This window comes from Chryseobacterium soldanellicola, from assembly GCF_900100115.1.
Lineage (GTDB): Bacteria > Bacteroidota > Bacteroidia > Flavobacteriales > Weeksellaceae > Chryseobacterium > Chryseobacterium soldanellicola.
Window position 1 is genome coordinate 1 of the sequence record NZ_FNKL01000002.1, and the last position, 57671, is coordinate 57671.

The 57671-nt window shown below is 34.2% G+C and carries 54 protein-coding genes and 1 tRNA gene (1 of these 55 running past the window's edge); 25 read left to right on the plus strand and 30 right to left on the minus strand.

The window, feature by feature from the left end:
* Nucleotides 1–852 precede the first annotated feature (852 nt).
* The 7 genes from BLT04_RS04730 to BLT04_RS04760 form a co-directional block, all read right to left on the minus strand.
* Complete coding sequence (locus tag BLT04_RS04730) at nt 853–1212, minus strand: VanZ family protein (protein ID WP_228421908.1); 360 nt, start codon at nt 1210–1212, stop codon at nt 853–855.
* A complete protein-coding gene (gene gcvH, locus BLT04_RS04735; protein WP_089754266.1) occupies nt 1205–1582 on the minus strand; it encodes a glycine cleavage system protein GcvH in 378 nt (125 codons plus the stop codon). Before gcvH ends, BLT04_RS04730 begins: the two co-directional genes overlap by 8 nt.
* A gap of 111 nt (nt 1583–1693) precedes the next feature.
* Nucleotides 1694–8752, minus strand: coding sequence for a T9SS outer membrane translocon Sov/SprA (sov, locus tag BLT04_RS04740; protein ID WP_089754269.1), 7059 nt, complete (start codon nt 8750–8752; stop codon nt 1694–1696).
* 57 nt (nt 8753–8809) lie between these two features.
* Nucleotides 8810–9394 (minus strand): Holliday junction branch migration protein RuvA, encoded by a 585-nt coding sequence (ruvA, locus tag BLT04_RS04745; protein WP_089754271.1) that lies wholly within the window; start codon nt 9392–9394, stop codon nt 8810–8812.
* A gap of 173 nt (nt 9395–9567) precedes the next feature.
* A complete protein-coding gene (locus BLT04_RS04750) occupies nt 9568–11865 on the minus strand; it encodes an NADP-dependent malic enzyme (protein ID WP_089754273.1) in 2298 nt (765 codons plus the stop codon).
* A gap of 13 nt (nt 11866–11878) precedes the next feature.
* Entirely contained in the window at nt 11879–12730 is an 852-nt protein-coding gene (locus BLT04_RS04755) for a BadF/BadG/BcrA/BcrD ATPase family protein (protein ID WP_089754276.1), read from the minus strand.
* 84 nt (nt 12731–12814) lie between these two features.
* Nucleotides 12815–13078: a hypothetical protein gene (locus BLT04_RS04760; protein WP_089754278.1), complete on the minus strand. Its 264-nt coding sequence runs from the start codon at nt 13076–13078 to the stop codon at nt 12815–12817.
* 242 nt (nt 13079–13320) lie between these two features.
* Here BLT04_RS04760 and BLT04_RS04765 point away from each other — a divergent pair, with 242 nt between their 5' ends.
* From BLT04_RS04765 to BLT04_RS04785, 4 genes are read left to right on the plus strand one after another with little or no spacing between them, the layout of a single operon-like run.
* Nucleotides 13321–13779, plus strand: coding sequence for a GtrA family protein (locus BLT04_RS04765; protein WP_089754280.1), 459 nt, complete (start codon nt 13321–13323; stop codon nt 13777–13779).
* Nucleotides 13780–13782: 3 nt separating this feature from the next.
* Nucleotides 13783–14508, plus strand: coding sequence for a lysophospholipid acyltransferase family protein (locus BLT04_RS04770; RefSeq protein WP_089754281.1), 726 nt, complete (start codon nt 13783–13785; stop codon nt 14506–14508).
* Between the two features lie 45 nt (nt 14509–14553).
* The gene (locus BLT04_RS19010; protein WP_228421909.1) at nt 14554–16314 is read left to right on the plus strand and encodes an MFS transporter; all 1761 of its coding nucleotides are present in this window, start codon (nt 14554–14556) and stop codon (nt 16312–16314) included.
* Nucleotides 16280–17371, plus strand: coding sequence for a DUF3810 domain-containing protein (locus tag BLT04_RS04785; protein ID WP_317040685.1), 1092 nt, complete (start codon nt 16280–16282; stop codon nt 17369–17371). The genes BLT04_RS19010 and BLT04_RS04785 overlap by 35 nt, the downstream gene beginning before the upstream one ends.
* Before the next feature lie 471 nt (nt 17372–17842).
* On the opposite strand, the gene BLT04_RS04790 is transcribed toward BLT04_RS04785, so the two are convergent.
* From BLT04_RS04790 to BLT04_RS18865, 6 genes are all read right to left on the minus strand, one after another.
* Nucleotides 17843–19561, minus strand: coding sequence for a CocE/NonD family hydrolase (locus BLT04_RS04790; protein WP_089754283.1), 1719 nt, complete (start codon nt 19559–19561; stop codon nt 17843–17845).
* A gap of 108 nt (nt 19562–19669) precedes the next feature.
* Nucleotides 19670–20512 carry a thiopeptide-type bacteriocin biosynthesis protein gene (locus tag BLT04_RS04795; RefSeq protein ID WP_089754285.1) on the minus strand — a complete coding sequence of 281 codons (843 nt, stop codon included), beginning with the start codon at nt 20510–20512 and terminating at the stop codon, nt 19670–19672.
* Nucleotides 20513–22717 carry a lantibiotic dehydratase family protein gene (locus BLT04_RS04800; RefSeq protein ID WP_089754287.1) on the minus strand — a complete coding sequence of 735 codons (2205 nt, stop codon included), beginning with the start codon at nt 22715–22717 and terminating at the stop codon, nt 20513–20515.
* Nucleotide 22718: 1 nt separating this feature from the next.
* Nucleotides 22719–24881, minus strand: a complete 2163-nt coding sequence (locus BLT04_RS04805) for a prolyl oligopeptidase family serine peptidase (RefSeq protein ID WP_089754289.1) — start codon at nt 24879–24881, stop codon at nt 22719–22721.
* A 69-nt stretch (nt 24882–24950) separates the two neighbouring features.
* Entirely contained in the window at nt 24951–27128 is a 2178-nt protein-coding gene (locus tag BLT04_RS04810) for a prolyl oligopeptidase family serine peptidase (protein WP_089754291.1), read from the minus strand.
* A gap of 12 nt (nt 27129–27140) precedes the next feature.
* Nucleotides 27141–27311 (minus strand): hypothetical protein, encoded by a 171-nt coding sequence (locus tag BLT04_RS18865; protein ID WP_170828430.1) that lies wholly within the window; start codon nt 27309–27311, stop codon nt 27141–27143.
* Between the two features lie 198 nt (nt 27312–27509).
* Here BLT04_RS18865 and BLT04_RS04815 point away from each other — a divergent pair, with 198 nt between their 5' ends.
* From BLT04_RS04815 to BLT04_RS04870, 13 genes are all read left to right on the plus strand, one after another.
* Nucleotides 27510–29228: a helix-turn-helix domain-containing protein gene (locus BLT04_RS04815; RefSeq protein WP_089754293.1), complete on the plus strand. Its 1719-nt coding sequence runs from the start codon at nt 27510–27512 to the stop codon at nt 29226–29228.
* A 259-nt stretch (nt 29229–29487) separates the two neighbouring features.
* Nucleotides 29488–29679 (plus strand): hypothetical protein, encoded by a 192-nt coding sequence (locus tag BLT04_RS04820; protein WP_089754295.1) that lies wholly within the window; start codon nt 29488–29490, stop codon nt 29677–29679.
* 10 nt (nt 29680–29689) lie between these two features.
* Complete coding sequence (locus BLT04_RS04825) at nt 29690–30232, plus strand: hypothetical protein (protein WP_089754297.1); 543 nt, start codon at nt 29690–29692, stop codon at nt 30230–30232.
* A complete protein-coding gene (gene gwsG / locus BLT04_RS04830) occupies nt 30232–31227 on the plus strand; it encodes a grasp-with-spasm system ATP-grasp peptide maturase (protein ID WP_089754299.1) in 996 nt (331 codons plus the stop codon). Before BLT04_RS04825 ends, gwsG begins: the two co-directional genes overlap by 1 nt.
* Before the next feature lie 187 nt (nt 31228–31414).
* On the plus strand, nt 31415–32476 hold the full coding sequence (gene gwsS, locus BLT04_RS04840) for a grasp-with-spasm system SPASM domain peptide maturase (RefSeq protein WP_170828431.1): 1062 nt from the start codon (nt 31415–31417) through the stop codon (nt 32474–32476).
* Complete coding sequence (locus BLT04_RS04845; RefSeq protein WP_089754305.1) at nt 32454–33278, plus strand: GLPGLI family protein; 825 nt, start codon at nt 32454–32456, stop codon at nt 33276–33278. Before gwsS ends, BLT04_RS04845 begins: the two co-directional genes overlap by 23 nt.
* Nucleotides 33279–33354: 76 nt before the next feature.
* A complete protein-coding gene (locus BLT04_RS04850; protein WP_089754307.1) occupies nt 33355–34863 on the plus strand; it encodes a vitamin K epoxide reductase family protein in 1509 nt (502 codons plus the stop codon).
* 101 nt (nt 34864–34964) lie between these two features.
* On the plus strand, nt 34965–35138 hold the full coding sequence (locus tag BLT04_RS18870; protein ID WP_170828432.1) for a bacteriocin-like protein: 174 nt from the start codon (nt 34965–34967) through the stop codon (nt 35136–35138).
* Between the two features lie 18 nt (nt 35139–35156).
* Nucleotides 35157–35300, plus strand: coding sequence for a bacteriocin-like protein (locus tag BLT04_RS18875; RefSeq protein ID WP_170828433.1), 144 nt, complete (start codon nt 35157–35159; stop codon nt 35298–35300).
* Nucleotides 35301–35360: 60 nt separating this feature from the next.
* Nucleotides 35361–35540: a bacteriocin-like protein gene (locus BLT04_RS04855; protein WP_089754308.1), complete on the plus strand. Its 180-nt coding sequence runs from the start codon at nt 35361–35363 to the stop codon at nt 35538–35540.
* Nucleotides 35541–35594: 54 nt separating this feature from the next.
* A complete protein-coding gene (locus BLT04_RS04860; protein WP_089754310.1) occupies nt 35595–35774 on the plus strand; it encodes a bacteriocin-like protein in 180 nt (59 codons plus the stop codon).
* Between the two features lie 77 nt (nt 35775–35851).
* A complete protein-coding gene (locus BLT04_RS04865; RefSeq protein WP_089754312.1) occupies nt 35852–38044 on the plus strand; it encodes a peptidase domain-containing ABC transporter in 2193 nt (730 codons plus the stop codon).
* Between the two features lie 12 nt (nt 38045–38056).
* Nucleotides 38057–39355 carry an HlyD family secretion protein gene (locus tag BLT04_RS04870; RefSeq protein WP_170828434.1) on the plus strand — a complete coding sequence of 433 codons (1299 nt, stop codon included), beginning with the start codon at nt 38057–38059 and terminating at the stop codon, nt 39353–39355.
* A gap of 60 nt (nt 39356–39415) precedes the next feature.
* Here BLT04_RS04870 and BLT04_RS04875 read toward each other — a convergent pair.
* The 7 genes from BLT04_RS04875 to greA form a co-directional block, all read right to left on the minus strand.
* Nucleotides 39416–39489, minus strand: a tRNA-Met gene (locus BLT04_RS04875).
* Between the two features lie 50 nt (nt 39490–39539).
* Complete coding sequence (locus tag BLT04_RS04880; protein WP_089754316.1) at nt 39540–40823, minus strand: TlpA family protein disulfide reductase; 1284 nt, start codon at nt 40821–40823, stop codon at nt 39540–39542.
* 61 nt (nt 40824–40884) lie between these two features.
* Entirely contained in the window at nt 40885–41037 is a 153-nt protein-coding gene (locus tag BLT04_RS04885) for a hypothetical protein (RefSeq protein ID WP_228421910.1), read from the minus strand.
* 59 nt (nt 41038–41096) lie between these two features.
* Nucleotides 41097–43061 (minus strand): T9SS type A sorting domain-containing protein, encoded by a 1965-nt coding sequence (locus BLT04_RS04890; protein WP_089754320.1) that lies wholly within the window; start codon nt 43059–43061, stop codon nt 41097–41099.
* Nucleotides 43062–43137: 76 nt separating this feature from the next.
* Nucleotides 43138–44325 carry an ATP-dependent Clp protease ATP-binding subunit ClpX gene (clpX, locus tag BLT04_RS04895; RefSeq protein ID WP_089754322.1) on the minus strand — a complete coding sequence of 396 codons (1188 nt, stop codon included), beginning with the start codon at nt 44323–44325 and terminating at the stop codon, nt 43138–43140.
* Nucleotides 44326–44387: 62 nt separating this feature from the next.
* Nucleotides 44388–44777, minus strand: a complete 390-nt coding sequence (locus BLT04_RS04900; RefSeq protein WP_089754324.1) for an HIT family protein — start codon at nt 44775–44777, stop codon at nt 44388–44390.
* Nucleotides 44778–44878: 101 nt separating this feature from the next.
* On the minus strand, nt 44879–45349 hold the full coding sequence (gene greA, locus BLT04_RS04905; protein WP_089754327.1) for a transcription elongation factor GreA: 471 nt from the start codon (nt 45347–45349) through the stop codon (nt 44879–44881).
* A 108-nt stretch (nt 45350–45457) separates the two neighbouring features.
* On the opposite strand from greA, the gene BLT04_RS04910 reads away from it, so the two are divergent.
* The 3 genes from BLT04_RS04910 to BLT04_RS04920 are packed head-to-tail and all read left to right on the plus strand — an operon-like array spanning nt 45458 to nt 47074.
* Nucleotides 45458–45910, plus strand: coding sequence for a hypothetical protein (locus tag BLT04_RS04910; RefSeq protein ID WP_089754330.1), 453 nt, complete (start codon nt 45458–45460; stop codon nt 45908–45910).
* A 3-nt stretch (nt 45911–45913) separates the two neighbouring features.
* Nucleotides 45914–46363: a D-aminoacyl-tRNA deacylase gene (gene dtd, locus BLT04_RS04915; protein WP_089754331.1), complete on the plus strand. Its 450-nt coding sequence runs from the start codon at nt 45914–45916 to the stop codon at nt 46361–46363.
* Between the two features lie 30 nt (nt 46364–46393).
* Nucleotides 46394–47074, plus strand: coding sequence for an FKBP-type peptidyl-prolyl cis-trans isomerase (locus tag BLT04_RS04920; RefSeq protein ID WP_089754333.1), 681 nt, complete (start codon nt 46394–46396; stop codon nt 47072–47074).
* Between the two features lie 131 nt (nt 47075–47205).
* On the opposite strand, the gene BLT04_RS04925 is transcribed toward BLT04_RS04920, so the two are convergent.
* The 9 genes from BLT04_RS04925 to BLT04_RS04965 all read right to left on the minus strand — a co-directional run bounded on the left by BLT04_RS04925 (nt 47206) and on the right by BLT04_RS04965 (nt 53381).
* The gene (locus tag BLT04_RS04925) at nt 47206–47718 is read right to left on the minus strand and encodes a hypothetical protein (RefSeq protein WP_089754335.1); all 513 of its coding nucleotides are present in this window, start codon (nt 47716–47718) and stop codon (nt 47206–47208) included.
* Nucleotides 47719–47763: 45 nt separating this feature from the next.
* Complete coding sequence (locus BLT04_RS04930; RefSeq protein WP_089754337.1) at nt 47764–48300, minus strand: hypothetical protein; 537 nt, start codon at nt 48298–48300, stop codon at nt 47764–47766.
* Nucleotides 48301–48387: 87 nt separating this feature from the next.
* The gene (locus tag BLT04_RS04935) at nt 48388–49074 is read right to left on the minus strand and encodes a DUF1361 domain-containing protein (protein WP_228421911.1); all 687 of its coding nucleotides are present in this window, start codon (nt 49072–49074) and stop codon (nt 48388–48390) included.
* 6 nt (nt 49075–49080) lie between these two features.
* Nucleotides 49081–50451: a DUF4153 domain-containing protein gene (locus BLT04_RS04940; protein ID WP_089754339.1), complete on the minus strand. Its 1371-nt coding sequence runs from the start codon at nt 50449–50451 to the stop codon at nt 49081–49083.
* A gap of 18 nt (nt 50452–50469) precedes the next feature.
* On the minus strand, nt 50470–50955 hold the full coding sequence (locus BLT04_RS04945) for a Coq4 family protein (RefSeq protein ID WP_089754340.1): 486 nt from the start codon (nt 50953–50955) through the stop codon (nt 50470–50472).
* A 17-nt stretch (nt 50956–50972) separates the two neighbouring features.
* Nucleotides 50973–51269 (minus strand): hypothetical protein, encoded by a 297-nt coding sequence (locus BLT04_RS04950; protein ID WP_089754344.1) that lies wholly within the window; start codon nt 51267–51269, stop codon nt 50973–50975.
* A gap of 63 nt (nt 51270–51332) precedes the next feature.
* Nucleotides 51333–51623, minus strand: coding sequence for a winged helix-turn-helix domain-containing protein (locus BLT04_RS04955; RefSeq protein WP_089754347.1), 291 nt, complete (start codon nt 51621–51623; stop codon nt 51333–51335).
* A gap of 124 nt (nt 51624–51747) precedes the next feature.
* Nucleotides 51748–52365, minus strand: a complete 618-nt coding sequence (locus BLT04_RS04960) for a hypothetical protein (RefSeq protein WP_089754349.1) — start codon at nt 52363–52365, stop codon at nt 51748–51750.
* A gap of 251 nt (nt 52366–52616) precedes the next feature.
* Nucleotides 52617–53381 carry an enoyl-CoA hydratase/isomerase family protein gene (locus tag BLT04_RS04965; protein WP_089754351.1) on the minus strand — a complete coding sequence of 255 codons (765 nt, stop codon included), beginning with the start codon at nt 53379–53381 and terminating at the stop codon, nt 52617–52619.
* A 486-nt stretch (nt 53382–53867) separates the two neighbouring features.
* Here BLT04_RS04965 and BLT04_RS04970 point away from each other — a divergent pair, with 486 nt between their 5' ends.
* The 5 genes from BLT04_RS04970 (at nt 53868) to BLT04_RS04990 (ending at nt 57597) form a co-directional block, all read left to right on the plus strand.
* Nucleotides 53868–54212: a hypothetical protein gene (locus BLT04_RS04970; RefSeq protein ID WP_089755531.1), complete on the plus strand. Its 345-nt coding sequence runs from the start codon at nt 53868–53870 to the stop codon at nt 54210–54212.
* A 285-nt stretch (nt 54213–54497) separates the two neighbouring features.
* Nucleotides 54498–55040, plus strand: a complete 543-nt coding sequence (locus BLT04_RS04975; RefSeq protein ID WP_089754353.1) for a phage tail protein — start codon at nt 54498–54500, stop codon at nt 55038–55040.
* Nucleotides 55041–55089: 49 nt separating this feature from the next.
* Nucleotides 55090–55629 (plus strand): phage tail protein, encoded by a 540-nt coding sequence (locus tag BLT04_RS04980; protein ID WP_089754354.1) that lies wholly within the window; start codon nt 55090–55092, stop codon nt 55627–55629.
* Nucleotides 55630–55666: 37 nt separating this feature from the next.
* Nucleotides 55667–56497, plus strand: coding sequence for a T9SS type A sorting domain-containing protein (locus BLT04_RS04985; protein WP_089754356.1), 831 nt, complete (start codon nt 55667–55669; stop codon nt 56495–56497).
* 164 nt (nt 56498–56661) lie between these two features.
* Complete coding sequence (locus BLT04_RS04990) at nt 56662–57597, plus strand: phosphatidylinositol-specific phospholipase C (protein ID WP_089754358.1); 936 nt, start codon at nt 56662–56664, stop codon at nt 57595–57597.
* A 48-nt stretch (nt 57598–57645) separates the two neighbouring features.
* On the opposite strand, the gene BLT04_RS04995 is transcribed toward BLT04_RS04990, so the two are convergent.
* On the minus strand, nt 57646–57671 hold the final stretch of the coding sequence (locus BLT04_RS04995) for a DEAD/DEAH box helicase family protein (protein WP_089754360.1). The gene runs 2671 nt beyond the window's last position; the window shows 26 of its 2697 coding nt (coding positions 2672–2697); the start codon falls outside the window, past its right edge; its stop codon occupies nt 57646–57648.

Below are 57671 nucleotides of genomic sequence, written 5' to 3' on the forward strand. Positions count from 1 at the left end.
CTCTTTATAGTAGTTTCTAATAATAACGCTTATCTAAAAGCTCTCCTGCGCTACCGAACTCTTTACGTTTTCAGTGCGGCAAAAGTACACCCTTTATCCCTTATCTTCCAAATACATTTAACTTAAAATAATCAATTGTGGGAAACTTTTATTTTAAACTACTGATATATTTACTGTTAAATAATGATTAACACTTATCCACAATGAGCAGATGTATATTATACCCGTGTTTTAAATGATTTTAAATGGAGTTGTATTGTTTAAATGTCCTTTTGCCTTGAAGCAAAAGCTTACTATCAATTAAAGAACGGCAAAAGAAAATGTGGACATGGTATGGAGAAGGTTCTTGTATATAAAGTGTAAAGTGTAAACCACCGTCAAAAATTCCTTGAATTTTTGAAACTCTACTTTGGAGGGGAATTATTGCAGCAGACGTTTTGTTGTTTCTTATTGGAACCTGCGGAGTTTTATTTCTAATACTTTATAATTTATTTTTGTTGTTGAGATCCTTTCAGGATGACAAAGTGAATGGCAATTGGATTGATTGAGAGCCTCGTCAAGGTTTGAAACCTCCCAAGGCTTTGCAAATAATGCGTTGAATTAGCTGTGACAGATTGAAAAAAGACAAATACCCTAGCCCCGATCGAAACGGCATCCTTTTTTGTGCGGCCGGAGCGTAGCGGAGGCCGTACAAAAAAGATATAGTGGAGAGTGGGAAAAAGCTCCTAAGAAAAGAGAGTAGATTAGGAATGGAAATTTAAATGGTTATGGGTATTTTTCCTGTTCTAATTTTGAATAAGGAATATTTCCCCCACAAAAAATATAGATTCTTGTATCGACTGAAATGCCGTCTTAGAAAAAGCGTTTGATAAGTGCCTTATATATAGAGTAGCCGATGAGACAACCGATGGTATCTGCGACAATGTCTAAAGTTTCCATGGATCTGCCCAGACCCATTTCTTCCTGAAGGATCTCAGTGAGGAATGCATATATAAGGATAATATGAATGAAATAATAAAATCTGATCCTCGGAAAGGAGGCCATAAATGTGAACCCAAGCATTGCGAAGATGCTCAGATGTAAAATTTTGTCGATGCCGTTGAACATAAACCAATATTCGTTGTTCTCCTCACCCGGCTTGAGCAGCATATAAGTAAGAAATGCCCAATAGATGGGCAAAATCTTACTGAATATTTTTGAAATCTTATCCAATGATCGCCTGGTATTCTTCTGCAGAAAGCAATTCTGCGTGATCAGCACCATCAGCGATTTCTAATTTAATGATCCATCCGTTTCCATAAGGGTCTGTATTTAACAGCTCCGGCTGATCTTCTAATCCTGAATTAAATTCAATAACTTTTCCTGAAATAGGCAAGAACAAGTCTGAAACCGTTTTTACAGCTTCTACACTTCCGAAAACCGCTCCTCCTTCCAAATCATCATCTACAGTATCTACGTCTACATAAACGATATCTCCAAGCTCGCCCTGCGCAAAGTCTGTAATACCTATTGTAGCCACATTACCGTCGATCTTAATCCATTCGTGATCTTTCGTGTACTTTAATTCTGATGGTGTGTTCATTTCTTAATTTTTATTTTTACAAATGTATTCAAAATTCTATAAGGTTCAAATAACAGATATAAAAAATGTCCCTCAAAATTGAGAGACATTTGATTTTATTATATTTTATCTTTAGAATCCGCCTGAATCCCCGAACGTAAACGTTGCTGAAAGCCCCGCTCTGATCGTTGATAACGGAAATGCCGTTGAGATCTTGTATTTGGATGTCATCTGCTCGTAGAATACTCTTAAATTAAGGTTTTCCGAAACATTATAGTCTGCAGAAATTTTAATATTTAATAATTTCTGACCTCCTGTTACCTGAGAATCATCCAGCAAGATATTTGTAATGCTTGTTTTACTGTCTCTCAATGAAAAATCTCCTCTGATATTCAGGTCGCTTCCTTTTCCTTTACCTCTTCCTCTTACATTGGTCATTCCCATTCTGAAATTTCGGATGATATATCCTAATCTTACAACATATTCCGTATTTGCATCTTCGGTAAGAGTCTGGTTTACCAATCCTAATAACAACATTCTGTTTCTGTTGTACTGTAAACCGAACTGCATATTATTTCTCATCGTAACATCGATACCGATCAATGGTGAGAAAGATTCGATATAACCGACCTGGGAGAAAGTATAAGGATTAATTTTATCACCATCCTGAACACTACCTGATAAATCTGTTAACTGATAAAACCCTCCCGGATTATTAAAATAATCAGCATTGCTCTGAATTCCCGTAGCGGTATAAGTTGCAGTATATCCATGTAAGATATCAAATTTCGAAAACTGCCCGTTAATGATCGGAATATTTTTCAGACCTGAATAGGTAATCTTCCAGTTTGGCAGTGGCAATCCTGCTTTTTTAACATCACCCATCTGTTTCATTGTCTTCCCTTCTACTGCCGCTCTGAACGCAGGAATCAGGATATATGGATTAGACTTACTATAGCCTTTTGCAAAACCTTCCCCATCAAGCTGAGTTGTACCTCCGATTTGCTGTGAAAGAATTCTTGCATTTTCCCTGATCGCCTGATAAAGTGCCTGTCCGTCACTGAAAGCCGTTTTCAGAAGAACTACCGAATTTGAATAGGTAATCAAATCATTGGCAAATGTATAATTCGGATCAGCTAATCCCGTATTTGGATCGCGGTAATTAAATCCAGTCTGCGAGAAGTTTCTGTTATAATTATGTAAAGCATTAATATCAATCCTGAAATCATTGATCGGTACAATTTGTAAGTTTGCCCTCAATTCTTTCGTCGACATCCGGACATACGGATCAGTCATATAACCGGAATCACTTACCCAACCGTTTTCCATAACCGTTCGTCTGATATCGGCCTGTGAGCCTAACAAGAATCCAATGCTAGGACCTCCCAAAGTCTGGCCGTACCCGTACCAGTTTGGCGCAGATAATAAACCAGGAAGTACGGTTCCGTTGTTTTCGGAATAATTAATATCCAATTGCTTAAATGAAGTCAAAAAGAAGGCTGCGCTTTGAAGCGGCGTTAATTTATTCTTGAACTTATATCCCTTGTATTTAAATCTTTTCTTTTCCCATTGCTGCGTGTAAACGTTGTTTAAAGAGTCGATTTCCTGTCTTCGTTTCTGAAGTTTTGATGAAATATTTTTGAAATATTTAAACTGACCAAAGAACTTCGTAAAATCTGCCGTAGCCGTAGCCTGAATCACATTCGTATTCTGACCGATCGATCCTAAACTTGCCGGCTTATTTGTATCAGGATCCACAAACCCCAGCATTGAAGTAGATCTTGCATTCCAGTTATAAGTAAAGCCGTAGCCTAATTCAGCATCAATAAAATCCAAATACGGAAGATACTGGAACGGTAACTTATAATTTAACTGTACTCTGTGGTTATACAAAACAGGTCTTCCTGATCTGAACACGTTTCCGAAGATCGAATTGGTATCCATCGTATTCACATCCATATTATCATTCAGCGTTCTTGTTGCTGAGTTGATTTCTAATTTTAATGATTTGGTGAAATTAAATCCTAAACCATACTGCCATCCGAAATAGAAGTTCCTGTTTCTGATTGCACCAAAATCTTCTCCCACATTTCCGTTCAAAATGGCATCGATGTTTCTAAATTCAAGCTCATTATAATTTCTGTCGATCTCAGTTCTGAAAGAAAATCTTGTCGGGATCGGGTTGATATTAAATTCTTTAACCCATCTCAAATACTTGGTAGATTTTGCCGTATCACTGATCATTTTGTTGAAAGGCTTAATGACCCAAGGCTTGAAGGTGTAATTGTAATCAATATACCCTCTCAGATATTGTCTGTAATTTCTTTTCGTATAAATATCTCTGTAGAAATCATCGTTATAAACAGCAGTTACGGAAACGTTTTCAATGTCATAGAATTTAGGTTTTCTATTCTGATTCATTCTTTCCTTATGCATATTAACAACTCCTAAACTCCTTTGTTGTGTATATGTTCTTGCTACTTTTTTAAGCTCTTCCTTATTCGCGGCTTTGCTAAATTCTACATCGGTATCCAAAGGATTATATTTCGGATCTTCGATTGTCTGTGAATAAGAATAGTTCAACGGAATCTTTACTCCGCTTTTTTCAGGAAGTAATTTATCAACGTTGATCGCTGTATTGATACTGAATGCTGATTGTGTTGACTGGTTTCTTTCTGCCGGTTTAGAATCAATATTTCCGAAACCTACTGAGGTATAAGAAGCACTTGTATTAACCGTTGCAAAATCTCCCAAATTAAAGTTTAAACTTGCATTACCTGCGTAACCTCCGTCATTTTCGATCTCGGAAAGACGAATTTCGTTTACCCAAAGAATTCTGTCTTCTATAGTTGTTCCGCTACCACGATCATTACCATTTCTAATTCCTATCATAATGGTTGTGACATTTCCTAAGCTTGGACGACCCTTAATATAGATCTTTTTCAACGTAGTTCCTGCATCAAAAATAGGATCCACTATTCTTTTTGCAATTTCAGTCGGATTATTTTTATCTCTCCTGATTTTTGCATCAACAAAATCCTGAATATTAAGTTCCACATCATTATCTGTTGGCCAGATTTCTAATGGTGTAGTTGCCGTTTTTGGTGTCAATGTCAGAGAAGCCTCATATTCATAATAGTTATCTGTAGCATCATTACCAAAACGAATAAAGAATTTTGTTTTCGGATCAAAACCTCGGTCTCTGTCTTTAGGATCTTCTGCGTGCACAAAAAGCTTAAGCTTTTTGTATCTTCTCATATCCAGCGTTGTATTTTTGAAAACCCCTCTTGCTTCTGAGGTTGCAAGTTGTTTAGCTCTTAAATATAAAGAAGCTTCATTTTGTCTTTGCGCTCCTGCATTTCCACTTAGAACCTGTCTGTCAATTCCCGGAGGCAATACATAAGGAGGTTGATTTAATGCATTTTCTTCAATATTTACACTTCCAACTTCAAAGTTACTATTGTCAGCATTTAAAGTTCCTTCATCTGTCGCAGGATCTGTTCCAGTTATTGCAATATTTTTAGGATATGTTCTCCAGTCTGATCTTACAAGATCAAATGTTCCAAATCTCAAAGTTGAAGTCTGGTCGAATCCTTTTAATAATAATCTTGCAAATCTTACATTGTTAAGAACTGCCGGATTACTATCCCCTGCACCTGCTACATATTTAGAAACCGGAATTCTGAACAGATACCATTTTACCTGCGATGTTGCTCCGTTCTGGAAAGTAACCTGAACTGTTTTAGCATCAGCAATATTATTTTGTCCTAAAGTTAAACTTCCCGGCGTTAAATCTACTTCATACTGGTTATAACTTTCACTCTGGTCTAAGTTGTAATCTCTGTTGATATCTTCCGCGTCCGGTGTTTGAGAAGCCACTTCCAAAGAGTTACTTTGAGAGTTGCCTTCAGGGTTTCTGAAATATTTATATCTCTGAATAATCGAAGCAGCCTGGCTTCCCGTAAATTTAGTTGATAAATAGAATACAAAATCATCCACTGCAGGGTCAGCTAAATTCGTCACAGGATTTACAAAAGTATTCCCGAACTTCATTGCTTCCTGATCTGAGCTTAAGCCATCGTATCCTACATCCTGAAGTCTTCTGTCATCTCCTTCACTTGAGAAGGCATATAAAATCGGTGGCTGTTTTGGCTGAGTCCCCCAGTTTGAGCTTGAAGTTGTAGATTGTGCTCCAGGAGTCGGCAATCCGTTTTCGTATTGCATTAATCCGTCTTTCAAAATATCTTCTGAAACGTTTCCTAACTGCAGTAAAAGCTTTGGATTTGTCCCTAATGTATTTCCGTCAGCGTAAGGATCCATTAACCAGAATTCTACATATTCAATATTAGAATTCACAAAGTTGGAAACACTGATCGGTCTCATGATACCCGCCCATCTTTGCGCTGTTGTTTCGGCAGCCGGATTTACGTTATAAGGTCCTTTTTCCTGAGGATAGTATGAAATATCGAATGTATTGGTGAAAGTCTGCTCGCCCGCTACAAAATCTCTGTTGTTAAAAATCTCTGAGAACTGCACCCTTCTTGAAGCGTGATTAGAAACCGACTGCGGAGTAATACCTGCCGGAGCCCGTCCTCCAACGCCCCAGAATCTCGGGTCAATATTATACCAGGATAATAGCCCTCTTCCGTATCCGTTGGTAAGGTCGTCATTTGTTCCGGCTCCGTTGAAAAGAGGATCTGATTGATTCTTTTCCGGTTTTGAAGCTAAACTCCATGCGGTGGGTTCTTTCAGGGATATTTTTGAAGTTGTCTGTTCAAAATCGTCAATGTATGACTGATCGTTTGTTCCTTTATTTAGTCCAGGAAGTAAATAAGCCGCTTCCATTTTGAAATTCAAATTAGAAGGCGCTTCTGTATTTACCAAAGGAATCTTATCTGTCAATCTCGTCAGGAACGGCAACTGATTATTGTACATCAGGTTGATTCCGGCCATGGTGTTGTTTACAGCTTCCTGACCATAATTTACCTTCTGAGTAAGCGGTGATTCGGAATAATTAACAACAGTTCCGCCCAAGATGAAGTTTTCGCTAAACCTTCTTTCGACATTTAATCCTAAAAATCTTTTTCTCTGTGTATTGAACGTTAACTGGTTTTCCAGTGAAATATTTATCGCCTGACCCGATTGTTTTACACTTTCATTGATGATCGTTACAGTTCCCAGCATGTAATCAACGGTATAGTCGATACCTTCTGTCAGCTGAACTCCATTGGCGGTAACTTTTACCGAACCCTGAGGAACGTTTACCGCGCCCAAAGAAATTCCCTGTCCCTGGGTTCCTTTGTAGCGGCCTTCCATCGTGTATCGCTGCGCAAGGTTATTTGAGCTTGCGACCTGCTTTTGCTGGGTATACAGCTCATTGAACACATATTGCGGATTACTGCTTCCCAATACACTCTGCATATAGCTACCGAAGGGCTGCGCTTTGGTAAAAATAATGCGCCCTGTTTCCGGCCTTATGGTAATTCCGTTCACAAAGTCAAAAATACCGTCACCTGTGGATGTGCCATTGTTTTGTAAATCGCCGTTCATATTGAGGCGGTCCCAATTGAATAATTTCAATAAATTGATATTCTCAACAGAGGTGTTCGGAAGATAATTTACTTTCCCTCCGGTTTGTGCGTCTCTGTAGAAAACATTAAGAATAAATCCATCAGGATTTACCTGCCCTGCATCCAAAGCATAAATATTTTTCATCATCAAATCCCACATTGGCGAACTTACATTCACTTTATTATTGGGTTTCAATAATTTTGTAACCAATACCGGGCTTTCTTCTGAAAATTCCCCAACTTTATACACCTGATTTGTCCCGTTTACGGTATATGAAAACGAAACGGCTAAAAGCTGATTATCATTCAGCTTCTGATTTAATGAGATGTATCCTAACTGAGGCTGTAAGATATACTCGTTTGTATTTAACCTTCTTGCTTTTGTGTTATAAATAAATTGCTCTCCGTTATCATACGGCTGTGCACTTCCCGGAAAAGTTTGTCCCTGAAAATTCGGAAGATAGTTTTTTCCCTGCTCTCTAGGTGTTCCTATTGCAGTGGTTACAGCCTGATAAAGACCATTTTGCGTATTATCAGGAAGCCCTGAAGGCCCTTCTCCTAAATCTCGGATACCAATAATCCCTTTCTGATAAGCCAAATTGCTGTTTCCCTGATCCAAAACCCAAACTTCCATTCTTGTAATGTTGATTTTGGAGTTGATCTGAGGATAATTTAATAATGAATTATCATAATTATTCAGGAAATAATGTCCTAAAAAGTAATGCTGATTATCTTCATAATCGATGGCATTTAATTTGAAAGTACTTACGGCACCACCACCCTGTACAACAATATTCCTAGCTTCACCCTGTTGTTGAGAAAGCACCACTGTTCCGTATGTTTTTCCCAGCTGAAACTCGGTTTTTACCCCGAATAATGATTGCGAACCGCGTATCAAGCTTGTTGAAAGCGGCATATTTACGTTACCGAATTCAATTCTTTTGATAATTTTATCTTCACCTCCGGCGTTGGGTTTATCTACGTCATTCAGGCCTTTCTGCTGAAGATCTTTCCAGCTTCCTTTTGCCTGCCAGACCAGATTCATCCTGTTTTCAAAGGCAAAACCACTTTGGGTATCATAATTGGCTTTTAACTGTAAATTTTCACCAACTTTTCCAATTAATCCCAACTGTATTCTCTGGTCAATATCAAATGTAAAACTCGTTCTGTTTTGAGGTAAAATTAATGGATTATCAATTTTCTGATATAGACCCGCAAAGTCGAAAGAGGCAAATCCTGAAGGAATAATTTCGATCTTATTACTTCCGAAAATGGTCTCAAAAAGCCTGTTTCTGATCGTCAGCGAAGGAATAAGGCCTTTTTTTGCAGCATCGGTTTTATCTTTCCGGAACATCAAACTGTATTTGTTTGATTTTTCTCTGTAATAATCCCTGGACTGCGTTGCCAGCATGAATTCTTTATAATCTTCCGGAGACATCGCTGTAGGAGGTCCCGTGATTGTATTTCCAATTTTCGGATATACAAAATACATCCCTGTTTTTATATCGTAATACGCTTCGTAATGAGTGGGGTCTGCCACTTCATACTCTTTTTTAATGATCGCTGTGTCACGCACCGGTGCCTGCCTAGGTCTTTGTTGTGCAAAAGCACTTACTGACATACACAGGAACGACAGGAACAAAAATATATTGAGAAACTTATTATTTGCCACCAAATGTTAAATGTTTTTTAAAATTTGTTTTACCAGTTCTTCTACCGAAATACTTGGATCTTGTTTTATTATTCTATCTGCAATCTTCTCGCTCATTCGTTTAGGAATCCCTAAAACTTCTAATGCAGATAACGATTCTTCCTTGATTTTATTATTCGCAAATGTAGAAATATTTTCCTCTGAATTGCCGAATTTCTGGACTTTATCTTTTAAATCCACAATGATTCTCTCTGCAGTTTTTACACCGAGACCTTTCGCTTTCTGAATCAGTGCGCTGTTCTTGGAAAGTATTGCCGAAGCGATCTCATCGAGGCTTAAAGTTGATAACAAAATAAGCGCTGAAACCGCCCCTACTCCGTTAACGCTTATTAACAGATTAAACATTTCTTTTTCCGAACGAGTGTTAAACCCAAACAAAAGATGGGCATCTTCGCGAATGATCTGCTGGATAAAAAGAAAAGTTTCCTTATGTAAAGTAAGTGTCTGTGAGGTCATTAAACTGATCCCCACATAGTAGCCAACACCTTGTACGTTGATCACCGCGTAGGTAGGCGTAAGTTCCTGAACAATGCCTTGTAGTGAAAATATCATTCTTAAGTTTTAAAACTCCCAAATATAGTAATTTAAACTAAGTAATGTTTTCATTTAACACACGAATGATTTTTAACTTAATTTTTGAGGCCGGATTCAACGATTTACCGCAAAAGCAAAAGACTCCAAAATTTGGAGTCCTTTTTTTATTTTAATACAATTAAATTGTAAGCTTACTTACTTTTATCCTTTTTCTCTCTTCTCTGAGCGTCAAGAACCGCTACTGTAGCCAGATTTACGATTTCATCGACGCTTGACCTCATCTGCAGAACGTGTACAGGCTGTTTTAACCCCATCAGGATCGGCCCGATCACCTGGGCTACTTTCATTCCTCTGATGATTTTGTATGATAAATTAGCACTTTCAAGGTTCGGGAAAATGAAGGTATTGGCAGGCGTTGTTCCTAGTTTTGAGAAGGGATAATCGCTCAAATGATCAGCATTCATAGCAAAATCAGGCTGAATTTCTCCGTCAACGACCATTTTAGGATATTTTTCGTGAAGAATGCTTACTGCTTTTGCCACTTTTTTCGAAGTATCGGAAATTGCTGCGAAGTTTTCAAAACCTAACATAGCAATTCTTGGCTCAACAGCAAAAGTTTTCACGGTAATTTCTGCCATTTTAGCGATATTTACCAAATCTTCGGCTGTCGGATTTTGATTAATTGAAGTATCGGCGAAGAAAATCGGTTTCTTTTCAGATAAAATCATCATCATGGCCGCCACTTTATCTACGCCTTTATCTTTTTCAATAACCTCTAAAACAGGACGCAAAACAGAAGTGTAATTTTTAGAAAAACCTACGATAAGCCCGTCTGTATCCCCATGTCTCAACATCAAAGGACCGAAATAATCTCTCTGACGAACGAATCTTTTCGCCTTGTATTCGTTCATTCCCTTTCTTTGGCGAAGCTTCCACAGTGTTTCTCTGTATTTCTGTCTGTTTTCCTTTTGGTCATCATCACTTGGATCGATAATCGGAATATCAAGCTCAATTCCGAAACGTTCCATTTGCTCTTTGATGTATTTTTTGTTTCCTAAAAGACTAGGAAAAGCAATTCCTTCTTCGTAAAGAATCTGTGCCGCTTTTAATACGTTGTATTCTTCGGCATTTCCTAACGTAATTCTCTTCGGATCGGCTTTAGCACGGGTTTGCATCATTCTTACCAGCTTCTCGTCTCTTCCCATTCTGTCAAGAAGGCTGTTTTCGTATTCGTCGAAATCGGTAATCGTTTTTCTTGCAACTCCACTTTCAATAGCCGCTCTTGCAACCGCGCTTGAAACTTTGGTAATCAACCTGTTATCAAAAGGTTTCGGAATAAAATATTCTCTTCCGAATTGTAAATTCTGAACATTATAAGCCAAAATTACAGCTTCAGGAACCGGTTCTTTTGCCAGATCAGCGATCGCACGAACGGCAGCCAGTTTCATTTCTTCATTAATTCCTTTCGCCTGAACATCCAATGCACCACGGAAAATGTACGGGAATCCCAATACATTATTAACCTGATTAGGATAATCACTTCTACCCGTCGCCATAATCACGTCTTTACGGGTTTCAAAAGCCAAATCATAAGCGATTTCAGGATCCGGATTTGCCAATGCAAAAACAATTGGATTTTCGCTCATGCTTAATAACATTTCAGGAGTCATTACATCTCCTTTTGACAGTCCGATAAAAACATCTGAACCTTTTACGGCATCTTCCAGGGTGTCGATATCTGTATTGGCGATGAAATCTATTTTTTCAGGGGTAAGATTTTCTCTTTTATGATTGATCACCCCTTTGCTGTCACACATAAGGACGTTTTCTCTTTTTAATCCTAAAGAAATATAAAGATTTGTACAGGCAATAGCCGCAGCTCCTGCTCCGTTTACCACCATTTTTACTTCTTCAATCTTCTTGTTTGCAATCTGCAGAGCGTTGATCAAAGCAGCCGCAGAAATAATCGCTGTTCCGTGCTGGTCGTCGTGCATCAACGGAATATCTAATTCTTCCTTTAATTTCTGCTCGATGTAGAAAGCTTCAGGAGCTTTAATATCTTCAAGGTTGATCCCCCCAAACGTAGGCGCAATCCCTTTTACAATCTGAATAAATTTATCCGGATCTTTCTCATTAATTTCAATATCAAAAACATTGATATCTGCAAAGATCTTAAATAAAAGACCTTTCCCTTCCATTACCGGCTTTGAAGCTTCGGCTCCGATATCACCCAAACCAAGAACAGCAGTACCATTAGAAATTACTGCCACCAAGTTTCCTTTTCCTGTGTAATCATAAACTGTTTCAGGCTTTTCGTAGATCTCCATACAAGGTACAGCTACTCCCGGAGAATATGCCAAAGACAAATCTCTCTGAGAAGAGTGTGGTTTTGAAGGGATAACTTCGATTTTTCCTTTAGGTTCAGCCTTATGATAGTCTAACGCGGCCTGATTAAAGTTCTTTTCGTCGCGGTGAGTTTTATTTGACATAAAATTTTAATTTTTAAAGTATGTATTTAATATGGTAGTTGACCAGGCTTTCGATAGGCTTTTGAACAACGTGTCCCACATTTAAATTAAGCTCTGCGGCTGCAGAACGTAAAATATCTTCGTAATAATAAGCAATAGAGCCTATAAAATTGATTTCTGCTTCCTTAGATTCTTCGTACGGAAGAACCTGGTAGTCGAAAAAAGTCTTCATTTCCTCTAAAACCATGTTTCGGAGATAAGGATGATTTTTTCTTTCTACTACAAATTTATTGAAATCTGCTAAATAAGCATTGGGTCTTGTCGTATGATACATGTTTTTTAATGCATCATCGATGGTTAAATGGTATATTTCCTGAAACTCCTGATGAAGATCTTCCGGAAGTCTCTGCATAAAATACCTGCGCACCAGTTGTTTGCCAATAGCGCTTCCGCTTCCTTCGTCTCCCATTAAGAAGCCTAAAGAAGGAAGTTTTATTTTTAAATTTTCTCCGTCGAAATAACAGGAATTGGAGCCCGTTCCCATGATACAGACGATCGCAGGCTTCCCTTGATAAGCAGCATAAGCAGCGGCCATAAGATCTTCTCTCACGGTAATTTCAGCATCAGCAAAAACTTTGCTCAGCTCTTCAACAATCGTATCGCAATTTTCCTGAACGCCACATCCGGAGCCATAGAAATAGATTCTCCTGATGGAGTTTTTTACCGAAGCTAAACTTGTATTTTTTTCAATTTCGGGAACAATAAGCTCTTTGTTGATAAAATTCGGGTTAAAACCAATAGTTTCCGTCTTTAGAAAAACTTTTTTGAAGTCATCTAATATCACCCAGTCTGATTTCGTAGAACCACTATCAACAATAGCAACCATATTTTACATTTTAGTTTAAGGATGCTAAATTATGAATTTATCTTTAAATAGCCTTTAAAATCAAGCCGGAAGGTGCCGAAAAGACTAATGTTTTATATCATCTTTCTTTTCATTGAATTGAATTAACCAATCTTCGATTTCATCTTCCAAATATGAAGTCTGAAGAAGCATTGCATTAATAAAATCATCAGGAACAGGCTCACCTTTAGAATTTTCCATATCCCAAAGCTCGTTTGACATATTTTCATACTCTGAATACACCCTTTTAAAACGTGAATTCTCTTTTTCCAGGACTTCAATATTTTTCTGTTGGAGCTGGAATTTTCTGTACTTGTTTTGACGTTCCATACAAATATTTAGTAATTAAATGGCAATAAAGTGGTAATAAATTAGGCAGGATGGCGCTTGGCCATGCCTTACAAGATAGAAAAAACCATCAACAGAATTAGTTGAAAATGAATTTATTATCAGGTAAATTTACATCATTCTGAAAATTAAATTTAGAAATAATTTTGAATCTAAAAAAATATTTAACATCTTTTTTTAACTGTTTAACATATAGTTATAAATTTGCATATTATCAAAAATACATGAGAGAATTAATACTACGCCAAAGACAGGTCTTGTTTTTTATTATTGCAGGAGGGCTGAGTGCAATTGTAGAAATCGGCAGCTTTAAGATTTTCAGTACTTACCTTCCTCATATTATCCACAACGAGCAAAACTTCCACGGGATTCATTATCCTTTAAGTAATATTCTTTCGACAAGCTGCGGGATTATCAGCAATTATTTCCTGAGCATCTGGTTTGTTTTTGAAAGAGGAAAACATTCCAAGAGAAAGGAATTTGCTTATTTTATGGCGGTTTCTTTTGTTTCTACCTTATTAAGCCTTGGTTTCTTCCAAATATTCTACAGCTTTGTATTTAAAGATAATATTGATTTAATTTTTTATACCTTGAGCCCTGAAATAACCAGTAAAATTGCTGCAATTCTATTGGTTTCCATTCTTAATTATTCTATAAAGAAGAAAGTAATTTTTAACGGTTAGCCTGTGGTAAAGATCTTAAATTATCTCTGGAGATTCTGGCTGTTGTTATTGGCATTTGTCTTAACAATAACGCTCGGAATACCTGTTTACATTTTATCATTCAATAAAAAGCACTATAAATACGCTTACAGATTTATCCGTATCTGGTGCTACGGAATGTTCTACGGAATGGGGCTGCGCTATGAGCTCACAAGGCTTTCTGACCAGAAAATGGACAAAAACCAGCAGTATGTTTTCATTTCAAATCATACTTCAATTATGGATATTATGCTGTCCTGTATTTTGTTGCCGCACCATCCCATTTGCTTTGTCGGAAAAAAAGAGCTGGTAAAAATCCCGATTTTCGGTACCATATATAAAAGAATATGTGTAATGGTCGACCGCAACAGTGCCAGAAGCCGTGCCGACGTCTACAGAAGATGCGCCGAAAAAATGGAAGAAGGAAACAGCATTGCCATTTTCCCGGAAGGCGGTGTTCCGGATGACACTTCGATTATTTTAGATGAATTTAAAGATGGCGCTTTCACTTTATCTTCAAAACATAATTCTCCGATTGCAGTATACACTTTCATCGGTTTAAAGGAAATTTTCCCGTTCGACAGCGGAAAAGGTTATCCCGGTAAAGTAAAAGTTTATTTTAACGGAATTTTACAACCCTCTGATTCTCCAAAAGAATTAAAAAAGTCCGCTTTTGAGACAATAAAAAAAACATTGGTAGAACGCGGTTAATCAAAGAAATGATTTATATTTGTTTTCTTAATTTATCATAAATATATGGAAGCAAAACAGCAACAGACCAAATGGTCACAATTTCTGTCTTTAATTGTAGTCTTCTTTTTCTGGGGATTTGTCGCAGCAAGTAATGACATTTTAATTCCGGTTTTCAAGAAATGGTTTGTCCTTTCCCAAGTGCAGAGCCAGCTTGTAGCCTGGGCATTTTACGTAGCTTATTTCGTAGGATCAGTCATATTTTTCCTGATCTCTCTGAAAAGCGATATCCTCCAAAAATTCGGCTATAAGAAGACGCTGGCTGTAGGGCTTGGGCTATCCGCTCTTGGGGCCTTCCTTTTTGTGCCGGCTGCTGCTGCTGCCAACTTCTGGTTTTTCTTAACGGCGCTTTTCATCGTTGGATTAGGATTTTCCGTTCAGCAGATTGTTGCCAATCCGTTAGCTATTAAAATGGGAAGTCCGCAAACCGGAGCTCACCGTTTGACGCTGGCAGGAGGGGTTAACTCTCTGGGGACAACCATCGGACCCATCTTAGTGGGAATTGCTCTTTTCGGAATGGGAAAAAAAGAAGATTCTGCTCCAAAAGATGCCCGTCTTTCTAAAATCGAAATCGTAAAACACGAATATCAGACTCACAAAGACGAGCTTTCTAAAAATATTATTGAATTAAAAAAAGATACTCAGGATGATCCTGCCACAGTCAATAAAGTAATTTCTACGGTAGAAAAAAACATCGCTGATCTTGATACTCAACTATCATCTATCAATCAGACTCCTTCTGCTACAGATTCGCAGGTTGAATTATATACTACAAAACTTGCCGAAATCAAGCAAAGATCAACCAATATCTCTTATCCTCTGGAATTTGTAAAAGAGAACTTAAAAATGGTGAAAGTTCCCTTTATCGTTCTGGGTGTAGCATTTATTTTGGTGGCCATCTTTATGCTATTCTCAAAAATTGAAGATCCGGCGAAGGAAGAAGAAGCTCAGATTGATAATTCAAGTAAATTCAGCATCTTTAAATATCCACAGCTTTATTTGGGAATGCTTGCTATTTTTATTTACGTGGGAGTTGAAGTTTCTATTATCAGTAACCTGCCGGCTTTATTACATACAAAAGAATTCGGCGGCGTTCTGGAACATAATATCGCTCCGTTTGTTTCCTTATATTGGGGAAGCTTAATGATCGGAAGATGGAACGGGAGTATCAACGTATTTAATATTTCTAAATCTACCAACGTTATTTTAAAATTTGTAGTTCCTTTTATTGCATTCGGAATTATCATTTTTGCCAATGAATTAAGCGGTAAAGATGTTTCTGCATTCTACATTTATGCATTATGGATTATCGCATTTGTCATCATGAGCTTCATCGGTGGTAAAAACGCAGGAAAAACATTAATGATATTCGGAATTGCGGGCATAATAATGATGTTTTTGGGGCTTATTTATCCTGATAAAGAAATTGCAAAATATTTCTTCATTTCCGGAGGTCTTTTCTGTTCCATCATGTGGCCTTCAATTTTTGACCTTGCCATTGCAGGACTTGGAAAAAACACAGGAAAAGCTTCATCTTTCCTAGTCATGATGATTTTAGGAGGAGGAATTATCCCTTTAATTCAAGGGTGGATCTGTGATTTTGACAAAGCCAGCCCTGGAGGAATTTTGGGAATTACCTGGACTCATTTTTCATATGTAATTCCTATTCTATGTTTTATCTATCTTGCTTTTTATGGTTTCATCACTCCGAGAATCCTTAAAAAACAGGGAATTGAGATGGGAGAATCAACATCCGGCGGTCATTAATATGATTACATTATATAATAAAAAAAGATTTTGGGCGGGTATATTACTTGCCCAATTTCTTTTGTTTTTTGTTTTCTCAAAACTTAAAATAACAGTCTCTTTTTTTGACAGCTTTTTTGAAATCCAGAAACAATTTCATCAATTACTATTTGCCTGGATTCCTTTCTCTTTTGGCGATATTTTGTATGTTTTGACCGGTATCCTTGCTTTATACTTTATTTTTAAATTATTCAGAAAGAAGACCAGAAAAGGCGCAACTTTAAAGCTGTTAATTCTTATTAACATATTTTATTTCGTTTATCAGATATTTTGGGGAATGCTGTATTTCCAGACTCCGATTCTCGAAAAGCTTCCAAAAAGCGAGATCACTTTACATCAGAGAAAAAAACTTGCCCTGAAATATCTTGAAATATGTAAAACTACCAGAAATATTGTCACACAAGACAAAAACGGGATTTTTGTGGTTAAAGATGTGAAAATCGTACAGAACGAGATTCTTGCACGGCAAAATGAGCTTCCAAGTTTCATTTCAGACAAAAAAAATACCGGAATAAACTCTTTTAAACCCAGCTTATTTAAAAATGTAATGAGTTTTACGGGAATTCTGGGATATTATAATCCTTTTACCGCAGAAGCCCAATATAATGACGAGCTTCCCTCTTCTTTTTTGCCTTTTACCCTGGCTCATGAAAGCTCGCATCAATTAGGTTTTGCAAGAGAACAGGAAGCCAATTTTGTGGGATATCTGATCGGTATACAATCTAAAAATACAGAGCTAAGATACAGCACGGAATATTTTACGTTAAAAAGCCTTTTAAACTCAATTGTTGGGGAAGATCCTGAATTTGTAAAAAGCATCATCAGAAGCTATTCTCCCCAAATGAGACGAGACAGATTGTATGAAAAAGTTTTTGCGATGAAGCACCAGGGCTGGCTGGATGATTTTTTTGGTTTTACGAATAATCTTTTCTTAAAAAGCAACCAACAGGAAGGCTCTATAACGTATTCCTACTTCATAGATTTATTGGTACATTACGAAAATATGAATACAAAATAAAAAAGAATCGTATCAGGCGATACGATTCTAAAAACACAAATGATGAAAAAAAATTTATTACCTTGACTTGTTCCCTCATTCAAGGCGTTGTAAAAGTACAACATATTTTATAAGTACAAAAACATTTTTCCTCTTTTTTTAAACTTTATGAAAACTTTAAGATTTTTTAAGTTCCTTTGAGTTCACCTGCCATTAAATTACTCATTAAGAAATAATTAATTTATTATAAAAAAAGTATTTTATAGTAAATTTTACACATAAAAAAATATAAAATTAGGCAATTACATAAAGATTGAATTTTTCATGAATTTAAAATTAAATTTAAGTATCTAATTATGAATTTTTTCAGACCTGAAATAAATTGACATATAATTAATTCAATCATCTAAAAATTTAAAGCTTTTATTTAAAATAAATTTAATTAAAAAAATACAATGGCTGTAAAAATTTAACCTGATACGCATAATATTATTACAGATTTTCAACAACTGGAATTTCCATGTAGCTGTTATTATAAAATTTAATTTCTAAAGGTTCTTTTGCGTCTGAAATATTTTCATCACTTACCTTTTTTCCCGTACCATAATTGATTTCCCAAAACGGACTTTTAACGACACCAATCATTACCACAATTTTACTGCCTTTATTGATTTTTTTACTTACAAAAGTATTATTATCACTAACGCGAATACTTTCTTTTTTGTTGGGAGTCAGCAAATTTCTACTTTCAGTATTTTTAGCATAACTGATCCGTTTTACATAGCTTGAAAGAAAAAACCTTCTCCCGTCCGGCATTAGCTCATACAAACTGATGTAAAGATCGACATCTTTCTTATTAAGCGACATCGTAAGATTTCCTGAAAAACTTCCTGAAAGCTCAAAATCATTTTTAAAAGCATCGCTGTAAAACAGCAGATTATTTTTAGTATAAAATGTGCTGTCGATAATATTTCCTTTTTGATTCAACAGTTCATCGGCATCGGATCTGTCTGAAAGATCAACTTTTAAGCTTGAAAAATTTTCATCATTCCCTTTTATTTTTGATGCTATTAATGCTGAATTTTCATTTTTAAGATAAAATTTAACTTTATTTTTTTCAAAAGCATCAATAGAATTTACATTCCTCCACTGGTTGGTTCCCATGACCTGATAATTGATCTTATCTTTTAAAAAATCCGGCTTTTGCTTATGTTTAAAAATATAATCAAACCACCCGATCCATATTTTATATAAATCTATCTTTGAAACAGGATCAATCGTATAATTTCTTAATGAATTTTTTATGTCCCCCTGCGCACCAGAATGATCATATGGACCGATAATTAAATAATGATCGGCGTTGGCATTGTATTTATAGTGTTGCCGGAAATAGTATAAAGCACCGGAAATATTTGCATCAAAATACCCTGTAGTCGTCAAAACAGGAATATTTATCTTCGAAAATTCATTTTGATAAGGTATCATTTTTTTCCAGTATTCATCGTAGTTGGGATGATCGATCCACCGTTGAAAAACAGCATTGGGCTTTCCACTTATAGAATCCAGCTTTCTGAAAGATTTTCCGCTTTCATACCATTTTTTATAGACAGAATTCCATTTTTTCGTATCGTTAAAATCTCTGTAATCGGTCATTTTACCATTGGTCACCTGATGTAGCCATCTTAAAGAATAAGCCATAAAAATATGATTGTTCATCGGGAAATCTATGATCCCGGCACCGACTGAAGCTTGAGGAACAATCGTTTTTAAAGCCGGATGCAGTTTTTTCGTTGCTGCCCATTGAGAAAAACCGAGATAACTTCCACCAATCATTCCTACATTTCCGTTGCTCCAGGGCTGCTTTATGATCCAATCGATGGCTTCGTAAATATCATTTGCTTCATGCTCAAAAGGTTCAATTTCATTTGTGCTTAAAAATTTTCCTCTTGTATTTAAAATAACGGTTGCGTACCCGTTTTTTGTAAAATATTTTGCGCCCTCAATATTTTTCACATCTGAATATATGGTATTGATCAGAATTGTATTTTCCGGCTTTTGATTTTTATTGATAACAACACTTAAGCTTAATGTAGCATTGTCTTTTGTAGTAATTTTTATACTGTCGTAGATTATAAACTGATCTTTTACATCTTTTTGGGCAAAGACATGAGAAAAAACAAATAGAAAATTCAACAATATAATTTTTTTCATCTTATAATATTAGACAAAAAAATGATAATCTTTACATGATTTTTAATATCAAAAAGATACTCATGTGTTTTAGTTAAAAACTTTTGTTCCTTTTATCATTAAAAATAACTAATCCATTTTATTCTGAAAAACCATTTTCTTGTAATGCCGATGAAGATAATCATAAATTATCATTTCAAATAAACGTTGATGAGACACAAACATTCTGTTGATATTCAAATGAAATATGCTTTGAAAAAAAGCGGGCAGCAAACTATCGGAACTTTTAGAAACAATATTACCTAAAACGTTTTCGCTTTCTTCAATCGTAGAAATAATGAGATTTCTAAACTCCAAATAATCATTCGACTCAAAAAATTCAAAATATTTCGGAATAAAATTTCTGTATTTTTTATCTAACTGACTGTTCAGTTTTTTATCTGCATTAAATTCTTTCTTAAAACCAAGGTTGAAATCTTTTATCCATTCCAGTTTTTCATTGATGGAGAGATTTAATTGATCTAATAATTGTTCAATATAAAAAACTGTTGCAATAATTTTCTCTTCATCATCAAGCTGCAGACATTCTAGAGTAAATTTACTGTTTATATGGAATAGCTTTTCGGCAAAAACCATTGTTTTGGTTCCATACCTTTCAATTTCCCGGTTGTAGGTATCAACTACATAATTTGAAATTTCGCCGGATGCAACAAACTCTTTCAGCGATTCATGAATTTGTATAAGAATTGAATCATTATCTTCTGAATTGATTAGCTCAAAACGAAGTCTTATGTGAGGTTTTGGATCATTATAACGAATAAAAAACCATTTTGAAATACAATTTTCCTGCTGGAGATTTTCTGTCAACGGTTTTATTACTTCTTCTAAAATAATATCTGCGGTTTTTATTCCTGTATACACCTTTATATATAACCACTCACTTCCGGGAGGAAACTTTCTTGTTGTTTCCATCTAACTTGATTGATGCATTGAAAAAATGAATTGACGCATGAAATCATCATTTTCGTTGTAGAGAAATTCTTCGATCATAATTGATTTTTCTTTCTGGATAATTTGAATAAAAAGTTTGGCAAAATCATAATTTTCTAAATTCATCGTCAAAGTATTATCAGATTGTGCCCATTGGATCCAAACCGGAATTTTTCTTTTGCTTCTCCAGGAAGTCAAATCCGAAAGAAATTCTTCTTTATTTATTGATAATTTTAAAGGCTCAATATCTTTTTCTGTAATTTTCCATGCGGCTTTAGACAAAATTATATTTTTATATTCCAGCCTTGGAAAAAATTTATAAATATGCTGCAGATCTCCCCAATTGAAGTATATTCCTGTTCGCTTATTATCCGAATGTAAGTCAGCCAGAAAATGATACATGGGCAAAGAATTGCTGTAATAATTATGTGCGTTGGTTAAATAAGGTTTAATTTCTTTATCCAGTTTTTTAGAACGTAGAATAATTTTATCGTTTTTTAAAGAAATATATAAATCATCAACTGAAATTTGATTTTCCTCCGGCAAAACAGATGTTGCGAGATAAGGAATTTCATAATTTCTTAAATTTGGCCTTCTGATCACATTTCCAATTCTTGCTTCCGGCAGATGAATAATTTCCGCCAGGATCTTATCTGGATTCAATTCTGCTTCTTTTTTTACAATCAATTTTGTAAAGTTTTGCACTTCTGATTTTTCGAAGCAAAATCTTCCCAGCAAATTGGCGGCACTGCTTCCTCCTCCACTGTCTAAAACCATTTTTTCATGTTGCTTTTCTGAAATAATAGTGGCCAAAAAAGAAATGGTATCCGGTAAATCGTTCCAGTTTTCCTCAAATTCTTTAAAATCTTCATCTGTTAATTCAATGATTGAATGATTTTCCAGCAAAGCTTCCTGCAATTTTTCATTAAGGATTTTGTGCACCGCACTTAACTGAATTGAAAGATCTTTTTTACTTTGAGAAACAGAAATCACCACATCTTCTAAATAAGGATGAACTCCTTTTGAAATTACATCTTGCCTATAACCAATCCCAACTTCGGCATCAAGAACAAAAGATAAAGGCATTTCCTGATCTTCAAACCTTTCATAAAGTGCTTTTTTAAATCTTTCAAGGTGAGAATCTTTATTCAGTAAAGTGATTTTATTTAAAAAGCTTATTCCTTTTTTTAATTCTTGTTTCCAGAAAGTCGGAAGTACTTTTGTATGTTCAAAATACAAATCTGTCTGAAAAAGATATTTTTTCTCATAATCAGTTTCAAAGGATTTGATAATTTCTTCAATTTCTGTATAATGTGAAACAGGATTCACAAAATTTGAATCTAAATTATTAAGTTTATCTTTTATCAGTTTTAATTTTTCCCCTTCTTTATTAAATCCGATTTTATTTAAAACGGAAATCAGTTTGTCTAAAAAATCATTTCCTGAAACATCAGGTTCGAGTTCACTAACCAATAGCTGATTATCGATCAATTCATCAATAAAGTCTTTTGCATCTTCCTCTTCTATTTCATTATTAATGAGAATATCTGCAATTTCCTGAATTGTTTTTCCCTGAATTGAAAATTGCAAAATATTTTCCAATTCATTTGAAAGTGGAGCTGTTGAAATAATATAATCTCTTTTCCCGTTGATATTTTCATATTCAACATACCGGATTTTGTCTCCGACTTTATAGATACTGTTATTCGGAAAAAATTGGATTTTGGTTCTTACTAAAGGATCTGCATCAAAATGCTTTGCCAAAGAAACCAGAAAATGCATATCTAATTTTGTATCCCTTGTCACACTGAGCGGAATCGAAGTGTCTGAACTATTAGTAGCCAGAATAGAAATCTTATCCCTAAATTTTCCCAACCCTACTCCGGAAAACAACCCGAAAGGAGTACATCGTGTACTCATTCGGCTATAGTATTTTAACAGAGTGTTTTTTAGTTTTCCGTTTGAAAGTAAAGAATTTCTTTCTGACCTAAGCCATTGAGCAAGTTCCTCATAAAGATAAGGCGATGCCAGATAAATGGCTTCCTGAAAAACGGAATTGCTAAAGATTTCTTTTAATTCTTGATCCGATAATGTGTTTCCATTAATTTTCTCCAGAAAATCTCTGCACGAAAGCAACGGAGTACGAACTACATACTCGTCAAAAAACTGATAGGGAAAGCGGGACATTTTATTTTTTCGTGTTTTCTATAGGTTGATAGTCTGGATGTCCTACTTGCCATAGTGCAAATGCATAAATATCTGCATATTCTTTAAAAACAACATCCTTATCACTGGTGAAATGCCCATTTTCATAATTTACATATAATAGAACAGGTTTTCCAGATGCCGAATTTTTCTGTAAGGTAGCTGCAAATTTTCCGGGTTCCCAAGGCACAACTCTAGAATCATTCATTCCAGTACGTATGATAACTGCAGGATATTTTACTCCTTTGCTTACTTTGCTTTGAGCGTCCATTTCAAGCAAATGTTTTGTATCTTCTTCATTCTGCAATGTTCCTACTTCAGGAATTTGATTAGGCCCGTTTGCCGTTGTTTCCGAACGCAATGCATTCGTCATGCCTACTTCAGCAATGGCAACAGCAAATAAGTCGGGTCTTTCCGTAATCGCTCTTCCGATAAGAACCCCTCCCATACTCACTCCGTTTCCTATTAATTTTGAAGAAGAAGTATATTTCTGATTAACCAGATATTCTGAACATGCAATAAAATCTTTCCAGGTATTTGGTTTGGTGGCTTTCATACCTGCTTTGTGCCAGCCTTCTCCCTTTTCACCACCACCTCTCACATGAGCTACAGCAATGACAACACCCTGCTCCATCAAAACAGAAAGCCGGGTTGAAAAACGAGGTTCATAAGAAATTCCATATCCTCCATATCCTGTAATGTAAGCCGGAGTGCTGCCATCCATTTTTATACTCTTAGGATACATAATTGAAAGCGGGACCATTACGCCATCATGGCTTTTCACTTCAATTTCTTTTACCGTGTAAAGTTTATTATAATCAGGGAAAGTTGTTTCAGAATTAAGATACTTGCTTTTTATGGCTGTGCCTTTTTCCGGATTGTAATCATAAGTTGTCAACGGAGTCAGCCAATTAACATTATTACAATAGATATTATCATTCTCGCGTGAATTTAGAGGCATCGAAGTGTTTACCCCTGTCGGAAGATCAATTTTTTTTGTAGCTAAATTATTAAGATTTACCTGATATTTATCTCTTGTTATTCCGTTTCCTAATGAATAATACATGTAATTTTTCGAGGTGTGAATTGAAATAATTACGGCATCTTTACTTTCAGGAACAACCACTTTTGCGTTATTTAAATCAGGTTTTGAAAGACTTGTAAGGGTGATTTTATAATTGGGAGCATCTTTATGGGTGAGGAAAAAAAGCTTATCTCCGGAAATAAATAGGTCGGTAATATCATCTGAAGGTTTAATAATCTGCTTCCAGTTGATTTTCTTATTTTTTAATTCTGAATAAGGTGCAATAAAAATCGGATTTTCTGATTTTACAGAGCCTAATCTAAGAACAATATATTTATAATCATCCGTAAAATAAATCATTGGGAATTGCTCTGTTAAAGCATTCAGTTCAGTATATTCTTCTCTGGAAGCTAATATTTTATCTGTTTTTGTATCGGTTCCAATTACATGGAGCATTGCTTTCATGTCTTTTAAAAGCATATTACTATCCGGATCTGCGGTACTCATTTTAGTATAAATGATGCCTTTGTCATCCTGCGTAAATTCAAAACCAAACTCACTCCAGATAGGACCTATTTCATTCTTCATCAATGTTTTCTCTGTGAGGTCTAAAATTCTAAGATTGCAAATTTCGCCACCGGATTTTGATAACAATATGGCAATTTTTTTTCCTTTTGAATCAACGGTAAAGTTGGTTATTTGTGTGTTTTCACCAATAGTTTCGGGATCAAATAGTAAGGTTTCCTTTCCTGTAGAAAGATCTCTTGAATAGAGTTTGGAAAGGTTTTCTTCTTTTTTTGTTTTCGTGTAAAAGTATGTATTTTGTCTTTGTTGGATAGCTTCAAAAGAATCTCCGTTCATTTTCTGCACCTCTTTCATACGGTTGAAAAGGTCTTCACGATGAGGAATCTTATTTATAATATTATGGCTGTAATCTGATTGAGCCTTAAACCAAGATTGTACTTTAGTACTTTTCAAATCTTCCATCCAACGGTAGTTGTCTGTAATTTTTGTTCCGAAATAATCATCAACAACGGCTTTCTCCGGAGTTACCGGATAGTTGTACTGAGCAGAAATTATTTGACTTAAAAATAAACCTGCGACAAGAAAAATATTTTTCATCAATGTATTTGTTTTTTTAGGTGATAAATTTAATTAATAGAAATTTATTCTTGAATAATTTAGGAATTATTATTTTTTAATCTCTTTTTTTGGTTGGTAGTCCGGATGTCCTAATTGCCATAAAGCAAAAGCAAATATATCTCCTAAACCAGCATATCGTTGGGCTACGGGAACATTAGCTCCGTGCCCTCCTTCAAAATCTATTTTTAGTAATATAGGATTAGCAGAACCATCATCAGCCATTAATTTAGCTGCAAATTTTACAGGTTCCCACGCAACCACCCTTTGGTCATTTATTCCTCCAGTGATAAACGTAGCAGGATATTTAACTCCTTTTTTAATGTGATGATAAGCATCCATTTCTAATAAGGCTTTAAACTCTTTCGGATCTTTTACACTTCCAAATTCTTTTGGCTGACTATTCATTGTTGCTTCATCCCTAAGCATATTTAATGATCCTACCTCTGCAATAACCGCTTTAAAAAGATCTGGTCTCTCGGTCATGGCCCTTCCTACTGTAATACCTCCTGCACTTGCTCCCCAAATAGCAACTTTATCTTTTGAAGTATATTTTTCTTTTATCAAAAATTCTGTACAATCTATTAGATCTCTCCAAGTATTAGGTTTAGTTTCTTTATATCCTCCCAAACGCCATTTTTCTCCTTTTTCTCCTCCTCCTCTTACATGAGCGATTGCCATTACTCCTCCTTCGCTTACCCATAATAAATAAGCTTTGGCAAAAGCAGGACTATCAACTACTCCATAAGAACCGTAGCTTTCTATTAGTAATGGGGATTTACCATTTCTAATTAAGTTTTTATCATAAATTAAAGATAATGGGATTTCCTCTCCATCTCTAGCTTTTACGGTTATCTCTTTTGCTATTATATCTTTGAATTCAGGATATTCTACAATTGGCATAAGATTTTCGGGCTTAAAAGTATTAGTTTTAACATCATATCTAAAACGTTGCTCATCATTTGCCCAACCAGAACATGTTATCCAAATATCAGAGAAATTTTCTCCCTTTGATTCCAAGTCAATATTTCCTGATGGATAAGGAAGTTGAATATGATTATCTTTTCCATCTTTATATAAATAGAATTTAGCTTCTACTCCATTTTTCGTGGTAGTGTAATAAATACCATCTTTAGTTATCCTGTAACTTTTTATAATTTCATCTTTTTTTTCTGGAACTAGAGTTTCCGCATTTTTAAAATTTGGAGAAGCAATACTAGTTCTACATAGTTTATTAAGAGGTGAATTATAGGATGATTCAAAAATAACTTTATCATTCCAAAAATCTAAATTTTTAGCTTTATCACTTGATTCAGCAAATGGTGTCCAATTTTTTTTACCTGCTAATAAATCTTTTTTACTAATTATAAATGTTTTTCTATAGGATTGAAAATCTACCAGCATTCCTTTATAATACTTATCCTTAATGTCATAATTTAAAATCATAGGAAACTGGTCTTCGGTAATTTTTAAATCAGGATTATTTTGCGCAGAAAAAACAGCAATTATTTTTTTTGGATCTGCTCCTAGCTTATATAAAACAGTCTGAGTATTCTTATAAAAATCTGTAGACTTTGAATCAATCGTAGAAAAAGCGACATAAAAAAAACCACTATTATCATCTAGCCATTTCACCCCGTCTAAAGTAGCAGGCGCTGTATTTGCAATAAATTCCGGATAGACTTGCTTTTTTTTCACATCGATGATAATCAAATCCGAGAGTTCCACTCCTTTTTCAGCCATTGAAACAGCAATTTTACTACCGTCCCAGCTTGGGCTAATGTAATTAATGACAAAATCGTGATTTTGTTCATTGCTTTTATAATTAATAGGATCATAGAGTAGCTGCTCTTTTCCTGAAAGACCTTCTCTATAATATAATTTTGCTATTTTTTCATCAGCATTTCTCTTTAGATAAAAATATTTATCATTATTAGTTATTTTCAAATCGGAAATAGAATAGCCTCGTCTTTTATCAAACTCTAATCTTTTTTCTACATAATAGTTCTTTTTTGGAATTAGATCAAGAATAGAATTGGTATAAGCTGTCTGTGACTTCATCCAATTAATTGTACTAGGATTTTCTAAATCTTCTAAATTTCTGTAATCATCAACGATTTTAATTCCAAAATATTCATCCGTAACTGGTTTTGATGGAGCTGATTTTGTTTTTTGGGCATTAATAAAAGCTGATAGTAAACAGATAATAATAAATATTTTTATTTTCATTATTACTAGAAATTATTTATTACTCGCTGTTTGAAAAGGAGTAGGAAGCGGATCATCATTTCCACCAACATTAAAACCAGCTTGGATACCGCCACCTCCAGTAATTGTTTTCATGTTATTAAGTTTCATTAATGGTGTTTTTTTTAAAGACAATTTCTTTTTGTCTTGATTTTGTTTTTTCATTATTGAATGTTTTTAAATTTCTTTGCAAAGAAAGTAAATATTCTAAAACTACACACAAAATAGATATATAGATTTATAAATCCACATCACCCGAATCAACATAAAGCATTGATATTATTAAATTTAAATAATAATTATTTTATTTTATATTGTATAGATATTAAATGTGAAAATTATATTTTTGTAACATATTTACAAATGATGAGATTTATATTTCCTATTATTTTATTGTTTACAAATTGTTTTTTTGCTCAAGGTAACAAAATTGACACTTTAAATAAATTCGGCTACTCAGAACTTAAAAACAAATTTTATAACTATAATGATAATATTAAAACCGATAAAGCTAAAATTATAGCTCAATACTATCTGCAAAAAGCCAAAAATGAAAAAAATACTCTTCAAATAGCTGACGGCTATGTTCTTACTCACTTTAATGAAAATTTCTCCAATGCACTAAAATACTTGGATAGTGCAGCCACAATTACGAAAAATTTAAAAGGAACAATATATCCTTCTCAGACATATTTAATGAAAGGAAACCTTTATTATAAATATGACAATTTAAAAGTTGCTTTGGATAATTATATTTTAGGATTACAATATGCCAAAGAGCAGAAAGATCAGAAGCTGACTTCATATGCTAATATGAATATTGCATATCTGAACAGCTATATTGGTAAAAATGCAGAAGCTGCCAAAACATTCAGGTACTATTTATATAATGGAAAGAATATTACAGATGAATCTCAGCATAATCAAATGCGTGTAAGTCTTATATATTGCTATATTGAAATTAATAAATTGGATTCTGCCAAATTATTAATTAAAGAGGGTCTAAGATCACAATTCACAAACAAAAACAAATATATAGTTAGCCAATATTCTTATTATTCTGGGTATTTAGATCTTAAACAGAAAAAATATAAGGCTGCCATAGCTGAATTATCAAAAGCTTATACATATTACTCCAGTATCAATGATAATAATGCAAATTATGCGCTTTTTAATTTAGGTAAAGCTTTTGATGGATTGGCAAATAAAGAAAAAGCAGCAGAAAATTACACTAAACTTGATTCTATTACTGTAAAAAGTAATTACACTTTTCCAGAACTTCGGGAAGTCTATACTTATCTCATAGATTATTATAAGGAAAAAAATAACAAAGAAAAACAGCTTTATTATATTGACCGCTTTTTAAAAGTTGATAAAAAGCTCGATGAACAATTTAGGTATTTGTCAGTAGAGCTACCGAAAAAATATGATACACCAAATCTTATACAACAAAAAGAAAACATAATCAACGATTTAAAAAATAAAAAAATAGTTCTATATGCTTCTATTGTTACCCTATTATTAATTCTTTTATTACTAACATATCTTTATTATAAAGCTAAAAAAACCGAAAAAAAACACCAAAAAGTTGCGCAAGAGTTAATCAATTCTATTGAGATTAGAAATTTTGAAATCCCTGAAGGAAAATTAGATACAACTTATATCCAAGAAACAGAACCTGTTAATATAGAAGATAAAGCAATTAAAGCGACTCCGGAAGATGTAATCCAATTCATTTTAAAAGAATTGGAAATTTTTGAAACAAAAGAACTTTTTTTAAAAAAGGGTATTACATCTGCTAGTTTAGCAAAAAGCATAAAAACAAATACTTCCTATTTATCAGAGGTTATTAATACTCAAAAAGAAAAGAACTTTGCCGCTTATCTTAATGATCTTCGAATAAACTATGCATTAAACAGATTAGTAAGGGATAGAAAGTTTCGCTCATATAAATTATCTGTAATTGCAGATGAATTAGGGTACAATAATGAGCAGGCATTTTCTTTAGCTTTCAAAAAGAAAACAGGAACTACTCTCTCGATTTACATTAAAGAAATCGAAAAATCAATTAATCCAGAATAGATATCCAAATCAATATAACAATTTGACTAACATCATTTTAAATATTCTACATTTATAAATTAATACCCCTAAATTTATAAATGTAGAATTCAATTGCTTTTTTTTGTGGCCTGCTCTTTTGCATCTTTGCTCCAGGTAAAAACACAAATGTTTATTTTTTGTATGTGTACAGTACGAAAATATAAATATTAAATGCTGATCAGCGAAACCGAGTCACGGCATATATGACAAAAATAAATTATTAAAAAATTATCAAAAAATGAAAAAGCAGAAATTAGAGTCCCTTAAAGGGAAAAAATTTGACAAACAAGCAATGCATACGATCAAAGGAGGTAAAATAGGCTTCCAGGATTCTATTGGGGATTGCACAACTTTAAATATGACTAAAGTTATGTCAACAGGAGAAGTTAAAAGAGACCAAGATACTGATGATTCTGATTGGGCTTGTTAATTTAAAAAAAATGAAAGGAGGAGCATTCCTCCTTTCTATTCTTTTTTGTTTTTGTTGTGCTCCAAACAAAAATGTTATTATAACTGATCTAAATAATGTTGAAAATACATATTCGAAAACACTATCTAATCAAAAATATGGAATCACATTTTATAGCTTAGGAGGAAAGAAATACAAAAAAGTAAATAAATATCGTTTCTACAATCAAAAAAAGAATGAGGAAATTTTTGTCATCCGAAATGATATTGGAGGGAACTTAATATATGAAGGATTATTTAAGATAGAGAATCCAGAAAGCTATTTAACCAGACTTAAAGAAATTAAAAATTGTAAAATCGTAAAAAAGAATACTATTATATATGATGAAAAAAGTATTGACGGCACCGAGTATAGTTATATTATAGGCAATAAAAAAATAAAAGAATTTATTTTTAATAAAAATGAGTCCCTTTTTACTTATGTCGTACAAATTAACAAACAATCACCAACAATCAAATATAATATTAACAGATACCTTGAACAAGCGTTGGAGGGAATAAATTTAAATAATTAATGATTTTAATTCTTTCGAATTCAAGATTTGAATCGTCAACAGATTCTGTTTGTGATTGGTTAATACATCTAAATGCTGATTTTTTCAGATTAAATATTGATGAGCTATTTAGTGATAAATATAAAATATATTTTGATATTGATAATGACTTCATAACAATTACAAACACACAGCTTAATAAAGAAATCAATCTAAATGATATAAAAATTGTATGGTGTAGAAGGAAATCTGAAAAAAGCTTTAATACTATTATTGATAATATTAGCGATGATAATATTACATATAATAGGATTGTGTTTGCTCGATTCATGTCAATGGAAAGAAATACTTTTTTGAAAACAATATTGAAAAGGATTGAAAAAGGGAAATGGTTTGATTATTATGAGACAATTAATGAACTTAATAAAATTGAAGCCTTACAACTTGCAAAAAAAGTTGGCTTGAACATTCCAAAGTCGTTTATCACAAATTACTCAGAATCATTCTCACAATATAATCATATTAATGAAGAATCAATTACAAAACCACTTTTCGAAGCAACAGGATTTATCGGTGAAAAAGGCTCTTACATAACTCATACAAAGCAACTTGATAAGAGAAATAAAATTCCGTCTTATTTTACTCCTTCTTTAATTCAGGCTAAAATTAATAAAAAATATGAGTTACGTATTTTCTATCTTGATAATCAATTTTTTGCAATGGCTATTTTTTCTTCTTCAAATTCTAAAACAAAACTTGATTTTAGAGCCTATGATTTTAAAAAACCAAACAGAACTGTCCCATATAATTTGCCAGATAACATTAAAAACTCTCTAAATGAGTTAATGAATAAACTTAATTTATATAATGGTTCAATTGATATGATTGTTGACACAGATGGAAATTATATTTTTTTGGAAGTTAATCCTATAGGTCAGTTTGGCATGGTTTCATTACCATGTAGATATTATATAGAAAAAGAAATTGCAATGTTTCTTATAAATAGATCAAAATGAAATCAAATAAAGAACTCAACAAACTAATCAAAGAATATAACGCGCCTTTGATTTTACAAAATATTAATCGATTGTATATTCCGGAAGATGATCTTTCAGAAAACACAAATAGACAAGTTTCTGGGAGCAGTATTTTACAGTGTTCAAAAAAATTTAAATATTCCTTTTTTAAAAATATATCAAAACTTTGAAAACCTACAAATTATTTTCCAATTGTATATTGGTCAAAGGCTTTACAAGATCATCAATTATTGATACTCAAAGAAAAGAAATCTTTTTAATTCCTAATGATTTATATAAGATATTAAATGATGAGAAATTAATTAATTTTGAAAAGTTAGAAAAGGAATTTTATGACAGTAAACAAATTATTAAAGGATATAGAAAGTTTCTGCTAGAAAAAGAGTTAATATTTGAATGTAATCAAAATGAAGTTGATTTTTTTATTCCGATACAAAAGGGTTATTCCACTCCTTCCAGTATTACCAATATGATCATTGATATATCTGATTCTTTAGATCCTTTTCTAAACAAAATAAAAAAAGAAATAGAACATTTGGGTGTAGTTGCGTTACAATTAAGAGCTTTTGATTTTCAGGAAAAAATCATATGTGATTTTCTAGATTTATTAGAAGAAGACAGCAGAATATATGACCTTCAGATTATTTTAAAATATGAAAATAATATCGATTCTAAATTGAAAAAGTTACTAAGATATACTCGGATCAACAAAATATTAGTATTTGGAGGTGAAATTAATTACAAAGATGAGAGAGTTATATTTATTCAAAGATCAATAAGTAATGCTAAAAGTTGTGGTTTAATTGACGAAAATATCACATATATAAATTCTGATATTGCACACGAATCAATGAATTTTAATTCTTGCCTTCACAAAAAAATAAGTATTGATAAACAAGGAAATATAAAGAATTGTCCTTCAATGTGTCAAGGTTTTGGGAATATCAAAACCAATACTTTAGAAGAAGCATTAGAACACAAAGATTTCAAAAAATACTGGAATCTCACCAAAGACAATATAGAAGGGTGTAAAGATTGTGAATTTAGACATATTTGTACAGATTGCAGAGCTTACACGGAACGTACTCATATCAATGGTCTGGAATTTGACACCTCAAAACCATTAAAATGTGGTTATGATCCTTACACCGGAGAATGGGAAGAATGGAGCAAAAACCCATTAAAACAAAAAGCAATAAAACATTATGAATTGGAAAATTTTATTTAGAACAGGCGTACTTATGATATTATTTTTTAATATATCACAAGGACAAAATCATAGAGTTTATTATCAGATGACCTACAAAGCAGATTCATCGAATGTAGAAACCACTAAAAAAAATATGGTTTTATTAATAAAAGATAATAAATCAAAATTCTATTCTCAAGAACAGCTCGCAAATGATTCTCTAATTATTGAAAAAGAAAAAACTGGTGGTAAAGCTCAAAAAAAATTTGATTATAGTTTTATGACAATAAAGGATAACCAAGAAAAAAAGCTTTATAAATTCACGTCTTTACTAAGGGATTTTTACAAAACTTCCGAAAACGCACCTTCATTTAATTGGAAAATTAGTAATGAAACTAAAAAAATAGAAAATTACACCTGTCAAAAAGCTACCCTTAATTATGCTGGTCGTTTATGGGAAGCTTGGTTTACTACAGATATCGCTTTGCAGGATGGTCCATTTATTTTTAACGGATTGCCTGGTTTAATAGTTTATATGAAGGATTCTAAAAATAATTATGAATTCAGTTTTACAGGAATAAAAAAAGATGAAACTACAGATATTAATTATTTATCCTCAAAGCCTTTGGAAATATCAAAAAAGCAACTCGACAAAGTTCTTTTAGACCATTATAATGATCCATATCGAGAAATGAAAGCGGGCAGTATAAAAGTACGTTGGCAAGATGAAAATGGAAAAGAGTTTACACCTGATTACAAAGAACTCACAAAAACCGAACAAAAAGCAATCAAAAAGAATAACAATCCCATAGAATTATCTGAAGCCATAAAATATCCTTAATTAATATAAATCACTATTTAAAGAAAAACTATTTGTTTTTTTAAAACATCTACGTATTTTAGTTAAAAATATTAATATGCTTTTGGACAAACTAATCACCTATTTAAAATTAGACAAACAAGAATTTCTTTTTCAATTTAATTCGCACCCCAATTACCCTTCAGCATTGGCTTTTAGTGATACTCTTAATTTTATGGGCGTGAGAAATGATGCTTACGAACTCGACAAAGAATATTGGGACGAGCTTCCTGAAGAATTTATCACCATTGTCGATAATTCCTTTTCTTTGGTTAAAAAAAACGGAACGCAATATTCCATATATTCTGATAAATCGAAGACTATCAATAAAGAACAGCTTCATAAAAACTCAACAGATTTTGTTTTATTATTTGAAAAATCGGAGAAATTGGAAGTCAAATCAGTATCAAACTTTCAGTCAATTATTTATGCTGTTTTGGGAATTATCGCGATTTATTCGCTTGTTAACCAGACGTGGTATGAGGCTGTTTTTAATGTACTTTCATTAATTGGCGTATATATTTCTTTAGAGATTTTTAATCAAAAATTCGGGAATACCTCTGCGGTGATCGGAAGTATTTGTGGTGACACCTCCGCCAATCAAACGGCAAATTCGTGTAATAAAATTATCACCCAGGACAAAACAAGTATTTTAGGTTTAAAATTTTCAGATTTTTCTTTGATTTACTTTATAGGAATTACCGTCTTAGGATTATTTTTACCAAGTACATCATTTATTATTAAAGGTTTTACGTTTGTTTCAATAATTGCAATAGGCTATTCATTATATATACAGGCTTTTGTTGAAAAAACTTTTTGCCGGGTGTGTCTTTTAATTATTTCGATTTTAGTGGCACAATTGGTAATAAGCTCGCTCTTTTTTGAAAATACATTTTTAGATTCTAAAATTCTTGTCTTAACAGCGGTTTTATGGATTGTGACCTTTGGGGTTGTTTTGTTTTCCGATACTATTCTTCAGGAAAAAGAAACTTTACAGAAATCAAATACTAAAAATTTAAGATTTAAAAGAAATTACGAACTTTTCAAAAGAGAATTAACAGAAGGTGAAAGGGTCAACTTTACAGACAACGAAACATTTTCGGTAGGAAATAAAGAGGCTAAACTTCGTATTTCCTTAATTTCAAACCCTTATTGTGGTTTTTGTAAAGACGCTCATAAAATTCTGGAAGATTTACTGGAAAAATATCCGAACGATATTTCTGCCCAGATGAGATTCAATTATTCTCCGGAAAGAGCCGATGAAAAATACAATAATCTGATTTCAGATTTTACTCATATTTATAAGAACAGATCTCAAAATGATTTCTTAAACGCCGTTGACACATGGTTTCAAAATAAAGATGAAAATAAGATCAGAGCAATTGCAGGAACCAATTCCAACCTTGAAGATTTGACTTCATTGATTGAAATGACAAAAGAAAACAGTGAAGCCGGTTTAAATTTTACTCCGATATTTATTATCAATGGATACCAGTTTCCTGATAAATATGATCGTGAAGATATCTGGTTTTTTATTAGCGAATTGCTTGAAGACGAAGAGTTTTAATGAAAAATATTCATTATTAAAGAAAATTCACTAAATTAGGATAAATTTAAAGCGGACTCCGAAAAGCTTATAAAAGAGTAGGAAACACCAAAATCTTTAGTATGAAAAACATCAAAAAACTTAACAGAAATCAGTTGAGATCGGTTACAGGTGGATTAGCCTGTCGATTTGACGACGATTATTGCCCGGGATCTTCCGTTTGCTGCAGAAACGGCGGACCATTAGACGGAATCTGCAGAACGCCTGAACAAATGCAGACTCAATGCCCATTTTAATAACTAAAACCTATCATCATGAAAAATCTTAAAAAATTATCAAAAAAAGACATGAAATCTATCCAGGGATCTATTCCTGAATGCCTTGCGGGATATTATTGGTGCAATATTACCAAAAAGTGTATTCCTGTTGGGACAACTTGCGGTATATTAGAAGACTAAGCTTTTAAAGTACCTTTTTACACTAAAAAATTCAAACCAAACCATTTTAAAACAATTACTATGAAAAATTTAAAGAAAATCGGAAGAGAAGATTTAAAATCCATCAAAGGAGGATTAAGACAATGCCCTGAAGACGGCCAGTGCGGAAACGGCTGGTGCTGTTCAGGTGGCGCCTGCAGATTAATTTCCGGAGCCAGCCCAAGCACCTATCTTTGTGATTATATTCCACCAATCGATTAATCATTTCTAAAAAAATTTATATCTTAGAAAAACAGTAAATCAATATTTTAAACTATGAAAAATCTTAAAAAACTTTCAAGAGAAAATCTGAAAACAGTAAAAGGAGGAATTACTCCGGAATGTGCCGCAGGCCAGGCTGCATCTACGAAATGTTATATTTCAAGCGATGAATGCACAAGTGATCCGAATTCGGACGGTTTCTGCATCCGTTACTGCAACAGATACTGCTATTAAAAGTAAAAAAACTTTTAAATAAAGAATAGTTGTCGTCAAAATGGCGGCAACTTGTTTTAAAAATAAAACATAAATCATTGAAATCTTTTCCTTTCTACCGCCAACCAGATTCCAAAGACTGCGGCCCTACCTGCCTCCGTATTGTAAGCAAATTTTACGGAAAAAGTATATCACTACAACAAATACGAAACCTTTCTGAGACCACCAGAGAAGGAAGCAGCCTACTTGGTTTGAGCGATGCTGCTGAAGATCTGGGTTTCCGCTCATTAGGGGTACAGATTGATTTTAAGACACTTGCAGACGAAGTTCCTTTTCCCTGCATCGTTCACTGGAACAAAAATCATTTTGTTGTTGTTTATAAAATTGATAAAAACAATAAAGTTTACATTTCAGATCCAAGTTACGGTCTGATCACCTACAACCGGGACGAATTTATAAAATTATGGATCGGTGAAAATGCCAACGAAAACACAGAAGAAGGTATCGCTCTGATTTTGGAGACGACCCCTGCGTTTTTTCAAACTGAATTTGACGATAAAGAAAGTAAGGCAAGCTTTACATTTCTCTCAAAATATTTATTAAAATACAAATCTCTTGTCATTCAACTGGCAGTCGGCCTTTTGGCGGGAAGTTTATTATCACTGATTTTCCCTTTCCTTACCCAAAGTATCGTCGATGTCGGGATTCAGAATCAGGACCTGAATTTCATTTACATCATTTTATTGGCCCAGATCATGCTTTTCATGGGAAGAATGGGAATTGAGGTTATCCGAAGCTGGATTTTACTGCACCTTTCGGCAAGAATTAATATTTCCATCATTTCTGATTTTTTCATTAAATTAATGAAGCTTCCCATCAGTTTCTTTGACACCAGGATGACCGGCGATATCATGCAGAGAATCAATGACCATCACAGAATCGAGCAGCTTTTGACCAGCTCATCTCTGAATACATTATTTTCATTGGTTAACCTTATTATATTCAGTATTGTCCTGCTTTTTTATGATTACAGACTTTTCGTTGTTTATTTGGTCGGAGCAGTTTTGTACATTGCATGGATCAGCTTTTTCCTTAATAAAAGAAAAGAGCTCGATTATAAAAGATTCTCACAGGTTTCACAGGAGCAAAGTAAAGTGATTGAACTGATCAACGGAATGCAGGAAATCAAAATGCACAATGCCGAAAAACAAAAGCGTTGGGACTGGGAATTCTTACAGGTTAAATTATTCAAGATCAGGATAAAATCATTGTCATTAGAACAATGGCAATCCGTGGGCGGGAATTTTATCAACCAAATGAAAGATATTCTGGTAAGTTTTCTTTCTGCAAAGCTTGTTCTTAGTGGAAATTTAACACTAGGGATGATGCTTTCCGTTCAATATATTATCGGACAGTTGAACAGCCCTTTACTACAGTTAATAGATTTCATCAAGCAAACTCAGGATGCTAAAATTTCATTGGAAAGATTAGGTGAAATTCATGATAAAGAAGATGAAGAAAGCACAGAAGAGCAATATGTACACGATATTCCCGAAAAAGATATTGAGATTGAAAATCTTTCGTTCAGATATATCGGTTCGGATGCTATGGTTTTTGAAAATTTAAGTTTAAATATTCCATATCAGAAAACAACAGCCATTGTAGGAGCCAGCGGAAGCGGAAAAACGACTCTTTTAAAATTATTAATGAAATTTTACGAGCCTAATGAAGGCGATATAAAAATCGGAAATACCAAATTAAAAAATGTCTCCCCAAGATTCTGGAGAGACCGTTGTGGCGTGGTGATGCAGGAAGGCTATGTTTTTAATGATACGATTGCCAATAATATTGCCGTCGGAGAGGATTTTGTAGATAAGCAAAAGCTAAGAAAAGCTGTAGAAATCGCCAATATTAAAGATTTTATTGAAGAATTACCGTTAAGTTATAATACAAAAATCGGTAACGAAGGTTTAGGAGTCAGTGGCGGACAAAAACAAAGGTTATTTATTGCCCGGGCCGTTTACAAATCTCCGGAGTACATTTTCTTTGATGAAGCGACTTCAGCCCTGGATGCCAACAACGAAAAAGTGATCATGGAAAATCTGGAGCAATTTTTCAAAGGAAAAACTGCTATTGTTATTGCACACAGACTTTCAACGGTAAAACATGCCGATAAAATCATTGTTTTAGACAAAGGAAAAGTCGTGGAAGAAGGAAATCACCAGGAATTAGTCGCCATAAAAGGTGAATATTACAGATTGGTAAAAAATCAGCTGGAACTTGGAAATTAATTAGTAATTAATATGAAAGAAGATATATTAGACAACATAGAACTGCGCTCCGAAAGCGTTCAGGACATACTTACCCAACCTCCACACTGGATGATCCGTTGGGGAAATACCATCATATTAATTATTTTGATGCTTGTTCTGGCAATGAGCTATATGATCAGATATCCGGAATTTATTCCAGCTCCAATCGTTGTTACCTCACAAAACCCGCCGGAAAAATTAGAGGCAAGAACTAATTCCAAAATCGAAAAAATATTCATCAAAGACCATCAGGAGGTTAAAAAAGATGATGTTTTAATGGTCATGCAGTCTACGGCTAATTATAAAGATGTTTTAGAGCTTAAAAAGATGATTGACTCTATTGCTCCCAATCAATTAAGCTCTTTTCCGATTCATCAGACTTCGCATTTTAAATTAGGTGAATTACAGGGAGATTATAATAGTTTTGCCAAAGCATTTCAGGATGAGGAACTTTTTACGAGATTACAACCTTACGCACCTGAAAATATCGCCGCCAATCAGAGCATTTCTGAATACAGGGTAAGAATTGCCACTTTAAAACAGCAAAAGAATTTAGAAGCAGCAAAGTATGATTTAACAAAGAAAAACTATCAAAGGTCACAAGAACTTTTTAACCAGGGCGTAATCGCAGCCATGGAGCTTGAAAATGAAAAAATAAAATACCTGCAGGCCCAGCAAAATCTGGAAAATATTACGATTTCACTTTCTCAAATGGAAGAAGGTATTTCAAATTTAAATAAAACAAAAAGCGGAACTGCCATCAATACAGAAAAAGATAAAATCAACTACTCTTCTCAAACCCTACAGCTATTTGAACAGTTAAGAAAATCCCTGAAACAATGGGAGCAGGATTATCTCATCATTTCTTCAACGGATGGTGTTGCGAGCTTTCAACAGTTTTTTGGTGAAAACCAGTTTGTAAAGCCCGGAGACGCTATTCTATCTATTTTACCGAAAAATAAAGACAAATTGGTTGGTAGAATGCAGGTTCCCGCAACTAATTCAGGTAAGATTATCGCTGGAGAAAAGGTTTTAATTAAATTAGACAATTACCGTTTCCAGGAATATGGTATTGTGGAGGGAAAGGTTCAAAATATATCGCTTTCTCCTGATGATAAAGGAAATTATTACGTAGATGTTAGTCTTCCCAAAGGTTTAAAAACAAGTTATAATAAAACGCTTGTTTTTGATAAAGAACTTAAAGGTAATGCAGAAATTGTTACCCAGGATTTACGATTAATTGAAAGATTCTTCTATCAAATCAGAAAACTGCTGGGATATCAAAGTTAAATAATATAAATCTATAGAAAATAAAAAAACCGAAACGTACTGTTTCGGTTTTCATTTTTGTAGCGAAGACGGGAATTGAACCCGTGACCTCAGGGTTATGAATCCTGCGCTCTAACCAACTGAGCTACCTCGCCTTTTTGGTGGTGCAAATATAGAAAAATATTTACTATCACCAAAATAATTTTTACTTAAAATAATCTAAAACATCGCCTACATGCTCTGGTTTACTGATTATCTTATTGTTAGCATCTAAAATAAAATACGTCGGAGTTGCATGTACATTATAGGTATCAACATAGCTGCTGTTCCATCCTCTTAATTCAGAATCATTCACCCAAGGGAATGCTGCAATTTTCTTAGAATATGAATCTTTATCAACATCTAACGAAAGACCGATAATCTGAATATTTTTCGCTTTTAAATCATTATATTTTTCCAAAAGTTTAGGAAGTTCACTCTCACAATGTGAGCATGTTGACGACCAGAAAACAACTACCTTTTTATCCGCTTTTACATCATAAAGAGATTTTGCTGTTGTATTTACTGCAGACTGGAATTTGTAATTTGGAAAAGCAGCGCCCAATTCTACATTTAAGTTAGACTTAATCGTTGATGCCAGTCTATCCGTGATTGTACATTTAAGGTTTTTAGCCTGAGTAAGGTATTTATCCTTAAAATCTTTCATATCATAGACATCAAAAATATCGATCAGCTCAGATAAAACGGTCTGACCTCTTGGCGTTTCTACTTTTAATCTGTCTAAAAGCTTATCTACCGAAGCCCCAACATTTGTATTTCCGCCTGTATTCAAATAAGCAACCAACATTGGTCTCAATAAGGATGACGTTTCCAGCATGTCATTAGATTTATCTATGAAATTAATCATTTCGTCCTGAGTGATTTTCTTGGCCGCCTCATTATTACCCAAAAACTTACTGTAGTTGGCATTATAATAAGCGATAAACGGATGCTGTGCCTGATCAACATTATTAGAGGTCCCTGAAAGTCTGCCTATTTCATCTTTTAAAGCTTTCCCGAATTCTGTATTGTCTTTATAATATTCTTTAATCTGGGATAAGGCAGGTAATATGAGATCTTTCTTTTGAGAACCTTCCTGCAGCTTGCTCATGATATTATTAGCTTCATCCTGATAAACAATATCTTTAATCTTATTATTCTCAGTTTCCAGCTTTACAATCACATTTTTATTTTCAGAAATAAAATTAAATGTATTATTTGTATTCGGAAAATAGATTTTCATCATTCCCATATAATTTTTGGGATATTTAAAAGTCCATGTATTATTTTTACTTTGCTCTTTTGTAAAAACAATATCTTTCGAACCGTTTAAAGTATATAGAATTGCATCTTGCTCTTTAAAATCTGCGGGTGCCTGAATCGTAACAGAAAATTGTGCCTGTAAAGAAAACGCTGATAATGCAGCTGATAATAAAAATATCTTTTTCATAATGTAAAAATAAAAAAACTCTCTGATTAATCAGAGAGTTTAATTTTATTTTAATAAAAATTTATATTTTTTGATCTTTGTATCTTTTTGTAAAAAATACGATAAACATCACTGCTACAACTCCAAGTGCATAAACATACATATCGATTGGTGATGAAGGAGCTCCGGGGCCTACTACTCCACCTCCTCCTGGATCCGGGGGTTGAGCATTCATGATTAAAGTCGCAAAAACAAAAAGAAGAGTGACTAGTTTATTTATAGCTTTCATATATTTTATTTTAAGATTTTAGTGTTAACAGTTTCTCCTTTATCAGAAACAATTTTTACTACGTAAGAATTTTTAATTTTATTATCTAATTCAATTACAAAATCTGTAGAAGTATTAACTGATTTCTTAGAGACTACAAGTTTACCACTCATATCATAAACCTCAATATCTGCTTTTTTCCAATTTGGATCAAATCTAACAATATAATTAGTAATATCAGGATTATAAACCACTACTGTTCTGGAAATAGAAACAGAAGGAGTAGCTACAGCTAATACTCTATCCGGCTCTCCATAGTACAAGTCATACTCTGAACCTGTAACTGGTATTACATCTCCTTGTTTTGCTTCAAGTGCAGTTCCGTTAGGTGCTTTGTAATAAAAGCCAGTACCCGAACTTAATTGGTGAACACCGTTGGCAATTAATGCAGCATTTTCTCTAACTTCAAATTTATAAGAAGCAATGTTATTACTATAATTTTTTAATTTAATGTTTTTACCTTTGAAGTTATTTTCATTAGCTTCATTGATATATAACCAATATGAATTGATATAATTCATATCGTAACCTCCAGTCGGTGCTTCTTCGTAAGTCCCAACAACACTTGTATTAAATGCTGTGGTCTGCGTTTTAGCATCAGCTGAATGACCTGTTGCCCCGTTAGGATATACAACATAATACGTTCTGCCTAATTCATTTCCGCTGGCATCAAGAGCAATAACTCCCAACTGCTTTACAGATCCTGATGCTGCATTTTTATTAGCTGCAACATTATAATCAGTATTTGCATCCCTAGTGTAATAATTAAATCTTCTAAGATTAGCAAAATTTAACTGATCAGCCGATGTATTGTCTAATAATTTAATTAAAAACGTCCCCATCGGTCTTACCATCAAATAATCAACATCTCCTGTAGGTACTCCTGCAGTAAATGTCACAAATTTAAATGATGAAGAAGTAGTTCCAGTTCCACCAGAAGTAGTTTGTACAGCATTTGCTGAAATCTCTAGTCTTGCACCTTGAATTCTACTAATATTTACACCATCACCGTTCGCAGCTGGCTCAGCATAAGCAATTTTTGACAAATCCAGATTTGTTAAGAAAGGATTTGATAGCTCATACATATTTTTACCAAAGCTGGTTTGCCAAGCCGTACCACCAGTTGACATGTGGAAAGGATCTGAAACATACGTATTGTACTTTTCATTGTACATATTAGTAGCATTTCCGTTCGTACCAAAATTAACAGAGTTTCCTGCATTTTGCAAAGTAACAGCTAATCCAATATCACTTACAGGACGTCCTTTAAGTGTTCTTGTAGAAGTACTCACATTAAGTCCTGAACCTCCTACCATATAGTAAGCAGTTGCTGGATTTGCCACTCCTAATTTTGTTGTAAGAGGGACATTTTTAGACACTACGGTTGCATTATCATAAGTAAGAATCTCATTCTGAGAATATCTTACATTAGAAAATGTTTTACCAAGTTCTGCACTTAACGTAGATGCTGTTTTGTCATAGAATGGTAAACCTATCTGTTGATAAGTACCATGACTAACCTGTCTGTATTCCTGATCAACAATACCTGTGATCCCAGTTTGCGGAATACCCGAAATAAACAATTGTCCGTAAGTATACGTAGGAGTCGCAGCAGGATTGTTGGTATTTGCAGTATTAAAAGCGGTTGGTTCATTTAGTTTGTTAACAAAATTACTACCTCCGTTTGCCTCTGTTTTATCAACGTTCGCTGCGTCAATTGTTTTGAAAAGATCGGTACCGGTTCCGGAAACCATAACATTTCCGTGATTTTCGATGATACCATCACCTTTCATTTGCATGCCTCCACCACTATAAACTAGCGTGCCTTTACTCACATACATATTAGCATTAGTGTCAACATGACATAAGATCTGCGCCTGAACAGAATAACTAATTGCTAAAAGACCTATAGCAAATAAACTTTTTCTCATTGTATATAATTATTTGTGTGTTAATACAATCTTCACCCGCAAAGGTATGATTTTTTTTTCAAGAAAAAAAATATTTTTATTTATTAACAAAAATATTATCTTCCGTTAATATTATTTCCTTCTCTTCTCCTATCGAAAACATGTGGTCTTCAAGCACTTTTTCAGTGGTTCCTCTCAGTCCTCTGGCGCCTAAACCTTTTTCAATAGTCTCGTCTACAATTTTTTCAATTGCTCCGTCAGTGAAGACCAATTTGGTGCCATCCATCTTAAAAAGCTCCACAAATTGATTCACGATAGAGTTTTTTGGCTCTTTCATGATTCTTACCATCACCTCTTTCGTGAGTTTATCGAGATAAGTGATGATCGGAAATCTGCCCAAAAGTTCGGGAATTAATCCGAAAGTACGAAGATCAATTGCATTAATATTTGTTAATACATAATCATCTTCATCTACTTTATTGATCTTTTCAGAGCTAAAACCTATTGCCTGCTTATTCATTCTTCTTTCGATGATCTCTTTTATCCCGTCAAAAGCTCCGCCGGCAATAAATAAAATATTTTGAGTATTTACCTGAATATATTTCTGATCAGGATGTTTTCTTCCCCCCTGAGGCGGAACGTTCACAATACTTCCTTCCAGTAATTTCAATAAACCCTGCTGTACACCTTCACCCGAGACGTCTCTTGTGATGCTCGGATTATCAGATTTTCTTGCAATTTTATCAATTTCATCAATAAATACGATTCCTTTTTCTGCTTTTTCCACATCATAATCTGCTACCATCAACAGTCTTGATAAAATACTTTCAACATCTTCACCCACATAGCCCGCTTCTGTAAGAATTGTAGCGTCAACAATACAAAATGGAACATTCAACTCCCTTGCGATGGTTTTCGCTAACAAAGTTTTACCGGTTCCCGTTTCACCGATCATGATGATGTTTGATTTCTCCAGTTCGACTTCTCTGTTTTCGTCCTGAGCATGAAGCAATCTTTTATAATGATTGTAAACGGCGATGGAAAGCTGTTTTTTAGCCTGATCCTGTCCGATTACATATTGATTGAGAAATTCTTTGATCTCTTTAGGTTTTTTAAGCTCATTTATATTTTCTGCCGGTGAAAATCCTTCCTTAGAAACGCTGTCTTTCACGATGGAATGTGCCTGTTCTATGCAATTTTCGCAGATAAAGCCGTTCTGACCGGAAATCAGCATCTGTACTTCACTTCTTTTTCTTCCGCAGAAAGAACATTGGTTTGAGTTCATACTATATAATATATATGGTAAAGAAAATCGCAAAAATTTCTTTTCACGACTTTCTTATTTTTTTAAGAATTAATAATTGAGTTTTGAATCTCCGTATATTCTTCATCTGATAATTTTAATCGTTCGTTCCTGAAATTCATATCCTCCATTTTATTTAACGGAATGAGATGAATGTGCGCATGAGGAACTTCAAGTCCTACAACCGCCACTCCCACTCTGACGCAGGGAACGGCAACTTTAATCTTCTTCGCCACTTCCTGAGCAAATCCCCAAAGGTTTTTATATTCTTCGCTTTCAAGATCAAAAATAAGATCAACTTCTTTTTTAGGAACCACCAAAGTATGTCCCTTCACTAAAGGCATTGCATCCAAAAATGCAATAAAATGATCATTTTCCGCTATTTTATAAGAAGGGATTTCGCCGTAGATGATCTTTGTGAATATTGTGCTCATTTTTTATCGAAATTAGATTTTAGAAGTTAGAAATTAGTCAAAATTTATTCTGAGAAATTTATCTTTTATCTTTTATCTTTTATCTTTTATCTTTTATCTTTTTATAAAGTAATTTCCAGAACTTCGAAAGACAATTTGTTTCCGTTTGGTAACACGATATCAGCTGTTTCACCGATAACTTTACCCAGCAAACCTTTTGCAATAGGCGTGTTTACAGAGATTTTTCCATTTTTCAGATCACTTTCGTTATCAGGAACCAATGTAAATTTCTGTTCCTGGTTGGTTGCATTATTTTTAAGTCTCACTGTTGTTAAAATGGAGACTTTTGAAGTATCTAATTGGCTTTCGTCAATAATTTTAGAAGAAGAAATAATATCTTTTAGCTTAGAAATCCTCATTTCAAGCATTCCCTGAGCTTCTTTAGCTGCATCATATTCTGCATTTTCAGACAAATCTCCCTTATCTCTTGCCTCTGCAATCTGTTGAGTAATTTTGGGTCTTTCCACAGCTTCCAACTGTTCCAGCTCAGCTTTCATTTTCTCTAACCCCTCCTTTGTAACATAGCTTGCCATAATTTTCAAAATTTAGTTTTAGTATAAAAAAATAATCCGACATTTGCCGGACAATGTTTTCGTGTTGTATCATTTAACTTTTACAAATATATAAAAATTTAAATTGAAATGAAAAAAACTTTTTCAATCTTATCTATTTTCACTATACTGATTTTCAATTGTTTAACCATTAATTCTTGTGGAAGTACGGAAGATACGGTAAGCTGTTTCCCGAACAGCCCCATTAACGTAACTTTAAATCTGAATCTGCCTGCTTATAACAACCTAAACCAGGTCGGAGGCTGGATTTACGTCAATGAGCAGCAATCCGGGACAAGAGGACTTATTGTGGTAAGAGCATCCAATACAACTTTTAAAGTCTATGACAGAAATGCCCCTCATATTTGTCCTGAAAGCAATACAACACTTGAGGTAAAAGACAATATCAGCGTCGTTTGCCCAAAAGATAATGCAACCTGGATTTTGATTACCGGGCAGCCAACATCCGGAGCTTCTGTTCCTCCGAAAACGTATCCTTATAATTTTGACGGGAATTCTAAAGTTTTAAATATTTATTATTAATTCATGAAAGTTGTCGTTCAAAGAGTTTCCGAAGCAAATGTGAAGGTTGACGGAAAAATTGCCGGCGAAATCAATAAAGGCTTTATGCTTTTGGTTGGGATTGATGAAGGTGATTCTACAACGGATGCAGATTGGCTGGTTCAGAAAATTTTAAACCTAAGAGTTTTTGCCGATGCCGATGAAAAACTCAATCTTTCCGTTAAAGATATTTCGGGAGAAATTCTATGTATCAGTCAATTTACCTTAATTGCTGATTATAAAAAAGGAAACCGCCCGTCTTTTATAAAAGCGGCAAAACCTGATAAAGCGATCCCACTTTTTGATTATTTTAAAGAAGAAATTGCAAAATCAGGATTAAAAACCGAAAGCGGAATTTTCGGGGCAGACATGAAAGTCTCTTTAATCAATGACGGACCCGTAACGATTGTTTTGGATTCCATCACAAAAGCTTAAATTTACAACAGATAATAATTTATAACAAAAATGAAAAAAACCTTAGTTACTTTAGTTCTTCTGACAGGAATCAACTTATCTTTTGCTCAAACTTATACCGATGAGCAAAAAGCATCTTATTATATCGGTCTTGATATTGCTCAAAATATGAAAAAGCAATCATTTTCAGTAGATCCGAATCTTATGGCCCAAGCTATAAAAGACGAATTCACAGATAAGCCAAGATTATTTCCGAAAGAAGAAATGCAGACTTTTCTACAGGGTTTCATGCAGAAGCAAAATGAAAAAAAGCAGGCAGAAGCAAAAATAAAAGCAGAAGAAAATAAGAAAAAAGGCGCTGAATTTCTTGCTAAAAACAAGCTAAACAAAAAAATAACAACTACAGCAAGTGGTTTACAATATGAAGTTCTGACACCGGGTGACGGAAAAGCCAAGCCTACCGCTTCAAGCACTGCCAACGTAACATACACAGGAAAACTGATGGACGGGACTGTTTTTGATTCTACAGATAATCACGGCGGAAAACCAATCGAGCTAAATCTTTCAAGTGTAATTAAAGGCTGGACCGAAGGTATTCAATTGATGACCAAAGGCGCAAAATACAGATTTTACATTCCATCTGATCTGGCTTACGGAGATAATGGAGCCGGAGGGGTAATTCCTCCCGGAGCAACTCTTATTTTCGATGTCGAATTGGTGGATTTTAAATAATTCTTAATGATGAGTCCCGAAGGGACGATTTAACAAAAGATTGGATAAAATCCAATCGATAAAATTACAGGATTCAAATAAAAACGTCTCTCAAAATTTGAGAGACGTTTTTTATATAAACTTTATAAAAATTATTTCGCAGGAACGCTGCTGAAATTAAGAGCTATTTTTAAGTTCATGTCAGAACTTGTCTGATTTTTCAATTCATAAACGGTTCTTACCGTCAAGCCCGAGCTTTTTACAACACTGTCTAAAAAGCCGGTATCATTTAAATCTAAATTTAAGCTCGCCGCGTTGGTAGAAATATCCGAGCGCGATGCTACCAGTTTTTCACCTGTTCCGCTTGAAGAAATATAGACTTTTACTGTTTTCAAAGCGCTTAAATTCCCTCCTGAAGGACTGACTACAGAGATTTTAGCATCAGAAATTCTTACATCTTTAATTTTCGCATCATTATTACCTCCAAACCATGTCTGTACATTAGAAGCTGTAGCCGTTGATGAGACTTCTTTATCCGCAGGCACACCTGTAGAAATCAAAACATTGGCTGTATAAGGAAATGTATTTTGAACCAATGACTGCACCGTTCCGCAACTTACAAGTGCAGCTGAAGCCACCACTGCTGTTAAAAACATATTTTTCATAATAGTAAATCTTTGAGAGTACATCTTGCAGAAATTATACCAAAATTATTCAACACTTACTGTAAAATGGCCTTTTGTATTTCCAGAAGCCATGTTGCTTTTTCCGATAATCAGCCAGACTTCGCCTTTTCCCGGAGTTTCATATTCCATTTCCCTTGCGAACGGTCCGTCGTAATCTCCATTGGGTAGTTTTATCTGATTAAACCTGATGTTAAAATCATTTTCTTTGGTCGAAATTTTAGCTTTAATAGTAGGCTGATTGTAGTTTGCAATTTTCAGAATTAATTGTTGTCCGTCTTTTGTAAACTCTTCACCAAGCGTGAACGGAAGCTGTGATGCATCCGCAGTTCTTACGATTTTCCCTTCCTCTTCACTTCTCATCACTCCTGTTCGCAACACCTCTTTGGTAACCGGAGCATTGTTGATGATCGAATCTTTTTTTCTAAGCGCCGCAGAATCTACTTGAGAATGTGCCGCCGATTGCTCTGTAACCGCCATTGAATCTTTTGAAGTTTCCGTTACGCTTCCTTCTTTTTTACAAGAAATAATAATCAATGGGATCAGCCATAAGGATTTTTTCATAATAGTTATTTTTAAAATTTCAGAGTTGAGGACTCATGAGAAAATTTAAATGCCAAAATTGTTCCATAAAACCTTTAAAAAACAATTCTATTTTACAATTTCGGGAGAAATCATCTGATTATTTTCTTTTCGGATCATCTTTATCATAAAGTACATAAAATTCAATAAAATACCCATCAGTATGGTAACACCCCACGTTTTTGTATGCTCTAAAGGATTAATAAACCGGTCGACAATATCATTAAAAAGTCCGAATGGATTATTCAAAACATCCCATGAATTCCATCTTAAAAATCTGCCGAGATAAACCCCAAAACCGCTCAGAAAAAGAAAGAAAATAGTAATCATATTAATTGTAATTCTTTTAAAATAGTTTGAAAGCAGTTTTTCAATATCCAATAGGCTCACAAAACCGCACATCAAACCTGCCCATGCGAAAGAAAGAATAACCACCAAATCATACCAGATAGGAACTGAGCTTCTTGCCTTCAAGTGAAAAAGATCTGTTAAAATATAAGGCGAATTTGGAAAAAATAAAATCCAGATAATGACTGCAAAAACTATCGAAATTTTACTTTTAATATTAAAAATCAATAAAAAACTGCTTATTATCAAAGGAATCCAGGCTAAAAATAAATTCCAGTTTAGAAAGAAAAAAACTTTTGTGTCACTAATATAATATCTAAATATAGAAAGCGCAAAGCAAAATAACGTCATCAAAATCAGCAGAAAACCAATCTCAAATCTCGGATATTCTTTTATCTTTTTGATCATTGTATTTTATTTAATGGTTTGATAATACATTGCTTTCGACAAAAAACTTTCATTTTTTTGCGGCTGAACCTGCTGCAGAATCTCTTTTCTAAGTTTTTCATCATGTTTTTCTGCGGCATATTCTAAAAGCTCTTTTTTATTGAAATAAAATTCTCTTTTATGATAATTTAAGGCAAAATCTTTACGTTTCATATTTTGAGCGGTGATGAATCCGCCCCAATTGATATAACTGCAAATCAGGATCGTAGCATAAAAATACCAGGTCATTGAATTGAATAAAAACGCATTTCTTTTTTTATACTGAATTTTAATGAAAGTCATGATCAAACCGATCAAAGACAACATAAGAAAAGCATAAACACCCAATCTTTTGTAGGTAAAACCGGAATTGACGATGTATTCAGAATTTTTCACCATCGCAGAAAAAACCAAAACCGCATTAAGTAAAATCCAGATTTTAACTAAAATTTTCATTAAGCCTGCTTTGGGATCAAAATTGAAATTTGATTTAAAATAAAACATGATTACCAAAATTGCCATAACAATAGAACCAATCACGGCTCCAACTCTTTCATGCGTTTCTTTCGAAAGCTTAACCGGAGTTTTTACGGCTTCATAAAACTGTTCGTAATTAAAAGTAAAAATGAAAAATATCAACAAAATATTTAATAAAAAGAAAGAAATTACACCACTCATTCTTTCAGCATTTAAGTCTAAAAAAGAATAGGTTGATTTCTGAATTTTATCTTTCTCCTGAAAATCATTATCCAAGATGTGATTTTGTTTGTAGATCAGCTTTTCGACCGAGTAATTCCAATAATTGAAAGCAATAAAAAACCCTAAAACGGTAATGCAGAACAGTTGCCAGAAATTAATATCAAGCTCAAAATTGGTAAATAAATTCGCAAAATGATCGCTTCCTGCAGAATAAATTCCAAAGAAAATGCCGACAAACAGTAAAGGAATCAGCACAAAAGCAAATATCTTCTGCCACAATCCCGGAATATTTTTTTTCGGAAGCCACCTGTCGAAACTGAAAAACCGGCAAATGAATGTGAAGCAATTAACGACAAAAACCGGGATCAGAAAAAGCGGTTTCATCCTTTTATTTTTTGATCGGTAAGACAGCAGTAAAAGAGAGCTTACAACAGCCAGAAATGAAGGAAAATCGCCGTACCAGGCAAATGCGATGCTTGAAAGAATGCTGGTCAAAAAAAGGATAAGAAATGTTCTCGTCCTGTTCTTTTCAGGGGTTTTAAAAATAGTTAATACGGAATAAATAATGCCTAAAATTCCAAGATTCAGTCCTACATTCTGATTGTAAAAAAGAGCGATAAACAGTGCTGTTGTAAGAAATATATAATGATGTGTTTTCATAATAACTGAGTTAAAAAATTAATATAAAACCGGAGTTTGTTTTTGTTGGACAAAATCTTTCAGGTTGTCAAAATTCTGCCATAAAAGACATTCAAAATCCCATTGATAAAAAGGCCTCATATTCTGACCTTTTTTATAGGCTTCCCAATACATTTTTAAATATTCAGGGAGAATCAATGTGCCCAAAACTATTGCTGCCAAAAGATGGGCATTGAGTTTTCCGTTCCCGAGAAGGAGAAACTGCATGGCTATTTCGTCCTCAAAATTTGTCCCGCAACCCGTAATCAAATGATGTACATCGTGATCTTCCATTTTGGGGATCATCGTAAAGCCGTGCTTTTTATAAAACTCTCCCAATTTTCGGCCTAAAGAATCTTCCTGAAAGCTGAGAAGCTGCTTTTCATTGAACTGCCATTGTCTTTTTTTCTTTTTAAAATATTTTCTGTACAGTTTCTGAGTATGATCGTACACAAAAAGCAAGAATTGAACGCGTATTTTTTTCATAATTTACTTAATTAAGGTTAATTAATTATATTGAGTCCTATTACAGCATACACAATAGCAACAGGAATATTGATCAGCAATATCATGGAAGATTTAATGCAGGTTTCGAGCTTATTTTTATGTAAAAAACCATAAATTAAAAGTCCTGCGATAACGCCGAGATTTAGAATTGATCCAAAAAATAAAAGTATGAGCCCGGCGAAAGCATATTCTTCATTTTTCGTGAACAGATATCCAAAAAGGCAAAAATTACCCAATAAGAATGAAAATGCAAAGACGGTTTTCCCAATGTTGATGATAGAATTTTTTTCCATAATTAATTATTTTAAAACAAAGAACTTTGAATTACAAAGTTAAAATTCAAAAAAATATAACGCTTATTTTCCTAATAATTTTTCTAAAGCATTTAAATGCTCCGTAAAAGCTTCTCTTCCACTTTGAGTTACACGGTAAGAAGTTTTAGGTTTCTTTCCTACAAATTCTTTTTTTACTTCAATATAATTAGCTTTTTCCAAGGCATTGCTGTGGCTCGCCAAATTACCGTCAGTGATTTCCAAAAGGCTTTTCATTTCAGAGAAATCAACCCAGTCGTTCACCATCAGAACGGACATAATGCCCAACCTTACACGGCTTTCGAATTCTTTATTGAGTTGATTTATATTGATCATGAGGGTTTTTGAGTATTAGAGTTTTAGAGTTTTAGAGTTTTAGAGTTTTAGCGAATATAATTCATAATTCATAATTCATAATTCATAATTCATAATTCATAATTCATAATTCATAATTCATAATTTATTTATATTTCTTATGCATAATCAGGCCGTAAACAATATGCAAAACGCCAAAGCCGATTGTCCAGAAAACCAATCCCCAACCCAGGAAAAACATCGATAACAGCCCAAGAACAATCTGGCAGTATCCTAAATATTTGATATCGGTTAAAGTATATCTTTCAGCGCTTACCAAGGCTAATCCGTAAAAAATAAGTGTTGCAGGTGCGATCCATACAAAAAGATGATGAAAAAGCAACGCAAGACAAACAATTCCGCCCGTCACCAAAGGCACTGCAAAAGTAAAAAGAAGGCGCTTTGTTGTGCCGTCCCAGATTTTGAGACCTTTTCTTTTGCTTTTATTAGCTGTAAAAATATATCCGCTTAAAATGGCTGTTAATAAGATCAAAGTTCCTATCACGACCAATTCACGAACCAATGCCGGGCCAAAAAAATTTCTCTGACCCGCAAAATAATCGATTCCTTCTCGCTGAAAAACAAAATAAACATAAGCTGCACCAATGATCGCTGCCAAACCGGCAACCACTCCAGACAGTCCGCTCAGGGAAATAAATCTGGAAGAACGTTCCATCATGGAACGAATGTGCGATAAGTCTTCGTGATAGTTTTTTGAATCCATATAAAGAACTTTGAATTGCAAAGTTATAATTTATTTTTAATCTTCAAAATATTTTTGGAAATAATTTTTACTAATACCCACTTTTAAACATAATGCTTCTTTTTAATGCAAAGCAACAAAGATTTTTAACAACTGACTGTTTTTATGATTCGCAAAGGTATTCTACTCGGAAACAAAAACATCCTGTATTTTTTTGAAGCATAAATTAAAAAGCCGCTGATTTCTCAATGGCTTTTTTATTAGAATTAAGATTATTTTGCTCTTAATTTTTCTTTAATTGATTCTATATTTTTCTTTGCAGAATCTTCCAGGATCAAGCTTGCGCTCATGTGAATTCTGGCAGGCATCAATTCGTTAAAATGATCCGTTCCTTCCCAGGATACTTTTTTAATTAAAGCCAAAGCATCTTCACTTCTTGAGGCCAGCGTCTGCAAAAATTTTTCAAGTTTCACATCCATTTCAGCAATATTTTCTGAAACTGAATGGTACACATTATGTTGCTCTGCCCATTCTGCGGATCGGAAATCTGCATCGATTGCCATGGCAGAAAACTGAGATTTCCCTATTTTTCTTTCCACATACGGCCCGATTACGAATGGCCCGATTCCTAAATTAATTTCTGTTAAAGCCAATGCAGCATCTTTTGTAGCAAAGCAATAATCGGCTCCGCAGGCAATTCCTACTCCACCTCCCGTTGTTTTTCCCTGAACTCTTACGACTACGATTTTTCCGCAGTTTCTCATGGCATTCAAGACTTTAGCAAAACCTCCAAAGAATTTTGTAGACGCTTCCAGCTCTTCAATTGCCAAAAGCTCGTCAAAGCTTGCTCCTGCGCAGAATGCTTTTTCGCCTTCACTTTTCAGTAAAATAGCTTTCACCTCATCTTTTTTGCCTTCATCCAAAATGGTCTGTGCTAATTTTTCAAGGATGGCTCCGGGTAAAGAATTACTTTTTGGGGTTCCGAAAGTGATCTCGGCAATATTGTTTTTAATCTCAGCTACTACAAATTCGTTCATTATTTAGATTTATTTGAATTCTTACAAAAATACTAAATGTGCCGCTTTTGGAGAAGGTTTACGTAAGATAATTGATTTTTCTGTGATGCCATTTATTTGTCTGCAATTTTTAAGGAGCTGTTTCCCGCTATCCACTTTTACTCCTCGCGCCAACGTGCTCCAACACCTAAACCCTCAACCCTTCCCCTCCCAGCTGCGGGGTAGTCGTTACTATCGGGGCTAGAAAAGTGAATTGTCAATGAGTGAATCGTGAATTTATATGCAGCTGAAAAATTAATTATTAACGATTTACCTTCAAAATGTATACTGTTGAAACCGACTCCGTATAAATACTGGAAAGATAATTTGGTAGTATTTACGCTATAACTTACTGTAAACCAAATGTAAATTTGTAGTGTTCATTTAAAGAAGCTTCATAAAAAACATGAACAGGTGAATCCGAAAAACCATAAAAGAGTAGGAAATAAAACTAAAAAAATTAACACCATGTCTTATCCATTAGTAGAAATCAAAAATTCAACAAATTACATTGTATCAGGTAAAGTTTCTTATGCAAGTATTTTTTGTTCAGACGATAATTATACAGTAACTCCGCTTACCACCTGGAAAGCAAGCAGCAGAGGTGTATGTTTATTAACGAAAATTACAGCGACCGTTAAAACTCCATCCGGTGATATTGTTGCGACACCTTATGAATCGTCCGGGACATCATACAGTCAGTTTGCAATTTTACAGACAGGGCCTAATTCTTTTGCCGTGACAAGAATCGTAAACTTAAGCGAGGACGCTGTTCCGGAAGATTATGTTGAGCCAACTGTACAGCAAAAATAATCAACCGTAAAGTGGAATTATTGAATTATTTTCAATTAAATATTCATTTTATTATAAAATTATAAACCTTCAGATTAATCTGAAGGTTTTTTTTCCTATCTTTAAAAGGTTGATTACGTAGAAATACTGAACCGTTAATTTGGTGTTTTATACTCTACCCGGGGCTTTGCATATGTTGTTCCTTTGAATTGTCAATAAAGACGAAAAAAAGGTTCTTAAAAATATGGCGACATCCGAAAAGCCAATAACAGAGTAGGGAAATTTATAACTGAAAAATATATCATCATGGAAGAAATGATCGGAGTAATCAAATTATTTGCAGGAAACTTTGCTCCCAAAGGCTTTATGCTTTGTGACGGAAGCTTATTAAGCATTGCTCAGAACTCGGCACTTTTCTCAATCCTGGGAACAACTTATGGCGGAGACGGAGTAACAACTTTTGCTTTACCCAACTTAAAAGGCCGTTACCCAATAGGAACTGGAAATGTAAATTCTAATGAATATTACCCTTTAGGAGTACAGGCCGGAACAACACAAACAACTATAACTACACCAAACCTGCCAAGCTTTATCAGCCAGATGATGGTTTCCAGATCCAATGCCAATTCTATAACCCCTTCATCAAGCACGTCTATTGGTGTTACCGGAACTACTGTAGGAAGAGACTTTACAGCCGTTCCCAGTTTTGTAAACGGAGATCCCGATACGGTGATTAACGCAAAATCTGTTTCTTTCGTTGGCCAGAATATTCCGATCAACAATATGCCTCCTTATTTAGGATTAAATTATATTATCTGTGTACAAGGAATTTACCCTTCAAGACCGTAATTAAAAAACATTATAAAAAATAAATTAATAACTGAAAAATTATACTATTATGGAAGAAATGATGGGAGTTATCAAATTGTTTGCGGGCAATTTCCCTCCAAGAAACTTTATGTATTGCAACGGAGCTCTTTTAAGCATTGCTCAAAACTCGGCACTTTTTGCAATTTTAGGCACTACTTACGGTGGTGACGGTGTCACTACTTTTGCATTACCGAATCTAAACGGCCGTTACCCGATCGGGGCAGGAAGCTCAAGTATAGGAACATTCACGCTTGGTCAAGCGGCAGGATCTCCTCAAACTACGATTCTTTCCTCAAATTTGCCAAGCATCAACAGCCAGCTAAGAGTAGCGAATGTAAATGCCAATTCTTCAACACCTTCACTGAGCACATCGATTGCCATTACCGGAAACACGGTGGGCAGAGATTTCACGGCAGTTCCAAGCTTTGTAAACGGTGACCCTGACACAATGATTAATGCAAAATCGGTTTTCTTTCAGGGACAGAATTTACCGATTAACAACATGCCTCCTTACTTAGGATTAAACTACATTATCTGTGTTGCAGGAATATTCCCTTCAAGAGATTAAAAAAAAATAAATTTAAAACAACCTAAAACTTAAAATCATGAAAAGCACTACTTTTTTATTAATCTGTAGTCTGCTCATTTCTACTTTCACCTTTGCGCAGACAAGTACAGAACAATTTGAGACAGAATCTCAAAACAGTACAAGTTTTACTGACAACGGAGTTATTTTCAACATCCTGACTCATGTAGGAGGATTCGACATCCAGGCGAATTATCCGGGAACAGGATGGAGCGGAACGGCTAATGACAACAGATATATTGACAATTCCGGAGCGGGAAACATTGCAGTAGGAGCATCATTCAGCATCAAAACAACTTCAAATTTATTTAAAGTTAACAGATTCTGGATCTTTTTATCTGATACAAGCTTAAACCAGACCGTTTCAGGAACACTTACTGTTACCGGTAAATTATCCGGAGTAACCAAATTTACACAAACAAAAACCACAGGTTTTGCCACTTCCTTAGGCTCTACAAACGGTTATACATTAATTGATTTAACGAATCTTAACGGGCAAAATTATTCCAACATCGTTATCGATCAGCTTCAGGTTACCCTTGGTGGTTTATACACTTACGGCGGCCTTGATTCCTTTACCTGGGTAAAAGACACAGGGATTGTTTTGGGGGCAAACGATGTAAAAGCTTCTAAAACCAAAGCAACAAATATATATCCTAACCCCACAAACGGCCCTCTTACGATTGAAACTGCCGAAAGCGCAAAGTTTGAGGTGTATGGACAATCCGGACAGCTGGTAAAAACGATCGAAGCTAAAAAAGGGATCAACGAAACCAATATTTCGGAACTTCCAAAAGGAGTTTATATAATAAAATCTTCTTCGGAATCTTATAAAATCATTAAAAAATAGGTAAAAGCTTATCATTAAAGTTGAATAACCATGAAAACTTTTAATATAAGTGATTATCCGTGATAATTTAATGCTTAAGTGTGATGTAATCCCTTGATTTTTCAGGGGATTTTTTATTTAAAAAAAGTAATCAATCATTAAAATATTAATTAAAAACAAAAACCATGAACACATTTACCCAAAATTGGATGAGTTATATTGACGGTAAAAAGAAACTCACAGAGCTTACCATACCGGGAACTCACGACAGCGCAACATACGACACTGCTTTTATGCCTGCACAATGCCAGACGATGAGCTTTACAGATCAGCTGAATTCAGGAATCCGTTTTTTGGATTTTCGCCTGAAAAGAGGATACGATGCGGATAAAGATCATGTTTTATGGTTTTATCACGGCAGCCTGGGCTTAAATCTTCACTTCGGACAGGTTATCAATATGCTTGTGGATTTTCTGAAAAAGAATAAAGAAGAAACCATCATTATGTGTGTAAAAAATGAATCTGATCCCACAAACGAAGACAAACAGGAGAAATTTTACAATGATTTTAATATTACTATAGCCAACAATTACCCTTCTTTTTTCTGCAGGGAAAACAAAATCCCCACGCTGGATGATGTAAGAGGAAAAATTGTTTTTGTAAAAAGGTTTGCAACAGGAAAAGTGAACAGCTCACATGACGGACTAAATTTATTTGACAATTGGCCCAATGATGCCACAGCTCCTTTTGAAAATAATGGTATTAAATATTATGTACAAGACACTTATTACAGCTGGGGTAAAGAAAGGGAAGATAAATTTACCCAACATGTAAAGCCTGCTTTAATTGCTGCAGCAAACGGAGAACAAGACAGATTATACTTTAATTTTTCAAGCGGAACAGGCTTTTCAGGAGGTATTTTACCTGATACAACAAGACCTTGGGACCTGGCAAAAGTGGTGAATCCTTTATTTTTAGACTACATAAAAAATCATTCACGGGGAAGATACGGAATCATCCCGATGGATTATCCGGAACATCCTGATAACAAAAAACTGATCACCGCTCTCATCAACTGCAATGAATTTAAAATTGCAGCTCCGGTTTCCGCAGAAGCTTAAAAACGATTAAACACGAATGAAAATCCCTCGATTTTTTCAAGGGATTTTTTATCTTGTCCATTTGTGAAGATGTT

What these genes read in the sequence shown, in the direction of transcription:
- gcvH (WP_089754266.1), bottom strand. Translation starts at nt 1,582, where the DNA reads ATGAACACACCATCAGAATTAAAGTACACGAAAGATCACGAATGGATT.
- sov (WP_089754269.1), bottom strand. Translation starts at nt 8,752, where the DNA reads ATGTCAGTAAGTGCTTTTGCACAACAAAGACCTAGGCAGGCACCGGTG.
- ruvA (WP_089754271.1), bottom strand. Translation starts at nt 9,394, where the DNA reads ATGATATTTTCACTACAAGGCATTGTTCAGGAACTTACGCCTACCTAC.
- BLT04_RS04750 (WP_089754273.1), bottom strand. Translation starts at nt 11,865, where the DNA reads ATGTCAAATAAAACTCACCGCGACGAAAAGAACTTTAATCAGGCCGCG.
- BLT04_RS04755 (WP_089754276.1), bottom strand. Translation starts at nt 12,730, where the DNA reads ATGGTTGCTATTGTTGATAGTGGTTCTACGAAATCAGACTGGGTGATA.
- BLT04_RS04760 (WP_089754278.1), bottom strand. Translation starts at nt 13,078, where the DNA reads ATGGAACGTCAAAACAAGTACAGAAAATTCCAGCTCCAACAGAAAAAT.
- BLT04_RS04765 (WP_089754280.1), top strand. Translation starts at nt 13,321, where the DNA reads ATGAGAGAATTAATACTACGCCAAAGACAGGTCTTGTTTTTTATTATT.
- BLT04_RS19010 (WP_228421909.1), top strand. Translation starts at nt 14,554, where the DNA reads ATGGAAGCAAAACAGCAACAGACCAAATGGTCACAATTTCTGTCTTTA.
- BLT04_RS04790 (WP_089754283.1), bottom strand. Translation starts at nt 19,561, where the DNA reads ATGAAAAAAATTATATTGTTGAATTTTCTATTTGTTTTTTCTCATGTC.
- BLT04_RS04795 (WP_089754285.1), bottom strand. Translation starts at nt 20,512, where the DNA reads ATGGAAACAACAAGAAAGTTTCCTCCCGGAAGTGAGTGGTTATATATA.
- BLT04_RS04800 (WP_089754287.1), bottom strand. Translation starts at nt 22,717, where the DNA reads ATGTCCCGCTTTCCCTATCAGTTTTTTGACGAGTATGTAGTTCGTACT.
- BLT04_RS04805 (WP_089754289.1), bottom strand. Translation starts at nt 24,881, where the DNA reads ATGAAAAATATTTTTCTTGTCGCAGGTTTATTTTTAAGTCAAATAATT.
- BLT04_RS04810 (WP_089754291.1), bottom strand. Translation starts at nt 27,128, where the DNA reads ATGAAAATAAAAATATTTATTATTATCTGTTTACTATCAGCTTTTATT.
- BLT04_RS18865 (WP_170828430.1), bottom strand. Translation starts at nt 27,311, where the DNA reads ATGAAAAAACAAAATCAAGACAAAAAGAAATTGTCTTTAAAAAAAACA.
- BLT04_RS04815 (WP_089754293.1), top strand. Translation starts at nt 27,510, where the DNA reads ATGATGAGATTTATATTTCCTATTATTTTATTGTTTACAAATTGTTTT.
- BLT04_RS04820 (WP_089754295.1), top strand. Translation starts at nt 29,488, where the DNA reads ATGAAAAAGCAGAAATTAGAGTCCCTTAAAGGGAAAAAATTTGACAAA.
- BLT04_RS04825 (WP_089754297.1), top strand. Translation starts at nt 29,690, where the DNA reads ATGAAAGGAGGAGCATTCCTCCTTTCTATTCTTTTTTGTTTTTGTTGT.
- gwsG (WP_089754299.1), top strand. Translation starts at nt 30,232, where the DNA reads ATGATTTTAATTCTTTCGAATTCAAGATTTGAATCGTCAACAGATTCT.
- BLT04_RS04845 (WP_089754305.1), top strand. Translation starts at nt 32,454, where the DNA reads ATGAATTGGAAAATTTTATTTAGAACAGGCGTACTTATGATATTATTT.
- BLT04_RS04850 (WP_089754307.1), top strand. Translation starts at nt 33,355, where the DNA reads ATGCTTTTGGACAAACTAATCACCTATTTAAAATTAGACAAACAAGAA.
- BLT04_RS18870 (WP_170828432.1), top strand. Translation starts at nt 34,965, where the DNA reads ATGAAAAACATCAAAAAACTTAACAGAAATCAGTTGAGATCGGTTACA.
- BLT04_RS18875 (WP_170828433.1), top strand. Translation starts at nt 35,157, where the DNA reads ATGAAAAATCTTAAAAAATTATCAAAAAAAGACATGAAATCTATCCAG.
- BLT04_RS04855 (WP_089754308.1), top strand. Translation starts at nt 35,361, where the DNA reads ATGAAAAATTTAAAGAAAATCGGAAGAGAAGATTTAAAATCCATCAAA.
- BLT04_RS04860 (WP_089754310.1), top strand. Translation starts at nt 35,595, where the DNA reads ATGAAAAATCTTAAAAAACTTTCAAGAGAAAATCTGAAAACAGTAAAA.
- BLT04_RS04870 (WP_170828434.1), top strand. Translation starts at nt 38,057, where the DNA reads ATGAAAGAAGATATATTAGACAACATAGAACTGCGCTCCGAAAGCGTT.
- BLT04_RS04880 (WP_089754316.1), bottom strand. Translation starts at nt 40,823, where the DNA reads ATGAAAAAGATATTTTTATTATCAGCTGCATTATCAGCGTTTTCTTTA.
- BLT04_RS04885 (WP_228421910.1), bottom strand. Translation starts at nt 41,037, where the DNA reads ATGAATGCTCAACCCCCGGATCCAGGAGGAGGTGGAGTAGTAGGCCCC.
- BLT04_RS04890 (WP_089754320.1), bottom strand. Translation starts at nt 43,061, where the DNA reads ATGAGAAAAAGTTTATTTGCTATAGGTCTTTTAGCAATTAGTTATTCT.
- clpX (WP_089754322.1), bottom strand. Translation starts at nt 44,325, where the DNA reads ATGAACTCAAACCAATGTTCTTTCTGCGGAAGAAAAAGAAGTGAAGTA.
- BLT04_RS04900 (WP_089754324.1), bottom strand. Translation starts at nt 44,777, where the DNA reads ATGAGCACAATATTCACAAAGATCATCTACGGCGAAATCCCTTCTTAT.
- greA (WP_089754327.1), bottom strand. Translation starts at nt 45,349, where the DNA reads ATGGCAAGCTATGTTACAAAGGAGGGGTTAGAGAAAATGAAAGCTGAG.
- BLT04_RS04910 (WP_089754330.1), top strand. Translation starts at nt 45,458, where the DNA reads ATGAAAAAAACTTTTTCAATCTTATCTATTTTCACTATACTGATTTTC.
- dtd (WP_089754331.1), top strand. Translation starts at nt 45,914, where the DNA reads ATGAAAGTTGTCGTTCAAAGAGTTTCCGAAGCAAATGTGAAGGTTGAC.
- BLT04_RS04920 (WP_089754333.1), top strand. Translation starts at nt 46,394, where the DNA reads ATGAAAAAAACCTTAGTTACTTTAGTTCTTCTGACAGGAATCAACTTA.
- BLT04_RS04925 (WP_089754335.1), bottom strand. Translation starts at nt 47,718, where the DNA reads ATGAAAAATATGTTTTTAACAGCAGTGGTGGCTTCAGCTGCACTTGTA.
- BLT04_RS04930 (WP_089754337.1), bottom strand. Translation starts at nt 48,300, where the DNA reads ATGAAAAAATCCTTATGGCTGATCCCATTGATTATTATTTCTTGTAAA.
- BLT04_RS04935 (WP_228421911.1), bottom strand. Translation starts at nt 49,074, where the DNA reads ATGATCAAAAAGATAAAAGAATATCCGAGATTTGAGATTGGTTTTCTG.
- BLT04_RS04940 (WP_089754339.1), bottom strand. Translation starts at nt 50,451, where the DNA reads ATGAAAACACATCATTATATATTTCTTACAACAGCACTGTTTATCGCT.
- BLT04_RS04945 (WP_089754340.1), bottom strand. Translation starts at nt 50,955, where the DNA reads ATGAAAAAAATACGCGTTCAATTCTTGCTTTTTGTGTACGATCATACT.
- BLT04_RS04950 (WP_089754344.1), bottom strand. Translation starts at nt 51,269, where the DNA reads ATGGAAAAAAATTCTATCATCAACATTGGGAAAACCGTCTTTGCATTT.
- BLT04_RS04955 (WP_089754347.1), bottom strand. Translation starts at nt 51,623, where the DNA reads ATGATCAATATAAATCAACTCAATAAAGAATTCGAAAGCCGTGTAAGG.
- BLT04_RS04960 (WP_089754349.1), bottom strand. Translation starts at nt 52,365, where the DNA reads ATGGATTCAAAAAACTATCACGAAGACTTATCGCACATTCGTTCCATG.
- BLT04_RS04965 (WP_089754351.1), bottom strand. Translation starts at nt 53,381, where the DNA reads ATGAACGAATTTGTAGTAGCTGAGATTAAAAACAATATTGCCGAGATC.
- BLT04_RS04970 (WP_089755531.1), top strand. Translation starts at nt 53,868, where the DNA reads ATGTCTTATCCATTAGTAGAAATCAAAAATTCAACAAATTACATTGTA.
- BLT04_RS04975 (WP_089754353.1), top strand. Translation starts at nt 54,498, where the DNA reads ATGGAAGAAATGATCGGAGTAATCAAATTATTTGCAGGAAACTTTGCT.
- BLT04_RS04980 (WP_089754354.1), top strand. Translation starts at nt 55,090, where the DNA reads ATGGAAGAAATGATGGGAGTTATCAAATTGTTTGCGGGCAATTTCCCT.
- BLT04_RS04985 (WP_089754356.1), top strand. Translation starts at nt 55,667, where the DNA reads ATGAAAAGCACTACTTTTTTATTAATCTGTAGTCTGCTCATTTCTACT.
- BLT04_RS04990 (WP_089754358.1), top strand. Translation starts at nt 56,662, where the DNA reads ATGAACACATTTACCCAAAATTGGATGAGTTATATTGACGGTAAAAAG.